This is a genomic window from Kocuria sp. LHG3120 (assembly GCF_049897445.1).
Lineage (GTDB): Bacteria > Actinomycetota > Actinomycetes > Actinomycetales > Micrococcaceae > Kocuria > Kocuria rosea.
Genome location: NZ_JAFCWG010000005.1, coordinates 1 through 55144, shown reverse-complemented (window position 1 = coordinate 55144; position 55144 = coordinate 1). Strand labels below are relative to the sequence as shown.

54 protein-coding genes (1 of these 54 cut by a window edge) are annotated in these 55144 nt (G+C 73.8%); 33 read left to right on the top strand and 21 right to left on the bottom strand.

Annotated elements, in window-relative coordinates:
- Positions 1 to 790, top strand: the 3' portion of a protein-coding gene (locus ACP7CD_RS11100) for a hypothetical protein (RefSeq protein WP_035924381.1). The gene continues 332 nt to the left of window position 1, outside the view; the window shows 790 of its 1122 coding nt (coding positions 333-1122); its start codon lies beyond the left edge, outside the window; the stop codon is at positions 788 to 790.
- Here ACP7CD_RS11100 and ACP7CD_RS11095 read toward each other — a convergent pair.
- The 4 genes from ACP7CD_RS11095 to ACP7CD_RS11080 all read right to left on the bottom strand — a co-directional run bounded on the left by ACP7CD_RS11095 (position 771) and on the right by ACP7CD_RS11080 (position 7250).
- Positions 771 to 3329: an AMP-binding protein gene (locus ACP7CD_RS11095; RefSeq protein ID WP_426120213.1), complete on the bottom strand. Its 2559-nt coding sequence runs from the start codon at positions 3327 to 3329 to the stop codon at positions 771 to 773. The genes ACP7CD_RS11100 and ACP7CD_RS11095 overlap by 20 nt on opposite strands.
- A gap of 23 nt (positions 3330 to 3352) precedes the next feature.
- Entirely contained in the window at positions 3353 to 4537 is a 1185-nt protein-coding gene (locus tag ACP7CD_RS11090) for an ABC transporter ATP-binding protein (RefSeq protein ID WP_426120212.1), read from the bottom strand.
- Positions 4534 to 6132 carry an ABC transporter permease gene (locus ACP7CD_RS11085; RefSeq protein ID WP_109243522.1) on the bottom strand — a complete coding sequence of 533 codons (1599 nt, stop codon included), beginning with the start codon at positions 6130 to 6132 and terminating at the stop codon, positions 4534 to 4536. Before ACP7CD_RS11085 ends, ACP7CD_RS11090 begins: the two co-directional genes overlap by 4 nt.
- A gap of 89 nt (positions 6133 to 6221) precedes the next feature.
- A complete protein-coding gene (locus tag ACP7CD_RS11080; RefSeq protein ID WP_035924383.1) occupies positions 6222 to 7250 on the bottom strand; it encodes an extracellular solute-binding protein in 1029 nt (342 codons plus the stop codon).
- Between the two features lie 247 nt (positions 7251 to 7497).
- Between ACP7CD_RS11080 and ACP7CD_RS11075 the strand changes: the two genes are divergently transcribed.
- The 5 genes from ACP7CD_RS11075 (at position 7498) to rplI (ending at position 9958) form a co-directional block, all read left to right on the top strand.
- The gene (locus ACP7CD_RS11075) at positions 7498 to 7920 is read left to right on the top strand and encodes a TM2 domain-containing protein (RefSeq protein ID WP_426120211.1); all 423 of its coding nucleotides are present in this window, start codon (positions 7498 to 7500) and stop codon (positions 7918 to 7920) included.
- 186 nt (positions 7921 to 8106) lie between these two features.
- A complete protein-coding gene (rpsF, locus tag ACP7CD_RS11070; protein ID WP_017835050.1) occupies positions 8107 to 8412 on the top strand; it encodes a 30S ribosomal protein S6 in 306 nt (101 codons plus the stop codon).
- A 111-nt stretch (positions 8413 to 8523) separates the two neighbouring features.
- Entirely contained in the window at positions 8524 to 9174 is a 651-nt protein-coding gene (locus tag ACP7CD_RS11065) for a single-stranded DNA-binding protein (protein WP_426120210.1), read from the top strand.
- Between the two features lie 78 nt (positions 9175 to 9252).
- Positions 9253 to 9489, top strand: a complete 237-nt coding sequence (gene rpsR, locus ACP7CD_RS11060; protein WP_017835048.1) for a 30S ribosomal protein S18 — start codon at positions 9253 to 9255, stop codon at positions 9487 to 9489.
- Positions 9490 to 9508: 19 nt separating this feature from the next.
- Positions 9509 to 9958: a 50S ribosomal protein L9 gene (gene rplI / locus ACP7CD_RS11055; protein ID WP_017835047.1), complete on the top strand. Its 450-nt coding sequence runs from the start codon at positions 9509 to 9511 to the stop codon at positions 9956 to 9958.
- Between the two features lie 105 nt (positions 9959 to 10063).
- On the opposite strand, the gene ACP7CD_RS11050 is transcribed toward rplI, so the two are convergent.
- Positions 10064 to 10681, bottom strand: coding sequence for a class I SAM-dependent methyltransferase (locus tag ACP7CD_RS11050; RefSeq protein ID WP_017835046.1), 618 nt, complete (start codon positions 10679 to 10681; stop codon positions 10064 to 10066).
- Positions 10682 to 10779: 98 nt separating this feature from the next.
- Here ACP7CD_RS11050 and ACP7CD_RS11045 point away from each other — a divergent pair, with 98 nt between their 5' ends.
- Positions 10780 to 11088 carry a hypothetical protein gene (locus ACP7CD_RS11045; RefSeq protein WP_017835045.1) on the top strand — a complete coding sequence of 103 codons (309 nt, stop codon included), beginning with the start codon at positions 10780 to 10782 and terminating at the stop codon, positions 11086 to 11088.
- Between the two features lie 475 nt (positions 11089 to 11563).
- Entirely contained in the window at positions 11564 to 12679 is a 1116-nt protein-coding gene (locus ACP7CD_RS11040) for a patatin-like phospholipase family protein (RefSeq protein ID WP_109268905.1), read from the top strand.
- Here ACP7CD_RS11040 and ACP7CD_RS11035 read toward each other — a convergent pair.
- A complete protein-coding gene (locus ACP7CD_RS11035) occupies positions 12676 to 13650 on the bottom strand; it encodes an ABC transporter substrate-binding protein (RefSeq protein WP_017835043.1) in 975 nt (324 codons plus the stop codon). The genes ACP7CD_RS11040 and ACP7CD_RS11035 overlap by 4 nt on opposite strands.
- 166 nt (positions 13651 to 13816) lie before the next feature.
- A complete protein-coding gene (locus ACP7CD_RS11030; RefSeq protein WP_426120209.1) occupies positions 13817 to 15247 on the bottom strand; it encodes an amidase family protein in 1431 nt (476 codons plus the stop codon).
- 149 nt (positions 15248 to 15396) lie between these two features.
- Between ACP7CD_RS11030 and dnaB the strand changes: the two genes are divergently transcribed.
- The 4 genes from dnaB (at position 15397) to ACP7CD_RS11010 (ending at position 19279) form a co-directional block, all read left to right on the top strand.
- Complete coding sequence (gene dnaB / locus ACP7CD_RS11025; protein WP_133409938.1) at positions 15397 to 16755, top strand: replicative DNA helicase; 1359 nt, start codon at positions 15397 to 15399, stop codon at positions 16753 to 16755.
- A 173-nt stretch (positions 16756 to 16928) separates the two neighbouring features.
- Positions 16929 to 17393 (top strand): ester cyclase, encoded by a 465-nt coding sequence (locus ACP7CD_RS11020; protein ID WP_426120208.1) that lies wholly within the window; start codon positions 16929 to 16931, stop codon positions 17391 to 17393.
- Positions 17394 to 17416: 23 nt separating this feature from the next.
- On the top strand, positions 17417 to 18157 hold the full coding sequence (locus tag ACP7CD_RS11015) for an alpha/beta fold hydrolase (protein WP_426120207.1): 741 nt from the start codon (positions 17417 to 17419) through the stop codon (positions 18155 to 18157).
- Between the two features lie 174 nt (positions 18158 to 18331).
- Positions 18332 to 19279, top strand: a complete 948-nt coding sequence (locus ACP7CD_RS11010) for a helix-turn-helix transcriptional regulator (protein ID WP_426120206.1) — start codon at positions 18332 to 18334, stop codon at positions 19277 to 19279.
- A gap of 120 nt (positions 19280 to 19399) precedes the next feature.
- Here the strand turns inward: ACP7CD_RS11010 and ACP7CD_RS11005 are convergent, their stop codons facing one another.
- On the bottom strand, positions 19400 to 19606 hold the full coding sequence (locus ACP7CD_RS11005) for a tautomerase family protein (RefSeq protein WP_426120205.1): 207 nt from the start codon (positions 19604 to 19606) through the stop codon (positions 19400 to 19402).
- Positions 19607 to 19778: 172 nt separating this feature from the next.
- Complete coding sequence (locus tag ACP7CD_RS11000) at positions 19779 to 20813, bottom strand: LacI family DNA-binding transcriptional regulator (RefSeq protein WP_426120204.1); 1035 nt, start codon at positions 20811 to 20813, stop codon at positions 19779 to 19781.
- 186 nt (positions 20814 to 20999) lie between these two features.
- Here ACP7CD_RS11000 and ACP7CD_RS10995 point away from each other — a divergent pair, with 186 nt between their 5' ends.
- Together ACP7CD_RS10995 and ACP7CD_RS10990 are read left to right on the top strand one after the other, a co-directional pair.
- Positions 21000 to 21968 (top strand): dihydrodipicolinate synthase family protein, encoded by a 969-nt coding sequence (locus ACP7CD_RS10995; RefSeq protein WP_426120203.1) that lies wholly within the window; start codon positions 21000 to 21002, stop codon positions 21966 to 21968.
- 38 nt (positions 21969 to 22006) lie between these two features.
- A complete protein-coding gene (locus tag ACP7CD_RS10990; protein ID WP_426120202.1) occupies positions 22007 to 23311 on the top strand; it encodes an Nramp family divalent metal transporter in 1305 nt (434 codons plus the stop codon).
- Positions 23312 to 23488: 177 nt separating this feature from the next.
- On the opposite strand, the gene ACP7CD_RS10985 is transcribed toward ACP7CD_RS10990, so the two are convergent.
- The gene (locus tag ACP7CD_RS10985) at positions 23489 to 23947 is read right to left on the bottom strand and encodes a hypothetical protein (protein ID WP_426120201.1); all 459 of its coding nucleotides are present in this window, start codon (positions 23945 to 23947) and stop codon (positions 23489 to 23491) included.
- A 286-nt stretch (positions 23948 to 24233) separates the two neighbouring features.
- On the opposite strand from ACP7CD_RS10985, the gene ACP7CD_RS10980 reads away from it, so the two are divergent.
- Positions 24234 to 25280 carry an alcohol dehydrogenase catalytic domain-containing protein gene (locus tag ACP7CD_RS10980; RefSeq protein WP_426120200.1) on the top strand — a complete coding sequence of 349 codons (1047 nt, stop codon included), beginning with the start codon at positions 24234 to 24236 and terminating at the stop codon, positions 25278 to 25280.
- Positions 25281 to 25778: 498 nt separating this feature from the next.
- Positions 25779 to 26525, top strand: coding sequence for a gamma-glutamyl-gamma-aminobutyrate hydrolase family protein (locus ACP7CD_RS10975; RefSeq protein WP_426120199.1), 747 nt, complete (start codon positions 25779 to 25781; stop codon positions 26523 to 26525).
- 117 nt (positions 26526 to 26642) lie between these two features.
- Here the strand turns inward: ACP7CD_RS10975 and ACP7CD_RS10970 are convergent, their stop codons facing one another.
- Positions 26643 to 27362 (bottom strand): alpha/beta hydrolase, encoded by a 720-nt coding sequence (locus ACP7CD_RS10970; RefSeq protein ID WP_426120198.1) that lies wholly within the window; start codon positions 27360 to 27362, stop codon positions 26643 to 26645.
- A gap of 239 nt (positions 27363 to 27601) precedes the next feature.
- Between ACP7CD_RS10970 and ACP7CD_RS10965 the strand changes: the two genes are divergently transcribed.
- Entirely contained in the window at positions 27602 to 28684 is a 1083-nt protein-coding gene (locus ACP7CD_RS10965; RefSeq protein ID WP_426120197.1) for a DUF808 domain-containing protein, read from the top strand.
- A gap of 21 nt (positions 28685 to 28705) precedes the next feature.
- Here the strand turns inward: ACP7CD_RS10965 and ACP7CD_RS10960 are convergent, their stop codons facing one another.
- Positions 28706 to 30694, bottom strand: a complete 1989-nt coding sequence (locus tag ACP7CD_RS10960; protein WP_426120196.1) for a vWA domain-containing protein — start codon at positions 30692 to 30694, stop codon at positions 28706 to 28708.
- A gap of 58 nt (positions 30695 to 30752) precedes the next feature.
- Positions 30753 to 32165 carry a magnesium chelatase gene (locus ACP7CD_RS10955; protein ID WP_426120195.1) on the bottom strand — a complete coding sequence of 471 codons (1413 nt, stop codon included), beginning with the start codon at positions 32163 to 32165 and terminating at the stop codon, positions 30753 to 30755.
- A 95-nt stretch (positions 32166 to 32260) separates the two neighbouring features.
- On the opposite strand from ACP7CD_RS10955, the gene ACP7CD_RS10950 reads away from it, so the two are divergent.
- Positions 32261 to 32905 carry an MSMEG_4193 family putative phosphomutase gene (locus ACP7CD_RS10950; protein WP_426120194.1) on the top strand — a complete coding sequence of 215 codons (645 nt, stop codon included), beginning with the start codon at positions 32261 to 32263 and terminating at the stop codon, positions 32903 to 32905.
- A 10-nt stretch (positions 32906 to 32915) separates the two neighbouring features.
- Entirely contained in the window at positions 32916 to 33611 is a 696-nt protein-coding gene (locus ACP7CD_RS10945; protein WP_035924420.1) for an SCO1664 family protein, read from the top strand.
- 8 nt (positions 33612 to 33619) lie between these two features.
- On the opposite strand, the gene ACP7CD_RS10940 is transcribed toward ACP7CD_RS10945, so the two are convergent.
- Together ACP7CD_RS10940 and ACP7CD_RS10935 are read right to left on the bottom strand one after the other, a co-directional pair.
- On the bottom strand, positions 33620 to 34594 hold the full coding sequence (locus ACP7CD_RS10940) for a helix-turn-helix transcriptional regulator (RefSeq protein WP_426120193.1): 975 nt from the start codon (positions 34592 to 34594) through the stop codon (positions 33620 to 33622).
- A 5-nt stretch (positions 34595 to 34599) separates the two neighbouring features.
- Positions 34600 to 35535, bottom strand: coding sequence for a helix-turn-helix domain-containing protein (locus ACP7CD_RS10935; RefSeq protein ID WP_426120192.1), 936 nt, complete (start codon positions 35533 to 35535; stop codon positions 34600 to 34602).
- A 261-nt stretch (positions 35536 to 35796) separates the two neighbouring features.
- On the opposite strand from ACP7CD_RS10935, the gene ACP7CD_RS10930 reads away from it, so the two are divergent.
- A complete protein-coding gene (locus tag ACP7CD_RS10930; RefSeq protein WP_426120191.1) occupies positions 35797 to 37485 on the top strand; it encodes an ABC-F family ATP-binding cassette domain-containing protein in 1689 nt (562 codons plus the stop codon).
- 17 nt (positions 37486 to 37502) lie between these two features.
- Here ACP7CD_RS10930 and ACP7CD_RS10925 read toward each other — a convergent pair whose 3' ends face one another.
- Entirely contained in the window at positions 37503 to 38381 is an 879-nt protein-coding gene (locus ACP7CD_RS10925) for a serine hydrolase (RefSeq protein ID WP_426120190.1), read from the bottom strand.
- Positions 38382 to 38577: 196 nt separating this feature from the next.
- Between ACP7CD_RS10925 and ACP7CD_RS10920 the strand changes: the two genes are divergently transcribed.
- From ACP7CD_RS10920 to ACP7CD_RS10890, 7 genes are all read left to right on the top strand, one after another.
- Positions 38578 to 38841, top strand: coding sequence for a hypothetical protein (locus ACP7CD_RS10920; RefSeq protein ID WP_426120189.1), 264 nt, complete (start codon positions 38578 to 38580; stop codon positions 38839 to 38841).
- 49 nt (positions 38842 to 38890) lie between these two features.
- A complete protein-coding gene (locus tag ACP7CD_RS10915; RefSeq protein WP_426120301.1) occupies positions 38891 to 39571 on the top strand; it encodes a YqjF family protein in 681 nt (226 codons plus the stop codon).
- 247 nt (positions 39572 to 39818) lie between these two features.
- On the top strand, positions 39819 to 40181 hold the full coding sequence (locus ACP7CD_RS10910; RefSeq protein ID WP_426120188.1) for a hypothetical protein: 363 nt from the start codon (positions 39819 to 39821) through the stop codon (positions 40179 to 40181).
- 237 nt (positions 40182 to 40418) lie between these two features.
- Entirely contained in the window at positions 40419 to 40832 is a 414-nt protein-coding gene (locus ACP7CD_RS10905; protein ID WP_126349613.1) for a hypothetical protein, read from the top strand.
- Positions 40833 to 40920: 88 nt separating this feature from the next.
- Positions 40921 to 41139, top strand: coding sequence for a hypothetical protein (locus ACP7CD_RS10900; protein ID WP_095650075.1), 219 nt, complete (start codon positions 40921 to 40923; stop codon positions 41137 to 41139).
- Positions 41136 to 41966, top strand: a complete 831-nt coding sequence (locus ACP7CD_RS10895) for an FAD:protein FMN transferase (RefSeq protein WP_426120187.1) — start codon at positions 41136 to 41138, stop codon at positions 41964 to 41966. The genes ACP7CD_RS10900 and ACP7CD_RS10895 overlap by 4 nt, the downstream gene beginning before the upstream one ends.
- A 101-nt stretch (positions 41967 to 42067) precedes the next feature.
- Entirely contained in the window at positions 42068 to 44572 is a 2505-nt protein-coding gene (locus ACP7CD_RS10890; protein ID WP_109269121.1) for an ATP-binding cassette domain-containing protein, read from the top strand.
- A gap of 56 nt (positions 44573 to 44628) precedes the next feature.
- Here the strand turns inward: ACP7CD_RS10890 and ACP7CD_RS10885 are convergent, their stop codons facing one another.
- From ACP7CD_RS10885 to ACP7CD_RS10875, 3 genes are all read right to left on the bottom strand, one after another.
- Complete coding sequence (locus ACP7CD_RS10885; protein ID WP_426120186.1) at positions 44629 to 44829, bottom strand: antitoxin; 201 nt, start codon at positions 44827 to 44829, stop codon at positions 44629 to 44631.
- A 137-nt stretch (positions 44830 to 44966) separates the two neighbouring features.
- Positions 44967 to 45476, bottom strand: coding sequence for a nucleoside deaminase (locus ACP7CD_RS10880; RefSeq protein ID WP_426120185.1), 510 nt, complete (start codon positions 45474 to 45476; stop codon positions 44967 to 44969).
- Positions 45477 to 45624: 148 nt separating this feature from the next.
- Positions 45625 to 46335, bottom strand: coding sequence for a FadR/GntR family transcriptional regulator (locus ACP7CD_RS10875; RefSeq protein ID WP_017835011.1), 711 nt, complete (start codon positions 46333 to 46335; stop codon positions 45625 to 45627).
- A gap of 142 nt (positions 46336 to 46477) precedes the next feature.
- On the opposite strand from ACP7CD_RS10875, the gene ACP7CD_RS10870 reads away from it, so the two are divergent.
- The 6 genes from ACP7CD_RS10870 (at position 46478) to ACP7CD_RS10845 (ending at position 53308) form a co-directional block, all read left to right on the top strand.
- Complete coding sequence (locus ACP7CD_RS10870) at positions 46478 to 47857, top strand: GntP family permease (RefSeq protein ID WP_017835010.1); 1380 nt, start codon at positions 46478 to 46480, stop codon at positions 47855 to 47857.
- Between the two features lie 8 nt (positions 47858 to 47865).
- Positions 47866 to 48633: an SDR family oxidoreductase gene (locus ACP7CD_RS10865; RefSeq protein ID WP_272026445.1), complete on the top strand. Its 768-nt coding sequence runs from the start codon at positions 47866 to 47868 to the stop codon at positions 48631 to 48633.
- 97 nt (positions 48634 to 48730) lie between these two features.
- Positions 48731 to 49753 (top strand): zinc-binding dehydrogenase, encoded by a 1023-nt coding sequence (locus ACP7CD_RS10860; protein ID WP_017835008.1) that lies wholly within the window; start codon positions 48731 to 48733, stop codon positions 49751 to 49753.
- The gene (locus tag ACP7CD_RS10855; protein WP_426120184.1) at positions 49753 to 51300 is read left to right on the top strand and encodes a gluconokinase; all 1548 of its coding nucleotides are present in this window, start codon (positions 49753 to 49755) and stop codon (positions 51298 to 51300) included. The genes ACP7CD_RS10860 and ACP7CD_RS10855 overlap by 1 nt, the downstream gene beginning before the upstream one ends.
- 183 nt (positions 51301 to 51483) lie before the next feature.
- On the top strand, positions 51484 to 52899 hold the full coding sequence (locus ACP7CD_RS10850; RefSeq protein ID WP_426120183.1) for an FAD-binding oxidoreductase: 1416 nt from the start codon (positions 51484 to 51486) through the stop codon (positions 52897 to 52899).
- Positions 52900 to 52960: 61 nt separating this feature from the next.
- Positions 52961 to 53308 carry an antitoxin gene (locus ACP7CD_RS10845; protein ID WP_426120182.1) on the top strand — a complete coding sequence of 116 codons (348 nt, stop codon included), beginning with the start codon at positions 52961 to 52963 and terminating at the stop codon, positions 53306 to 53308.
- Positions 53309 to 53423: 115 nt separating this feature from the next.
- Here the strand turns inward: ACP7CD_RS10845 and ACP7CD_RS10840 are convergent, their stop codons facing one another.
- Both ACP7CD_RS10840 and ACP7CD_RS10835 read right to left on the bottom strand, forming a co-directional pair.
- Complete coding sequence (locus ACP7CD_RS10840; protein ID WP_426120181.1) at positions 53424 to 54260, bottom strand: alpha/beta fold hydrolase; 837 nt, start codon at positions 54258 to 54260, stop codon at positions 53424 to 53426.
- 148 nt (positions 54261 to 54408) lie between these two features.
- The gene (locus ACP7CD_RS10835) at positions 54409 to 55122 is read right to left on the bottom strand and encodes a class F sortase (protein ID WP_426120180.1); all 714 of its coding nucleotides are present in this window, start codon (positions 55120 to 55122) and stop codon (positions 54409 to 54411) included.
- Positions 55123 to 55144 lie beyond the last annotated feature (22 nt).

Genomic DNA, 55144 nt, shown 5'->3' with positions numbered 1-55144 from the left:
GAGCCGCGCCGAGATCCGGGCGCGCGTGTGGTGGGACGGACCCGACGGCGCCCGGGACCGGGAGGAGGTCCACGTCTACGGGGTGCACCAGGTGCGGCGCAGCGGTCCCTTCAACGACCAGTGGCAGCTCGACTCCCCGGACGCGGCCCCCTTCTCGATCCACCTGCCCGCCCCCCTCGACGAGCTCTCCGTCAACGGGGAGACCGTCCGCCCGGACCCGGACGACCGGGTGCCCGACCCCGAGGGCCCCGGCGGCACCTGGCGCTTCGAGGCCCTGCCCGGGAACTACGCGATCGGGCTGCCCGGGAACTCCTACTACACGGCGGACCCGCCCCTGGAGCCGCACACCGTGGCGTTCCGGGATCCGGCACCGGCCTCGGTGGCGCTGCGGATCGAGCCCTCCCCGAGGATGTGGCAGGAGGTCGACGACCGGATCGAGGAATGGCTGGAGAGCTGCACCGACTCTGACGAGCTGTCCCCCGAGGACTGCCCCTCGTCCCGGCGCTGGGCGGCCCCGCAGGAGCCGCTCGAGCCGTCCGCGGCGGCGACCGGGACGCCGGACCCGGAGATCACCGGCGTCCGGTGGCGGCTGGTCTCCCGGCCCGCCCTGGTCCTGGTCCCGGACCCGGCGGACCCGCTGCGCTGGACGGCGGACGCGCACCGGCCCGCGGAGGCGCGGCTGAGCTACGAGGAGGACGGGGAGACCGTCACGGAGCGGATCGAGTTCCCCGTCCGCGCCGCCGTGCGCTCCACGGGCCAGAGCGCCGAGATCAGCGTGGGCCTGGAGTAGTCGCGGGCGGCGCCGCCTCGGCGGGCGTCGCCTCGACGGGCGCCGCCGTGCGCGCGGGCGCGCGCCGGAGACCCCCCAGCACCCGGTCGGCCAGCACCCAGTAGGCCACCCCTGCCACGAGGGAGGCGACCACGGCCAGGACGGGCGAGACCGGCAGCAGGGCGGGATAGACCAGCCAGTGGGTGAGGTAGACGTACAGGGAGGCCGCGGCCAGCCATCCCGTGACGCGCCGCAGGCCGGCCGGAACGGGCAGCGCGGTCACCCACAGCAGCAGGAGGACACCGGTGATCACCGTGACCTCCCGCACGGTGCTGTCGAAGTACCCCGGCACCGTCAGGAGCGTGAGGAGAGTGACGAGGGACCGTTCCAGGACCGTCCGTGTCCGGGCGGCGGCCCAGCCGAGCGCGAAGAGCCAGAAGACCGGGGCGGGCTTCGGCAGTCCCGGGTCCACGATGTCGTACCGGCTGAGCAGCCCGATCGCGAGCAGTGCGAGCGGGAACGCCAGCGGGAAGCGCCGTTCGGCGCGGTCCGCCCACGGCAGCGCCATGAACGCCGTGACGGCCACGAGCACGTAGACGAGCATCTCCACGAACCAGAAGTGCCACTGCGTCGTCAGGTGCTGCGGCCCCACGATGCCGTTGAGCAGGAAGACGTTGGCCCAGGTGTAGTCGTCGGTGAGCAGGTGCGCCAGGGCGATGAACGCCGCGGAGGGCAGCACGATCCGTCCGAGGCTGCGCAGCTGGCGCCGCAGGCGCGGGAGCCGTTCGCCGTGGAGCTGGAACCGGGCGAAGTTGTAGCCGGCCACGGCGAAGAGCACATGGGCGGTCTGGAGCGTGAAGAGCTCCACATGCGTCATCACGATCAGCACGATGGCCACGGCCCGCAGCACGATGCCGGTCTCCAGGAACGACACGAGCCGTCGCCGCCGGGGGGCGGCCCGGGCCGCCAGGTCGCGGACGGAGGTGAGGTGCCAGTCCGTGGGGAGGTGCCCCAGGGCCTGCTCGAGACGGACGGAGGCCGCCACGTAGGACAGCGAGTCCCCGTCGAGGGAGACGAACGTGTCGTCGTCGCCGACGTCGGGGCGGTCGAGCACGTCGGCGAAGATCCGCCGGACGTCCTCGGGTCCCTCCGCCCGGCGCGGCACCGCCTCGGCGACGGGGGGCGGTGTGCCGAGCGCCAGGACCGCCGGGTAGTCCACCTTGCCCGTGCCCAGCCGGGGCAGCTCCTCCACGGGGTGCACCTCGACGGCAGGGCGGGGCAGGCCGATGCTCTCGGCCACGACCTTGGCGAGCAGGGCCGTGTCCTGCTCGCCCTCGGCGGCCACGACCACGCGCTCGTCGGAGCCCGCGGCGGCCCCGCTCACGCCGAGCTCGGCGAGGATCCGTTCGACCTGCCCGAGGTCCACGCGCAGGCCCACGATCTTGACGAACCGGCTGCGCCGCCCCACCACCTCGTAGAGCCCGTCGGGGTGGCGGCGGGCGAGGTCCCCGGTGCGCAGGTCCTCGACCGTGCGCCCGGCGGCGAGGTCCTCCGGGCGCTCCGCGTAGCCGAGCATGACGTTGGGCCCGCTGTACACGAGCTCGCCGTCCGGCAGTCCGTCCACGGGCTCGATGCGGAACTCCCCGCCCGGGATCGGCACCCCGATCGTCCCGGCCCGCTCGGCCGCCAGCCCGGGGGGCAGGTAGGCCATCCGGGCGGTGGCCTCCGTGGCCCCGTACATCACGACCAGGTCCCAGCCGGCCCGCTCGCCGGCTCCGGCCCAGTGACGGACCTTCTCCGGGGCGAGCCGTCCACCCGCCTGCGTGACGCAGCGCAGGTGCGGCAGGTCCATCTCCGCGAAGCCGACGCGCTCCAGCAGCTCGAAGGTGTAGGGCACGGCCGCGAAGGACGTGGCCCGGTGGGCGCGGACGAGGTCCCAGAAGCAGGGATCGACCACGGAGTGGTCCGTCAGCACCACCGCGGCGCCACGGCAGAGGTGGCTGTTGAGCACCGACAGCCCGTAGCAGTAGGACATCGGCAGCGTGGTCGCGGCGCGGTCGTCGGGGCCGATGCCGAGGTACTCGGCGATCGCCTCGGCGTTGGCCGCCAGGTTCTCGTGCGAGAGCCGCACGAGCTTCGGGGAGCCCGTCGAGCCGGAGGTGCTCAGCAGCAGGGCGAGGTCGGGGTGCAGCTCGTGCCGGGTGCCCGGGCGCCGTTCCTCGACGACCGGGGTCCCGTTCCCGGCGCTCCGCAGCAGGACGTCGGGGTCGTAGGCCGCCACCAGCGCCTCGACGGCTGCAGGCTTGTCCGCCGGGACCAGCAGGAGCGGGTGACCGGCCGTGAGGGCCGCAAGGTAGGCCACGAGGGAGTCGACGTCGTTGGACGCGGTGAGCACGGCCAGCCGGCGCTCCGTGCCGAGACGCGCGGCCAGGTCCTCGACCCGGGCCGCCAGTTCCCGGTAGCTCAGGACGTGCTCGCCCGTGAGGACGGCGGGGCGGTCCCCGTGGCGGGCGAGATCGGCGGCGAAGGCGACCCGGGCAAGGTCAGGTTGAAGGCTCACCCGCACTACGGTAGAGAAGATCTTTAGCGAAGGAAAGTATTGCCTAATTCGTCCGACATGCGGGATCGCCGGTTCGACGTCCCGTCGGCGGACCGCGGGGGCGGGGCGGTGACGGCCCGGTCGTCGACGAGCAGCGTGGGGGTGGTCCCGGGCGTGACCGTCACGGCGACGGGGGTCCCCACGGGGTGGCGCACGTTGTGGGGCTGCCAGGAGCGCAGCGTGCGGCCGGAGGCCAGCCGGACGTGGTGCAGCACGAACGCGCCGTGGTACTCGACCGCACTGACCCGCGCCGGGGACTCGGGGTCCGGCTCCAGCGCCACCTCGTGGGGGCGCAGCACGACGTCGACGTCGACGTCGCTGTTGGCCCATCCCGGCACGGTGGAGACGATGCCGATCTCGCACGTGAGCAGCGCACGGTGGACGCGGGCGGGCAGGAAGTCGGCGTCCCCCATGAAGGACGCCACGAACCGGGTGGCGGGCTGTTCGAAGACCTGCTCCGGGGTGTCGGACTGCTCGATCACCCCGTCGTGCATGACCACCACGCGGTGGCCGACCGAGAGGGCCTCCGTCTGGTCGTGGGTGACCAGCACGGCGGTGGTCCCGGTCTCGCGCAGCGTGGCCACGGTGTCCCGGCGCACCTGCGCACGCAGCGACTCGTCCAGGCTGGAGAACGGCTCGTCGAGGAGCATGACGGCGGGGCGGGGGGCCAGCGCCCGGGCCAGGGCCACGCGCTGCTGCTCGCCGCCGGAGAGCTCGTGGGGATAGCGGTGCGCGAGGTGTCCCAGCCGCACGAGCTCGAGGACCTCACCCACACGGGCCTGCCGTCCGGCGCGCGGGAGCCGGTCCAGGCCGAAGGCCACGTTCTTCGCGACCGTCAGGTGCGGGAACAGGGCGTGGTCCTGGAAGACGAGACCCACCCTCCGCCGCTCGGGCTCCTGGAAACGGTGCCGGCCCGCCACCACGTCCCCGGCGATCCGGATCGTGCCCTCGTCCGGCCGTTCCAGGCCCGCCACGAGGCGCAGCGTGGTGGACTTGCCGCAGCCGGAGGGGCCGATGAGCGTCACCAGCTCGCCGGGCGGGACCGTCAGCTCCAGTCCGCTGACGCCCACGGAGGACCCGTAGTGCTTGCTCAGCGCCTCCAGGACCAGGGCGGGCACGGCGCCGTCGCTGCCGGACGCGGTGCGAGGGCTCGTGGTCTGCACGGTCATGAGGACACCTTTCCGTGGCGGTCCGCCCGGTGGGCCTGCCGGACGAGGAAGAACACGGGCACCACCGCCGCCGCCACGATCACGAGCGCCGGCAGGGCGGCCTTCTCCCAGAAGTTCTCGCGCGCCAGCTCGTAGACCCACACGGAGGCCGTCGTGAAGCCGAACGGGCGCAGCAGCAGCACGATGGGCAGCTCCTTCACGGCGTCGATCATCACGAGGACGAGGGCCGTGGCGACCCCCGGGCGGGCGATGGGCAGGTGCACGCGGGTGAGGACGCGGAGCGGGGACGCGCCGAGGCTCTGCGCGGAGAAGGTGACGGTGGGGGAGATCTTGGCGAGACTCGCGTCCACGGCCTGGTAGGCCGGGGCGAGGAAGCGGATCACGTAGGCGTAGAGGATGCCGAGCACCGAACCCGTCACCAGCAGACCCGTGCCCCCGGGCACGCCCGCCCGTTCCAGCGCCGTGTCCAGCCCGGCGAAGGCGATGAGGACGCCGATGCCCACCACGGCCCCGGGAACGGCGTAGCCGAAGGTCGTGAGCTGCGCCGCGAAGGCCACCGCCCGGCCGCCGCCCATCCGCACCCCGTGGGCGACGGCGAGCGAGAGCGCCACGCAGGCCACGGCGGCGATCCCGGCGACCACGAGGCTGTTGCCGAGGTACTGCGCGAAGCGCGGGTCCGAGAGGGAGGCGGGGTTGCCGACGGCCTCCCCGACGGCCCACACCAGCAGCTGCAGCACGGGTACGAGGAATCCGGCGGAGAGCGCGGCGAGGGCGAGCAGGGTGGCGCCCCACGCGCGCCACCCGGTGAGCCGCTGCGGCTGCAGGCCCTGGCCGCGGCCGCCCCGCTGGTGGAACCGGGCCCTTCCCCGGAGCAGTCGCTCGCCGGTCAGCACGGCCACGGCGAACAGCAGCACGAGCACGGCGAGCTGGGTGGCGGAGTGGAAGTCGAAGGTGCCCTTCCAGACCAGGTAGACCCCCACGGAGACCGTCTGCACGTTGAAGTACTGCACCGTGGCGAAGTCGGTGAGCGTCTCCATCATCACGAGCGCCAGCCCGGCCGCGAGCGAGGGCCGTGCCAGGGGGACCAGGACCCGCCGGAGCGCGCGCCCCCGGCCCGCACCCAGGGTCCGTGCGGCGTCGTAGGTCCCGGTCGTCTGCTCGACCAGTGCGGAGCGCGCCAGGAGGTAGACGTACGGGTAGAGGGTCAGGGACATCACGAGCACGGCTGCGGGCAGCGAGCGGACCTCAGGCACCCACACGTCCGGCCCCAGAACGGAGCGCAGGGCCCCCTGCACCGGTCCGGCCACGTCGAAGACGGAGAGGAACACGAAGCCGAGGATGTAGGCCGGCATGGCCAGGGGCAGGACCAGCAGCCAGACCAGGACGTCCCGCAGGGGGAAGCGGAAGGCCGTCACGAGCCAGGCGAGCCCGCCGCCCACCACGAGGGTGCCCGCGCCCACGCCCAGCATCAGCAGGAGCGTGGTGAGCACCATCCGGCCCAGGTCGCGGGGCGGGGCGGCGGAGCCCAGGCTTCCCAGGCCGTCCACGACCAACGCCAGGACCGGGGTGGCCACCACCACGGCGACGAGGACCACGAGCGCCGACCACGCCGGGCGCCCTGAACCGGGCGCCCGGCGTGGTCGGCGGGCCGATGTCCTCGTCGGTGCGAGGACGGCGGGTTCGGTCACTGATACCCGGCTTCGGCCAGCAGGTCGACGGCCTCGGCGTTGAGGTCCCCGTAGGCCTCGGCGTTCAGGGGCATCCGCTCGAACTCGCCGAAGGCCGCGATGCTGGGCGCGGGCTCCACGGAGGGGTTGACCGGGAACTCGTGGTTCGCGTCCACGAACGCATTCTGGCCGTCGGTCGCGAGCCACTCGATCAGCCGCTGGGCGTCCTCGGCGTTGTCGGAGCCCTCGACCACGCCGGCCCCGGAGATGTTCACGTGCGTCCCGGCACCCTCCTGGCTGGCCCAGAAGAGGTCGACCTTCAGGTCCGGGTTCTCCTCGAGGGTGCGCGCCAGGTAGTAGTGGTTGTTGATGCCCACGTCGCAGGTCCCGGCGTCGATCGCCTCGAGCAGGAGGATGTCGTTGCTCATGATCTGCACGCCGTTGTCGACCCAGCCCTCGACGATCTCGAGCGCCCGCTCCCGGCCGTGCAGGTCGATCAGACTCGCCACGAGGGACTGGGTGTAGGCCGAGGTGGCGTCCCGCATGCACAGCCGGTCCTGCCACTTCGGGTCGGCCAGTCCCGCGTAGGTCTCCTCGGGGTCGAACTCCGCGGTGTCGACGTTGTCCGGGTTGTAGGTCACGGTGCGCGCGCGCATCGCCAGGCCGTACCACCTGCCCTGGGGATCGCGCAGGTCCTCCGGGACCGCCTCGTCGAGGGTCGCGGAGTCCAGTGCGGCCAGCTCGTCCTGCCGGGCGGCGTTCCAGAGATTGCCCGCGTCCACGGTCATGAACACGTCCGCGGGGCTGTCGTCCCCCTCGGCCTTGAGGCGTTCGAGGAGCTCGGCGTCGTCACCGGTGATGAACTCGACGCTGATGCCGGTCTCGTCGGTGAAATCGCCGAAGGCGCCCTCGAGGTCGTAGTGGCGTGCCGAGTAGATCTGCAGGTCGGCGGGCTGCTCACCCAGACCGAGCGTGCCGCACCCCGTGACCAGGGTCGTCAGCGCGGTCAGGATGCCGGTGGTGACGTACAGGGAACGACGACGCATCGGGGCCTCTTCCGGAGGGCGCGGCGCTCGGGGACCGCGCGACGATCATTTGGCAACGAAAGCGTATCCTAATCGGACCCCTCGGGTCGCTCCCGGTGGGCGGGGCACCGCCGCCGCGGCACCCTGTGCAGCTCGCCGCCCGTGGCGGCCCGCACCGGAATAGCCGTCCCGGACGGGCCGTTGCACTGGTCGGGCCGTTGACCGTGGACGGCACCCGTCGAGACCCCTCCGCCCCGAAAGGATCCGCGTGGCTCCCGAGCCCGAGTACTACCGCCCCGTCCCGCTGAACAACGACCCCGGCCGCGCCGGGTACTCCCGGGCGCCCCACGGGCAGCCGTTCGGCGGGCAGCCCTTCGGCGGGGGCGGGCGCGGCGCCCCGTACCTCGGGCCGCCCGTGGTCAACGTGGTGGGCGGGAAGTCCGTGGTCCTCGCCTACGTCCTGTGGCTCTTCCTGGGCTGGCTGGGCATCCACAAGTTCTATCTGCGCCAGCCGATCTGGGGCCTGATCTACCTGTTCCTCGGCGGCCTGGGCTGGACCCTCGCGGGGGTCGGCGTCGGGATCCTGTTCCTGATCCCGTGGATGCTGCTGATGTTCGTGGACGTCTTCACCATGCCGTTCCGCACGGCCCTCGTGAACGCCTCGATCGCCCGCAGCGCCTACCGGTACTGAGCCCCCGTTCCCTGACCACCGCGGTGACCGCGCACGCCCCGTTGGGCGCGGAGCCGCGGGTGTAGTAGTGTTGTGAGGTCTGTGTGCCCGCCGCCCGACGTGCGGTGCCGGCGCGCGGACGACGCTACAGAACCTCCTGCTGCGGAAGGACCGCAGCCGCTCAGCCCGAAGGAGGTGGGTTCGAACATGCGTGAGTACGAACTGATGGTGATCATCAACCCCGAGGTCGAGGATCGTGCCGTGGAGCCGACTCTCAAGAAGTTCCTCGAGGTCGTCACCAAGGACAACGGGACCGTCGACACCGTCGACATCTGGGGCCGTCGTCGCCTCGCCTACGAGATCCAGAAGAAGACCGAGGGCATCTACGCGGTCGTCCGCTTCACCGCGACCCCGCAGACCACCCAGGAGCTCGACCGCGTCCTGAACCTCAACGAGGCCATCATGCGCACCAAGATCATCCGCCCGGAAGAGCAGAAGATCTCCGCCGAGTAAGGACTTCACAACTGATCACCGAGGGCGCCCCGACCGGGCCCCCGGTGAGATGCTTGAGAGATCCCAGCACGTCCCGCACGACCGCGAACATCCTCGACCCGGGAGGTCCACATGGCTGGTGACACCGTCATCACCGTAATCGGCAACCTGACCGCTGACCCCGAGCTGCGCTTCACCCCGTCGGGTGCGGCGGTGGCCAACTTCACCGTTGCGTCCACGCCCCGCACCTTCGACCGCCAGTCCAACGAGTGGAAGGACGGGGAGACCCTGTTCCTCCGCTGCTCCGTGTGGCGCGAGGCGGCCGAGAACGTGGCGGAGTCGCTGCAGAAGGGCATGCGCGTCATCGTCCAGGGTCGGCTCAAGTCGCGGTCCTACGACACCAAGGAAGGCGAGCGGCGCACCGTCACCGAGCTCGACGTCGACGAGGTCGGTCCTTCCCTGCGCTACGCCTCCGCGAAGGTCAACCGCAACGCCCGCTCCGGCGGGCAGGGCGGCGGCTTCGGCGGCCAGCAGGGCGGCGGTCAGCAGGGCGGCGGCTTCGGCGCCGGCACCCCGGCCGGCGGCGGATTCGGGGGCGACTCCGGGTTCGGCGGCGGTGGCGGCGGCCAGCAGGGCGGCGGCTCCGGCTTCGGCCAGGGCGGCCGCTCCGGCGGCGGACGCCAGCCCGCTCCGCAGGCCGCACCCCAGAGCGACCCCTGGAGCCAGTCCTCCGGCGGGAACTACGACTGGGGCAGCGGCCAGGACGACGAACCGCCGTTCTAGACCTTCCGCACTTTTCCCATCCACCCCATCCCGCGGTGACAAGCCGCGGGCTCCACTCGAAGAACAAGGAGCACCACGATGGCCAAGGCTGAACTCCGTAAGCCCAAACCAAAGCAGAACCCGCTCAAGGCTGCCAAAGTCACTGAGATCGACTACAAGGACGTTGCGCTGCTGCGCAAGTTCATCTCCGATCGCGGCAAGATCCGCGCCCGCCGCGTCACCGGTGTGACCGTGCAGGAGCAGCGCAAGATCGCCCTGGCGATCAAGAACGCCCGCGAGGTCGCGCTGCTGCCCTACTCCGGCGCCGGCCGCTGATCAGAGAGGACAGACACTCATGGCAAAGATCATCCTGACGACCGAGGTCACGGGTCTCGGCGCTGCCGGTGACGTGGTCGAGGTCAAGAACGGGTACGCCCGCAACTACCTCTTCCCGCGCGGCTTCGCGACCCCGTGGTCGCGCGGCGGCGAGAAGCAGATCGAGAGCATCAAGGCCGCCCGCGCCGCGCGCGAGGTCGCCTCGCTCGAGGACGCCCAGGTCCTGGCGCAGAAGCTGACCTCGGCCACCGTGACCATCCCGGTCAAGGCCGGCTCCGAGGGTCGCCTCTTCGGCACCGTCAAGGCCGAGGACGTGGCCAAGGCCGTCGAGGCCGCCGGCCTCGGCTCCGTGGACAAGCGCAAGGTCGAGCTCAACCAGCACATCAAGACCACCGGTGTGTACCAGGCCTCCGTGCGTCTGCACGAGGACGTCAACGCGAACGTCGAGTTCGAGGTCGTCCCCGCCTGATCGGTTCCTCCGGTCCGTGCAAGCACGGAAAGGGCCCCCGCGGTGCGCCGCGGGGGCCCTTTCCGCATGTCCGGCGTCTCCAGCGGAATCGGCCGGCGGGATCGCTCAGCGGGGCCGGAGGGCCTCGACGACGACGTCGAGCGCGGTGTCGGTGGTGCGCACCTGCTCGGCGCGCAGCAGGTCCAGTCCCTTGCCCTCGAGCACGGCGACGGTCTCCTGGAGGGTCGGCCGGGGCACGGTCGGGGGCGGGCCCTCGACGCTGCCGGGGGCGTGGGTGATCCACAGCAGCCGGCCGCCGGGGACGAGCCACTCGGCGGCGCGGCGCAGCAGCGCCAGGTCGTGCTGGAAGTACGCGGCGACGATCAGATCGAACTGCGGGGGCACGGCGTCGGGCCCGGAGCGCTGCTCCTGCTCGGGCGTCCAGGTCCGCAGGTCGGCGACCAGGGCGCGGCCCGGCAGGCCGCGCTCCGCCAGCGCCCCGGTGATCGTCCGCACGGCACTGGGGGAGAAGTCCACGGCGGTGGGGTCGTAGCCGGCCGCGGCCAGGGCCAGGGTGTGGCGGCCGGTGCCCGCGCCCAGGTCGAGGGCGGTCGGCGGGCCGCCCGTGCGCTCCCGGGCCGGCCGGTCCAGGAGGGCGGCCACCTCGGGGTGCGGCTGGGCGCCGTCGGGGGAGGACCCCCCGGAGGCGTACCGGTCCTCCCACATGCGCTGGTTGTCGTCCACGGGGATCTCCTGGAGGGGTCGGGTGCGTCGGTCGGGCGTTCGGGCACCCGCGGGCCGGTGCGGCGGTGCCGTCGGGTTCCCCGGGAGACAATGGGTGCATGCCGTCCCTGATCTCCCGTGTCTCGCCGTCCGCCCTGTACTGGTTCGGCGTGGGATGCCTGCTCTTCACCGTACTGGCTTTTGTCGTGGCGTTCCTGGGCGGGAACTCCGCAGGGCCCGAGACCTCCATGGCGTTCTTCGTGATCGGCTTCGTCGCGGCGGCGGTGGGGGCCACTGTGACGGCGGTGGTGGCTCTCGCGGGGGCCATCGGGTTCGCGTCCGACCGGGTCCGGTTCCTGGTGCTGCTGGGGCTGTCGGTGCTCTGCCACCCGCTGCTGTGGCTGGCGCTGCTCGCCTCGGTGTCCTGAGGGCGGGCGGAGGCCTTCTCCGGCTCCAGGAACAGGGCGTGCCGGGCCGTTGCGCCCACGTGGTGCTCGGGGCGGTCCGGGGTGCGCGGTGCTCGTGACGGACCGGCCTCCGACGTGGGCCGGAACACGAGTCGGAGAACACGGTGCTGTGGACGGCAGCGGTGCTGTCCGGGTCCGCCCTGCACAGGGTGTGCATCACCGTCGCTCCTGGTCAGAGCGGGATTTGTGGAACCCTGTGCATAACTTTCCACAGGGTTCTCCCCAACCTGTGCACAGCCGTCCACGGCGTTTTCCACCGGTTGTCCACAGGGTGGAAAACCCCGTCGGCTGATAGGGTCTTCCATCCTTCCCGAGCTGGTCCGGCCACGGGTCCGGCACCCGGTCGGGGAGTCGCCCTCCGCGGCCGGCGGGCTAGGCTCGGGGCACCCGGCCGGTCCAGTGCAGTGGCCGGTCCCCGGCGGGAGAGGAGCGGCGGATGTCCCCACGCACGCGCGTGGCCCTGGCGCTGGGCAGCGGCGGTGCCCGCGGCTACGCCCACATCGGCGTGATCGAGGTGCTCGAGGAGCGCGGCTACGACATCGTGACCGTGGCAGGGAGCTCGATGGGGGCGCTCGTGGGCGGCCTCCACGCCGCCGGGCAGCTGGAGGCGTACGCGCAGTGGGTGCTGGGTCTGAGCCAGCGGGACGTGCTGCGGCTGCTGGACCCGTCCCCCTCGGCGCCCGGGGTGATCCGCGCGGAGAAGATCATGGCGAAGGTGCGCGAGCTGCTCGCCGGCCGGCTCATCGAGGACCTGCCCATCCCCTTCACGGCGGTGGCCACGGACCTGCTCGCCCGCAAGGAGGTCTGGTTCCAGGAGGGCCCGGTGGACGTGGCCGTCCGCGCGTCGATCGCTCTGCCGAGCATCATCACCCCCGTCATGCTCAACGGCCGGCTGCTCGCCGACGGGGGGATCATGAACCCCGTGCCCATCGCCGCGACCGTCGCCACCCGCGCGGACGTGACGGTGGCGGTCTCCCTGTCCGGGGGGCAGCAGTCCGGGGAGGGCAGGGTCCCGGCCCACGAGACGTCCGCCGTGCGGCCGTCCGAGGAGTGGGCGGAGCGGTTCCGGCGCAGCGCCTCCCACGTCCTGGACCGCGAGCTGACGCGCAGCGTCCTGGAGCGCTTCGCGGAGACGCGCGGCCGCAGCACCCCGTCCCGGTTCCTGCGCCCCGCCGGGTCGGCCCCGGTGGACGCCGCCGAGGCCCTCGTCCAGGACGCCGTCCGGGACGCCGTCCAGGACGTCGGTCAGGACGCGCTCGTGGACGCCGCCGAGGAGACCGCGGAGGAACTCGCCCAGGACGGCTTCGGCGCCCTGCCGGCGGGGCTGCGCACGCTCGACGTCATGCAGCTCTCCCTCGAGGTGCTGCAGTCCATGGTGCTGCGCTACCGGCTGGCCGGCTACCCGCCCGACCTGCTCATCACCGTGCCGAAGAGCGCCGGGCGGCTGCTGGACTTCCACCGCGCCGGGGAGCTCATCGAGCTCGGCCGGCGGATGACCGAGGAGGCCATCGACCGCGCCGACGAGTTCCCGCCGGCGCGGCCGCGGTCCTAGTCGGCCTGGACGATCTCGTCCAGGTTCGCCTCGGTCTCGATCACGTCGTACTTGAGCATCAGCTCGGCGAGCGTCTCGAGCTCGTCGCGGTCCACCTCCGCGTCGAACTCCTCCAGCCGCAGGTCGGTGGCGACCTCCTCCGGCATGTTGAGGAAGCTCACGATGGTCTCGCGCACCCGGTCGGGGTTCTCCTGGGCGAACTGGAGCGCCTCGTCGATCGCGGCGTTGTAGTCCTCGAGGACCTCCGGGTTCTCCTCGGTGAACGCCGTGCTGCTGAAGGTGACCATGGTGTCCAGGCCCGGGACGGTGTCCTGGTAGTTGTAGCCGACCAGGGCGGTCTGCTCGCCGTTGATCAGCTGGGTCAGGAACGGCTCCGGGACCCAGGCGGCGTCGATCTCCCCGCGCTCCAGCTGAGCCGGCATGTCCTGGAAGGGCATCTCCACGAAGTTCACGGCGTCGGGATCGCCGCCGGCCTTGCTCACGGCCTCCTTGATGGTGAGGTCCCCCTGGCCGTTGATCGTGTTCACCGCGACCCGCTTGCCGGCCAGGTCGGCCCAGGACGCGATGCCGGCGTCCTGGTTGGCGGCCACGCCGGTGATGTCCTCGCCCTCGGCCATGGAGCTGCTGTAGCCGCTGAGGATCTTCATGTCGAGGCCCTGGTCCTTGGCGAGGATGACCGAGAGCGGGTTGCCCACGCCGATGTCCATGGAGCCGCCCGAGACTGCCGGGAGCATGGCGGCGCCGCCCTGGGCGGTCTCGATCGTGACGTCCAGGCCGTGCTTCTCGAAGATGCCCTCGTCGAGGGCGAGCTGCACGGGCGCGGAGGGTGCGATGGGGATGACGCCGATGGTGAGCGGCTGCAGCTCCTCGCCGCCCCCGCCGCCGCCGGTGGTCCCCCCGCCGCCGCAGGCGGTCAGGGCGAACGTCAGGACGGTTCCGACGGCGGCTGCTCTGGCGAACGGGTGCTTCATGGGGGTCCTCTTCCTCGGGTCGGTCCTGCCGGCGCCCGGCACCGGCGAATCCGCTGTGAGATGCATCACGCACATCGGTGACCTCACCGTAGAGGGCGACCGTTGGACTCGTCAACGGTTGTAGCTCTGAATTGTTGCGGTGTCCCCCGAAAAGCACCTCGGCGGCTCACTGGTCGCGCAGCAGCGCCTCCACGGTGCGGGCGAGGTCCAGCAGCACGGCGTCCGCCCCCGGTCCCGCCGCGAGCTCCAGGCCCACCGGCAGGCCCTCCGCGGTGCGCCCGGCGGGGAGACTGATCCCCGGGGTGCCGATGATGCCGGCGAGGTCAGAGTGGCGGGTGAAGGTGTCGAAGGTGGGCACGCGCCGGCCGTTGAGCTCGACGGTCTCGTCGTCGCCGATCGGCCGGGCCGTCAGGGGGCACGTCGGCTGCACCAGGGCCGTCACCCCCTGGGCCTGCATCGCCCCCGTGTACAGCCGCATTGCGAGCCGGCGGTCCTCCTGGGCCGCGCGGTAGTCGTCGTCGGCGGCGCGGAACACCTGCGCCAGCTCCCAGATCCGCCGCACGTCCGGGCTGCCGATCCCGTCCCGCACCTCGTCGAGGGAGCGCCCCGTGCCGCGCGCCTCCAGATAGGACTGGAGATCGGGCAGGAACTCGTGGAGGGCGATCGTCATGCCGGCCGCGGCGGCCAGCTCCCGGGCGGGGCGGACGTCGACCGGCACGAGCTCCGCGCCGGCCGCCTCCAGCGCTCGCAGGCCCGCGCCGAAGACCGTGTCCACGCCCGGCTCCAGGTCCTCGAGGAACAGCTCGGGCACGCCGAGCCGGACGCCGTGGAGCGGGCCGGGGCCCTCGTCGTCGAACTCCAGGTGCCGCGCGCCCGGCGCGCCCAGCGGGTGCTCGCCCGCGAGCAGGGCGTCCAGCAGCACGATGTCGTCCACGGTCCGGGCCATGGGGCCGATCGTGTCCCGCGAGTGGGCGATCGGGAGGACGCCCGACGACGGGTAGCGGCCCAGCGTGGGCCGGAAGCCCACGATCCCGCACAGGGCGGCGGGGATGCGGGCCGAGCCCCCGGTGTCCGCGGCGACCGCGGCCGGGACCAGGCCCACCGCCACGGCCACCGCCGAGCCCCCGCTGCTGCCGCCGGGGCTCAGCGCCGGGTCGGCGGGGTGGCGCACCGGCCCGTACGCGCCGTTGTTGGAGGTGATGCCGAAGGACAGCTCGTGCAGGTTGGTCTTGAGGGCGAACAGGGCCCCGGCCTCGCGCAGGCGGGCCACCGCGGGGGCGTCCCGCGCCACCACGTCGTGCTCCAGCGACCGGGTCCCGCCGGTGGTGGGGAATCCCGCGACGTCCACGATGTCCTTGACCGCCAGCGGGATCCCCGCCAGCGGGCCCCGCGTCTCCCGGCGGTCCAGCGCGTGGGCGAAGGCCCGGGCCAGCTCCGGGTCCGCGCTGATCACCGCGCCCAGCCGCTGCGCCGTGGGCAGGCGCTCCAGCAGGGCGTCGAGGTGCTCCACGTGGCTGATCCGGCCCGCGGCCAGCTCCGCCCGGGTGGTCCTGATGTCCCACGAACAGGGGCCGCTGAGGTCTGTGGTGAGCGTCATGATCCATGGTGTCCACGGACGGGCCCGGGCGGCAAGCGGTGTCCGCGGTCGGTGCGAGAATGGAGGGGCTGCCCGGAAGATCGGGGCGGCGTCGTCGTGTGCGCGCTCCGCTGTCCGCGGGTGCGCGGGGAGAGGTGGACCAGGTGTCGATGGTGTCGGAGCGCTCGTCCGGGAGCGACCGGGAGTACGGCCGGACCCCGCCGCAGGACAACGTCGCGGAGCAGTCCGTGCTCGGCGGGATGATGCTGTCCAAGGACGCGATCGCGGACGTGGTGGAGGTCCTGCGCGGCGTCGACTTCTACAAGCCCGCCCACGAGTCCATCTACGAGGCCGTGATCTCCCTGTACGGGCGCGGCGAGCCCGCGGACGCCATCACGGTGGCGGACGAGCTGACCAAGCGCGGCGAGATCGAGCGCGTCGGCGGTCCCGCGTACCTGCACACCCTCATCTCCTCCGTGCCCACCGCGGCCAACGCGGGCTTCTACGCCGAGATCGTGCGCGAGCGCGGCGTGCTGCGCCGGCTCGTGGAGGCCGGCACCAAGATCGTGCAGCTCGGCTACAGCTCCGACGGCGAGGTCGACGACATCGTCAACGCCGCCCAGGCCGAGATCTACCAGGTGGCCGAGCGCCGCTCCTCCGAGGACTACACGGTGCTCAAGGAGGTCATCGAGTCCACGGTCGACGAGATCGAGGCCGCCGGCTCCCGCGGCGAGGGCATGCGCGGCGTGCCCACCGGCTTCATCGAGCTCGACGAGCTGACCCAGGGCTTCCAGGGCGGCCAGATGATCGTCATCGCGGCCAGGCCGGCCATGGGCAAATCGACGCTGGCCCTCGACGTCGCGCGGTCCGCGGCGATCAAGCACAACCAGACCACGGTGATCTTCTCCCTCGAGATGAGCCGCAACGAGATCGCCATGCGCCTGCTCTCCGCCGAGGCCACGCTGAACATGCAGGACCTGCGCAAGGGCCGGCTGCAGGACGAGCAGTGGGCCAAGATCGCCACCACGATGGGCAAGATGGACTCCGCGCCGCTGTTCATCGACGACTCCCCGAACATGTCCCTCATGGAAATCCGGGCGAAGTGCCGCCGGCTCAAGCAGAAGCACGACCTCAAGCTCGTGGTGCTCGACTACCTGCAGCTCATGAGCTCCGGCAAGAAGGTCGAGTCCCGCCAGCAGGAGGTCTCGGAGTTCTCCCGTGCCCTGAAGCTGCTGGCCAAGGAGCTCGAGGTCCCGGTCATCGCGCTGTCGCAGCTGAACCGTGGTTCCGAGCAGCGCCAGGACAAGAAGCCGATGGTGTCTGATCTTCGTGAAAGCGGATCCATCGAGCAGGACGCGGACATGGTGATCCTGCTGCACCGCGACGACGTCTACGACAAGGAGTCGCCGCGCGCGGGTGAGGCCGACGTGATCGTGGCGAAGCACCGCAACGGTCCCACCAAGACGATCGTGGTGGCGTTCCAGGGCCACTACTCCCGGTTCGCGAACATGGCGCACGAGGGACTCTGACCCGCGCCCGGCTCGAGGAGCGCTCCTCGGCTGTTCACCCCCGGGTCCGCGCGGAGCGGCACGGCCGTGCCGCTCCGCCGGGTCGGTCCCCAACGATTGCCTAACGGACGTTGTCGGGGCTGCCGGCCGGGGGGACCATGGTGGTGTCGGATCCCGAGCACGAGGAGCCTGCCATGACCGCACCGACCGCAGACGCGACGGCCCCGGGGGAAGGCCCCGGGGAGCCCAGCAGGCGGGTGCCCGACGAGCCGGTCGCCGCGATCAACGCTCACGACATTGCCGGCTTCGCCTCCTTCTACGCCGAGGACGCCGTGGTCGTCGACCCGCAGTACCCCGAGCCCCTGCGGGGCCGGGCCGCGATCGAGCGGGACATCGCGGACTTCCTCCGGGCCTTCCCGGACCTGGGCATGGAGGTCACGCGCACGGTCGTCGACGGCCCGGTGACCGCGGTCGAGGCGACCTTGACCGGCACGCACGACGGACCGCTGGCACTGCCCACCGGGGAGGTCCCCGCGACCGGACGCCGGCTGCGATTCCCCATGGCGTTCTTCGATCGGCTGGACGAGGAGGGCCTGATCGTGGAGGAGCGGCGCTACTACGATCTCGCGACCCAGCAGGAACAGCTCGGCCTGAGCTGAGCACGCGGACACGGGAGGTGCCCATGCCGGGCGTCCACGTCGAGCACTGGGGCGCCGGTCCGCCCGTGCTGCTGGTCCACGGCAGCGTCACCGGCGGGGCGATGACCTGGGACGCCCAGCGGCCCCTGGCCCGGCACTGGCACCTGGTCGTGGTGGACCGGCGCGGCTACTTCCCCAACCCGCCGGCCGAGGCCGAGGACTTCGAGGTCGACGCCGGGGACGTCGCCGAGCTGCTCACCGAGCCCATGCACCTGGTCGGGCACTCCTACGGCGGCGTCGTGGCCCTGCTGGCGGCGGCTCGGCGCCCCGGGATGGTCCGGTCCCTGACCGTCAACGAACCGCCGGCCTTCGGTCTTCTGCCCGACGATCCGATCGTGCGCGACTACGCCTCGGGGCTGCGGGAGCTGTGGGACCAGGGGCCGGCCGATCCCACCGCGTTCCTGCACGCGTTCATCGCCCACGTCGGCAGCGCCGTCACCCCGCCGGACCCGCTGCCGCCCGCGCTGCTGCAGAACGCGCAGCTCCTCCGGCACGAACGCCTCACCGACGAGGCCCGGATCCCGGTGAGCGCCCTGCGCGAGGCGCCCTTTCCGAAGCTGGTCGTCTCCGGCGGTCACAGCCCGGTCTTCGACGTCGTCTGCGACGTCCTCGAGCGAGATCTCGAGGCCCAGCGAGCTGTCGTGCCCGGTGCCGGCCACAGCGTCCAGCGCACCGGGGCGCCCTACAACGAGGTGCTCCACCGCTTCCTGACCGCAGCGCACTGACGCGAGAAGCGGCGCTCCACTGCCGGGAACGTGCGGGGCTGCCCACCGGTGTGCTCTGCCGGGTCGTCGAAGTGTCGGGTCACAATGGTGCGGACCCTCCGGCGGATCTGGAGAATGGTCCTTCGGAGCAGAGCCCCCGTGGGGTGGGCCCTGGGCGGGAGGCGGTGCTGACTCATGGGTGAGGTGTTCCGCCACGAGCTCACGATCCTGGACCCGGAGGTGCTGCCCGCGCTCGGCGAGCGGACCGGCATGCGCTTCGGCTACGGCTCCACCGATCCGGGGTTCTCCTACCGGCTGTCGAGGGCGGGGGACGACCAGGTCGCCATGTCGGCGGTGCACGTGGGCGGAACGATGTCCCTGTGGGGGGACACCGAGGTCTTCACGGTGGCCCATGTGCGAGGCGTCCGGTACGACTGGCAGATCCGTTCGGAGATCGGTGCTGCGGCCGCGGGCTCATCGGTGCTGTTCCGCCCCGAGCACCCGTCCCTGGTGGTGGCGCAGGACGTCGACGTGACCATGGCGCACCTGCCGGTGGAGCTGGTGCAGGCCACGGCCGACACCGTCTACGGCCACGAGACGCCGGTGGACTTCAGCTCCTCGGCACCGGTCAGCGCCCGGCTCGGCGAGTACTGGTCGGGCCTGGTGCGCCGTGGAGCCGACATGCTGGGGTCGGGAGCGTTCGACGAGCCCATGGTGCGGGCCGACCTGACCCGCCACCTGGCCGTGGGCCTGCTGGAGTGCTTCCCCCTGCTCGGGGACCGGGAGGAGCGGTACCTGTCCATGGAGGCCCAGTCCCGCCGCTACCGGATCGCGGTGCAGTTCATCGACGACCACGCCTCGGACCCGATCACCGTGGAGGACGCCGCCCGCGCCGCCCGGACGACCACGAAGGTCCTGGTGCGAGCGTTCCGGGCCAACCATCCCCAGGGTCTGACCCCGGCCCAGTACCTGCGCCGGACGCGGATGGACGCCGCCCACCGCGACCTCCAGGACGGTGACCCGGCTCGTGGGGACACCGTGAAGGGGATCGCGGCCCGATGGGGCTTCACCCATGCGGGACGCTTCGCGCAGTACTACCGCCAGATCTACGGGACGACACCGAGCCGCACCCTGGACCGCTGAGGGCCGTCGTCGGAACGACGGGCCCGCGCCCGGCGGCACGACGGCGGCACCGGCCGCGGCGACTGCCGCCACGCCCTCGGCCTGCCAGGAGCGGACCACGCCGACGAGCTCATGAGCGGTTCAGGACGCCGGGCCGGAGGGGCGGTCGTCGCTCTTGAGGGTGGTCCCGACCGTCCACAGTTCCGGGTCGACCTCGTTGACCAGCACCCGTACGGAGGACAGCGGGGCGTCGAGGGTGCGCGAGACCGTCCTGGCGACCTCGCGCAGGCAGTCCTGGACCACGGCGCGGTCCCGGCCGGCAACCATGTTGATGGTGACGATGGGCATGTTGTCTCCGTTCTGCAGGCTGTCGAGAGCCGGCGGTGGTGGGTGGTGCTGCCGGCCGGTTCGGCCGGCGTCGGTCACGGATCGCGTGGACGGTTCGGGGGCTGCCGCCGCCGCCGGGCTGATCTCCGCGGAACCGGGCCCGCGCCGGTCGTCGGCATCCGGAGAGGTGGCCTCAGGCAGGGTGTGCGGCGGGGGGCCGGGCGGTGGACTGGCGCGGAATCAGAGTGGGGGTGACCACCCGGCGTGGCTCGCCGAGGGCGCCGGTGCGCTGCTGGGTGAGCAGCTCCACGGCGTTGGCGGCGATCTGGTCGAAGGGCACCCGCACGGTGGTCAGGGCCACGGGCAGGCGGGCCGAGACGGGGATGTCGTTGTAGCCGACCACCGACAGGTCCTCGGGCACGGACAGCCCGGCGGCCTGGGCGGCGGCCAGCACGCCGATGGCGGTGTTGTCGTTGACGGCGAAGATCGCGGTGGGCCGGTGCGCGCCGGCCAGGACTGCGCGGGCGACGGTCTCCCCGGAGTCCATGCCGAAGGTCGACTCGTGGACGAGGTGGTCGACCTCGGTCAGGCCGGCCTCGGACATGGCGCGGCGGTAGCCGGCCTGTCGGGCCACGGCGGTGGAGGCGTAGGAGGGCCCGGCGACCAGGGCGATGTCGCGGTGGCCAAGGTCCAGCAGATGGCGGGTGGCCAGGTACCCGCCGAGCTCGTCGTCGCCGGTGACCGAGGGGCTGATGTGATCGGTGCGCAGCGCCAGGACATGCGGCACCCCTTGTGCCCGCAGCTGGGCGGCGACGGGGTCCTCCAGGCGGGCGGTGGTCAGGATCAGCCCGTCCACGCGCTGGCGCAGCAGGGTCTCCACGGTGGCCTTCTCGGCCTCGGGCCGGTCCTCGGTGGTGGCCACCATGGCGAAACCGGCCTGACGGGCACATGCCCGGGCGACCTCTTCGAAGAACACCGCCATCACCGTGTCCGACAGCCGCGGCACCAGGACCCCGACGGTGCCGGTGTGCTGGCGGCGCAGCCCGGAGGCGTAGGCGTCGGGCCGGTAGCCCAGCTCGGCCGCGGCCGCCCGGACGCGCTCGGCCGAGGGGGACTTCGAGGGCGGATGCCGGTCGTCGAGGACCCGGGAGACCGTGGAGGTGCTCACTCCGGCCACGCGGGCGACGTCACGGATCGTGACGGTGCGCGAGGCCGCCTGCTCAGTCATGCCCGTCCTGGTCCATGGCTCGGACGATACCAAAGCCCGTGGCGGCACGGGCTGGGAGCGGGCTGCTCCCAGCGGGGATCCATGAGCCGCATCACAAAAGTTCCGGCGGGGGTGTTGACAGGTGTCATGGCTCACATCATAGTTGAAAACGTTCCCGCAAACGTTCCCAACACAGGAGGAACCCCAATGTCACTCGATCTCCGCGGTCTCGTTCCCGCCCCCGTCACCCCCTTCACCGCCGACATGGAGGTCGACCACGACGCCGTGGCGAACCTGACCCGCTGGCTCGCCTCCGTGCCGGGCGTGAAGGGCTTGGTCTGCCTCGGGCACGCCGGTGAGGGCACCTACCTCACCGCCGAGGAGCAGGTCGACGTCATCCGCACCATGGTCGACGCCGCCGGCGAGGTGCCGATCATCGCCGGCATCACCGGCGAGGGCGACAAGGTCGCCGGCCTCGAGGCCGCCCGGGCCCGCGAGGCCGGGGCGAAGGCCGGACTGGTCTACCCCTCCCACGGCTGGCTGCGCTTCGGCTACCAGGACGGCGCCCCGCAGCAGCGCTACCGGATCATCCACGAGGAGTCGGACCTGCCGCTGATCCTCTTCCAGTACCCCGATGCCACCAAGGCCAGCTACAACCTCAGGACCCAGCTCGAGATCGCTGAGCAGCCCGGCGTGTTCGCCACCAAGAACGGCGTGCGCAACATGCGCCGCTGGGACACCGAGATCCCCGTGCTGCGGAAGGAGAACCCGGACCTGCAGATCCTCACCTGCCACGACGAGTACCTGCTGCACACCATGTTCGACGTCGACGGCGCCCTGGTCGGCTACGGCGGACTCGCCCCGGAGCCGCTGATCGAGCTCATCGCCGCCGGCAAGGCCAAGGACTACACCGCCGCCCGGGCGCTGCACGACAAGCTGCTGCCGGTCACCAAGGCCGTCTACCACCGCGGCTCCCACATGGAGGGCACCGTGGCGCTGAAGATGGGCCTGGTCGAGCGCGGGGTCCTGCCCAACGCCGTGGTCCGGCCGCCTCTGCTGCCCCTGGCCGAGGGGGCGCGCGAGGAGATCTCCGCCGCCCTGACCTCCGCCGGGCTCGTCGGTGACAACGCCCAGTACACGACGACCCGCGGCTTCCAGGCCACCAGCGTGGTGTGATTTCCCAACCAGGACGGTGGAGAACGACGATGACCAGCATGACTGCTCGATCCAAGAAGTCCGCGCACCGGGCCACTCACGAGGTGGCCGGCTCCGGGACCCCCGCTCCCGGCGCTGAACCCCCTGTCCGGCCCACCCGCCGATCACGGCTGCTGGGCGCACTGGCCCTGATGGGCCCGGGGTTCATCGTCGGGGCCTGGCAGTTCGGCCCGGGCAACCTGACCTCGGCAGTCCAGGCCGGCAGCCTCCACGGCTACGACCTGATCTGGGTCATCGCCGTCTCCACCATCCTGATGCTCGGCTTCACGGACATGAGCGTGCGGATCGCTCTGGCCTCCGACCGCTCCCTGATCCAGATGATCAAGAAGCGCCTCGGCAGGGCCACCGGGGTGGCCGCCGGCATCGGGGTCTTCCTGATCACCTTGATGTTCTCCGTGGGCAACGCGGTGGGCTCCGGGCTGGGGATGTCGATGGTCGTCGGCGGCTCCCCGACCCTGTGGACCCTGGCCTGCACGGTGCTCGTGGGCGTGGTGGCCTGGGCGCCGAACTACTACAAGGTCTTCGAGCGCGGGCTGCTGGCGATCATCGCGCTGATGGCCTTCGGGTTCCTCGCCTCGGCGGTGCTCACCCGGCCCGACTGGGTCGAGGTGTCCGACGGCTTCATCCCCTCCCTGCCGCCCGGGGCCGGGATGCTGCTGGTGGCCCTGGTCGGCACCAACTTCTCGATCAATGCCGCCTTCTACACCGGCTACGCCTCCCGGGAACGGGGCCTGCGCCCCGAGCAGTACAGGGCCACCACCCTGGCCGACACCATCCCCGGCATCGTGGCCCCGGGCGTCATGACCATCCTGGTCATCGTGGTCGCCGCCACCGCGCTGCAGGCCACCGGCGGCACCGCCGCCACCCTCGGGGACCTGTCCAAGGTCCTGGAACCCCTGGCGGGGCCGGTCGGCGTGACCGTCTTCGGCCTCGGGTTCACCGGGGCGGCGTTCTCCTCGATGATCGCCAACGCCACCGCCGGCGGCACCCTCATCTCGGACACGCTGGGCTGGGGCAACAAGCTGGACCGGCACCGGGTCAAGGCCATGATCTGTGTGGTCCTGGCCTTCGGCCTGGCGGTCACCCTGCTCGCCCAGGGGTCCCCGATCCAGCTGATCATCACCGCCCAGGCGCTGACCGTGATCGTCGCTCCGCTGCTGGGCGTCCTCCTGCTGGTCATGGCCACCCGCCGTGACGTGATGGGCCGACACGTCAACCGATGGTGGCAGACGGCTCTGGGCCTGCTCGGCCTGGTCGCGATCCTGGCCACCTGCTACCGGCTCCTGACCGCACTGCTCGGCTGAGCCGCAACTCCAGCCCGTGGAGCACGCAGAGGGCGGGAACCACACCGGTGGTTCCCGCCCTCCCGCATCGGCTCCGCACCTCGAGCCCGGCCGCCGGGCAGCGGCCGGGCTCGAGCGCCGCCCGGGAACGATCAGGGGACGGCGGTGATCAGGGGACGGCGCGGGAGGGGGCCGTCGTCAGCGGTCGCTCTCGAGGGCCGGGGCCTCGACGTCGAGCAGGAACAGGTCCCACCCGCCGCCGCGGTGACCGAGCCGGGCGACCATGCTCCGGTCGCCGTTGCGCCACCGCAGGGCTCCGCCGGCGGCGTCCACCCGGTACCCGCACTGGTCGGCGATCCACACCGACTCCTCGACGGCGCGCGCGCGACTGTCGGACCACCGTCCACGATCGATCTCGGCCAGGGCCGCCAGGGCCACTCCGGAGATCGCGACCAGGAGTCCCGACAGCGCCGGCAGGGCGGGCGTGGTGAAGGAGAGGGCCGCACCGATCACTGCGACGAACATGATCGTCACCGCGTGGTTCCACCAGGCCGGCGCCGGGGTGCGCGGGGTGCCCGCCACGTCGGCGAAGACCCGCACCGAGGTGGCGGTGGTCCGGCTCCGGCCGTGGTCGTCCAGGAACTGCTTCACACTCAACGGGGCTCCTCCGGGCACGGGCTGGTGGGGAAGGCGAACAGCGAGGAGAGCGGCGGCGCGCTCCCGGGGCGGGGCCGGGATCTCGGTCACGGGCGCGAGTGCGCCCCCGCGGACACGGCACCTCGCCCGGCAGGGGACAGGAGGTCCCAGCGGGCCGCGCCGCACCCACAGTGCACGGTTTCTCCCTCACCTGGTCTACCACCACGGTGCGGAGTGACGCATCGGCGAGCGCTGTCTCCTTGCTCACACCCCTGCCGGTGACGCACGTCCGTGGGAGAGTGGGGGCATGCGCGCAGTGGTGATCGATGCTGTCCGGGGCCGGCCGGAGGTCCGTGACGTCGCCGAGCCCACGGCCCCGCCCCACGGGGTGGTCGTCCGGGTGGAGGCCACCGGCATGTGCCGCAGCGACTGGCACGCCTGGGCCGGGCACGACGAGATCGCGCTGCCCCACGTCCCCGGGCACGAGCTGGCCGGGGTGGTGGTCGCGGTGGGCGCGGGCGTGCGCCGGTGGCGCACCGGGGACCGGGTGACCGTCCCCTTCGTCTGCGGCTGCGGCCGGTGCGAGTGGTGCCGCTCCGGCAACGCGCAGGTCTGCCCCGCTCAGCAGCAACCGGGGTTCACCCACTGGGGGTCCTTCGCCGAGTACGTCGCCCTGCACGGGGCCGACACGAATCTCGTGGCCGTCCCCGAGCACGTCGACCTCCCCACCGCCGCCGCGCTGGGGTGCCGGTTCGCCACGGCGTACCGGGCCCTGGCCGACCGGGCGCGCCTCGCCGCGGGGGAGTGGGTCACCGTGGTCGGGGCCGGCGGGGTGGGGCTCAGCGCGGTGATGATCGCCCGGGCGCTGGGTGGACGCGTGATCGCGGTCGACCGCAACCCGGAGGCGCTCGCCCTCGCCCGCGAGCTCGGCGCGGAGCACACGCTGCGCGCGGACGGGGCCGACGTCACCGACGTCCCCGCGGCGGTCGCCGCCCTCACCGGCGGGGGCGGCCACGTCGCCGTCGACGCCGTGGGCAGCGAGCAGACCTGCGCCGACGCGGTCATCAGCCTGCGCCGGCGCGGGCGGCACGTCCAGATCGGCCTGCTGCCGCCGGTCGAGGGCCACCCGCGGGTGCCGATGGCGCGGGTCATCGGCTGGGAGCTGGACCTGCTCGGCAGCCACGGCATGGCCGCGGCCGACTATCCGGCCATGATGATGCTCATCGAACAGGGGGCACTGCAGCCCCAGAAGCTCATCGAGCGCACCATCGGGCTCGACGAGGCGGCGGCGCTGCTACCGGTGTTCGACACCGCTCCGGTCGCCGGCATGACGATGATCGATCCCGCGCTGTAGACCCGCTCGGAGGCGGTGTGCGAGGTCCCCGCGCCCCGAGGCCGGGGCCCACCTGCCTCTGCCCGGACCCCGACCCCGCGTCCTGACAGCCGATTTTCGTGGATCGCGAAGAATCGGCAATGTTCTTCCGGAAAAGAGGGGCGTACCCCCTTCCGTCTCGGGCAGAGTGATCTGCACCACTCGGGGGACGCGAACTTCCCCGGTGCATCGCGTGAAGGGCGACCGCCGTTCACCCCGGTGTCCGCCGCTCCGATCCCGGTCGGCTCCACCGCCACCGTCCAGCTCCGCAACAACTCACCAGGTGCCCCCGAAAACGCTTCGGGCCTGAACTCCTCCCTCCGACCGGCCAGGCGGCGCCGCGTGCGCCCGCCACCCGGCACGGAGCGAGGACCTCATGATCGAACAGGAGATGACAGCATGAACCGACAGGCCGTTCATCTGAATGCGCACGAGGTGACTCCCGTAGGACTGTGGAGCCTTCGTGCCAGTGCGCCCACCGTGGCGACCGTGGTGTCGCTGAACTTCCCGGGCCTCACCCCGCAGAACCGGGACCTGATGCGCCGCCACACCCGCACCGCGCTGCAGGGCCTGGTCAACACCGGAGCCCGGCCGATCCTGGTCGACTCCAGTGCCCGGCAGCTGCCCGACCCGGCCGTCATCGCGTCCGCGGACGCGGTGCTGGTGCTCGGAGGAGGGGACGTGGACCCTGCCCTCTACGGGGCGGACGGGCCCGTGCCCAACGGGTACGGGGTCGACCGGCGCGCCGACCTCTACACCATGGACCTCCTCGAGCGGAGCCTCGACCGCGACGCCCCGCTGCTGGCGATCGGGCGGGGATGCCAGCTGCTCAACCTGGCCTGCGGGGGGACTCTCGTCCCCGATCTCGGCACCGGCCACGGCCACCGCGGCGCACCGGGGGACCCGGTGTGCCCGGAGGAGGAGGTCGCCCTGGAGCCCGGGAGCCGGCTGGCCGCCGTCTTCGGCGCCCGCCGGCTCACCGTCCGGTCGGATCACCATCAGGCGCTGGGGGTCGTGGCCCCCGAGCTGCGCGTCACCGCGGTGGCCGAGGACGGTGTGGTCGAGGGGACAGAACACCTGGACCGCACCTGGGCCGTCGGGGTGCAGTGGCACCCGGAGGACTCCCACGGCTCGGCCGCGGACCGGGTGCGCCTGTTCTCCGCGTTCGTGGAGCAGGCCGGGTCCGGGCGGCGCCGCGCCCCCAGGCCGCGAGCGCTGGCCGCGTGAGCCGCTCCGCCTCTTGTCCGCGCCGCGGCGTGGCGCTCCGCGGCGCGGACAAGAGGCTCGGCAGCCGGATCCCGAGCGGGTGGGCCTGCTCGAGGAGGCGTCGTCGACCGGCAGGCGTCACCGGGAGGCGGGCGGTGTGACGTCCTCCGCCAGGCCGGCCAGCCACGCGGCGCACAGCGCCGGCCAGGACGCGGGCTCACCGGTGCCGCCGGCCAGTCCGAGACCGTGCGGTCCGCGGGGGAAGAGGTGGAGGGCGTGGGGCACGCCCCGCCGCGCCAGCGCCTGGGCCAGCAGGTAGAAGTGCTGCACCGGCACGGACGCGTCGTCGGCGGTGTGCCACACGAAGAACGGCGGAGCGGCCGGGGTCACCAGCCGGTCGAGGGACGTGGCCGCCCGCGCCTCGGCGGAGGGCCCCGGGCCCAGGAGCTCCTCCTGCGACCCCCGGTGCGTGTCGAGCTGCATGGACACCACCGGGTAGCCGAGGACCACGGCGTCGACCCGTTCGGGCCCCGAGGGCGGGGCGGTGAGCGCGGCGTGCCCGGCCAGGTGCCCGCCGGCGGAGAACCCCAGCAGGACGACCCGCTCGGCCCCGGCCGCCCTGACCCGGCGCACCTCGGCGCGCACCGCGTCCACGGGGGCGGGGTGCCTGGTCTGCACGGGGTAGCGGAGGACGCCGGCGGAGAGGCCGAGGCCACGGAGCCACGCGGCCACCGGCTCGCCCTCGTGGTCCGCGTGCCGGGCGTACCCGCCGCCGGGGAGGACGACGACGTGCGGCGCGGGCGGCGGCGCGGGCGGTCTCGCGACCGCCGGCCCGGCGGGCGGGTGAACGGGATCCATGCGGGGTGCCTCCTGGTCGGTGCTTCCTGCTCGGTGCTTCCTGCTCGGCGGTGGACGGTCCGGTGCCGGAGCGGCCCCCGGCGCCGGGCGCGCACCACCGGCTTCGCGGAACGGCAGGACATCGGTGCCCGTTCGCCCCGCGCGGGAGCATCCGGGCGCCCGAGGCCCTACTCTGTCATCATGCTGATCACCACCGCGGCTCCGCCCGCCCCTGTTGAGACCGCGCCGGAGGTCCTCCGATGAGCGGCGGTCTGATGGCCCTGCTGGACGACGTCGCCGCCCTGGCCCGCGTCACCGCCGCCTCCGTGGACGACATCGGCGCGGCGGCGGGCCGGGCGAGCATGAAGGCCGCCGGTGTCGTCGTCGACGACACCGCCGTGACCCCGCAGTACGTCCAGGACGTCTCCCCGGCCCGCGAGCTGCCCATCATCTGGCGCATCACCAAGGGCTCGCTGCGCAACAAGCTGATCTTCATCCTCCCGGTCATCCTGCTGCTGAGCCAGTTCGCGCCGTGGCTGCTCACCCCGATCCTCATGCTCGGCGGCAGCTACCTGTGCTTCGAGGGGGCCGAGAAGATCTGGTCGAAGGTCTCGGGCCACGGTGCCAAGACCAAGACCCCCGTGGTCGAGAAGGGCAAGGACGCGGAGGACACGATGGTCGGGGGCGCGGTGCGCACCGACCTGATCCTCTCGGCCGAGATCATGGTCATCTCCCTCAACGAGGTGGCCGACGAGCCGCTGCTCTCGCGGGCGGCCATCCTGGTGGTCGTGGCCCTCGGCATCACCGTCCTGGTCTACGGGGTGGTGGCGCTGATCATCCGGATGGACGACTTCGGCCTGCACCTGGCCGGACGGTCCTCCCCGACCACGCAGAAGATCGGCCACGGCCTGGTGAAGGGCATGCCCGGGCTGCTCACGGTCATCTCGGTCGTGGGCACCGCCGCCATGATCTGGGTGGGCGGGCACATCGTCCTCGTCGGCCTGGACGACCTGGGCTGGCACGCCCCGTACGAGGCCGTCCACCACGTCGAGGTGCTCGTGCACGACGCCGTCCCCGGCGGTCTCGGCGCGGCGCTCGCCTGGCTCACGAACACCTTCTTCTCCGCGGTCCTGGGCCTGGCCTGGGGCGCCGTCCTGGTGCTGGTGTGGGAGCTGCTGCCCTTCGGCAAGGGCGAGCACGAGGCCGAGCACGCGGCCCACGGCACCCACGAGGCGCAGGGCGAGCACCACGGGAAGCACTCCTCGGCGGAGGAGGGTGCGGGTCCGTCCGGCCCGTCCGACCCCACCCCGCCGGCCGACGGGGGCTCCACGGCGGCCCGCTGACCGGGCTCGGCGGGAGTCCGCTCAGAGGTCGTCGGGGTCCCCGGCGCGGGCGTTGAGGTACTCGTCCAGGACGGCGGAGCCCAGGTCCCCCGGGTCCGGCGCCACCACGCGCCCGTCGATCCGCTCGGCCATCCGCCGCAGGAACCGCTCCAGCCCCGGGTCGTCGCCGAGCCGGAAGAAGGTCGCCTGGGCCCCCATGCGCCCGAGCCGGTCGAGCTCCTCGACCGTGGCGCGCAGGGTCTCCGGCTCCGTGGGCCAGGAGAACCAGCTCTCGCCGTCGGGCAGCAGGTGCGCCGTGGGCTCCCCGTCGGTGACCACGAGCAGGACGGGCTGCATCGACGGGTGCTTGCGGAAGAACCGCGTGGCGAGCAGCAGCGCGTGGTGCAGGTTGGTGCCCTGCTCCCGCACCGGCGGCAGCCCCGTGAGCTCGTCGACCGGCAGGGCGCGGGCGTAGCGGCCGAACGCGACGATCTGCAGCTGGTCCCCCCGGAACCGGGTGGAGACGAGGTGGTGGAGCGCGAGCGCCGTGCGCTTCATGGGCACCCAGCGCCCCTCGGCGGCCATGGAGAAGGAGGTGTCCACAAGGAGGACGACGGCGGCCTGCGTGCGCGCCTCGGTCTCGGCCACCTCGATGTCGCGGACGTCGAGGCGCAGCCCGCGCCGGGCGTCGCCGCCCTCGGCGGCCGTGCGCCGGATCGCGTTGGTGATGGTGCGGGTGGTGTCCCACGGCTCGGCGTCCCCGAACTGCCACTCCCGGGTGGCGCCGGAGGGCTCGCCGGCCGCCCCGGCGAGGCGGGTGTCGCGCTGACCGGTCCGGGAGGACAGGTTCTGCGCGGCGTCCCGCATCAGCGCCTTCCCGATCCGGCGCACGGCGCGGGGCGAGAGCCGCAGGTCCCCGTCGGCGCCGCGCTGCAGGTAGCCGCTGTCCCGCATCGCCCGCTCCAGCTCGGCGAGGGTCCGGGCCGAGACGGCGGCGTCCTCGCCCAGCTGGCGCGCGAGCGCGTCGAGGTCCATGTCGTCCAGGTTGGCGCCCCGGTGGTGCTGCGCCAGCTGCTCGGCGAGGGTGTCGAGCTCGGCGATGTCCTGGAGCACGCCCGTCCCGTCGCCGAGGCCCAGGCCGTCCTGGCCCTCGAAGCCCTCCGACCCGCCCCAGTCCTCGCCGGGGCGCAGCCCCTGCAGGTTCGCGTCGAGCCGGCCGAGCTGGTCCATCAGCCCGGGGGAGCCGAACACCTGGGCGGAGAGCTGCATCAGCTCCTGGCGCTGCTCGGGGGACATGGAGTTCAGCATCCGCTGGGCCGCCGCGGCGCGCTGGGCCAGGGCGTCGATCAGCTCGTCGACCGACTGCGGGTTCTCGGGGAAGTGGTTCCCGTGCTTCGCCATGAAGTCCTGGAAGTCCTCCTCGGTGTCCTCGCCCCGCCCGTGCTTCTCGAGCAGCTCGTTGAGGTCCCGGAGCATCTCGGCCACGGCCTCCCGGTCGGCGTCCGTGGCGTTCTCCAGGGCCTGCTTCATCCCGGCGAAGCGCTGGTCGAGCAGCTCGCGGCCGAGGAGGTCCTTGATCTGCTCGTACGTCTCCCGGGCGGACCCGGACTGCCAGTCGTAGGACGCGAGCTCGCTGACGGCGGCGGCCGTGGAGCTCGGCAGGCCGTCGAGCTGCATCTCCCGGAAGGAGCGGTCCATCGGGTCCATCCGGGCGTCCCGCAGGAACTGCTCGCGCTCCAGGCGCAGCGCCTTGTCCAGCAGCTTCTTCGCCTCCTCGAGCGTGCCGCCCAGGCCGTGGCGCTTCAGCAGCTCGCGCCGGCGCTGCTGCAGGCGCCGGGACAGGTCGTCCAGGCCGTCGCGGCCGCGGCCGCCCCGCCGGAGGAACTCGCGCAGCGCGTCCTCCGGCGAGTACCCGGCCATGACGTCCTCGGAGACGGCCTCGAGCGCCTCGGACAGGTCCACCGGCGGGGCCAGCGGATCGGGTCCTCCGGTGTACCGGCCGTACCTCGAGGACCGGTGGTGTGCGGGCATGACGCCCCCTCTGTGTCTTCTCTGTGTCCCGGTGCGGGTCCTGGTGCCTGCCGTGCGGTCAGCCGTAGACGGTGCCGGCCCCGTCGGCGTCCTTGGAGATCTTCTGGGCGAGGTAGAGCCCCTCCAGCGCCAGCTCGATCGCGCTGGCGCGCTGGCCCGGCGTGCTCGCGCCGAGCCGCGCGGCGATCTCGTCGTAGGCGGTCGCGGCCCCGTCGTCGTCGTGCCTCAGCTCGGGGAGCCCGGCGAGGAAGTCCTGGGCGGAGACGTCGTCGCCGGTGGACACGGTCGTGCGGCCGTCGAAGGCCTCCACGACCGGCCCGAGGTCGAGACCGCGGAAGCGGCCGCGCACGGTCTCGGCGGTGGCCCGGCGGAGCAGGTGGTCGAGGATCGCGCGCTCGCGGCCCTCCTCGCCGGACTCGAACTCGATCTTGCCGGCCAGGACGTCGGTGGCCGTCTCCATGTCCACCATCCGCGCGACCGCCTCCGCCTCGCCGCGGATCGTGGCGCGGCGCAGTGCCGCGGCCGCGACCGTCTCCGCGCCCGCGATGGCGAAGCGCGCCGACACCCCCGAGCGCTGGTCCACCGCGGAGGACTCCCGCAGCAGGCGGGTGAACCGGGCCAGGGTCTCCAGGATCGTGTCCGGGACCTCGGCGATCAGCTCGGCCTCCTGGCGGATCACGGCGATCTCGTCCTCCAGCTCGAGCGGGTAGTGGGTGCGGATCTCGGCGCCGAACCGGTCCTTGAGCGGCGTGATGATCCGGCCGCGGTTCGTGTAGTCCTCGGGGTTGGCCGTGGCCACCACGAGCACGTCCAGCGGCAGCCGCAGGACGTAGCCGCGGATCTGGATGTCCCGCTCCTCCATCACGTTGAGCATGGCCACCTGGATGCGCTCGGCCAGGTCGGGCAGCTCGTTGATCGCCACGATCCCGCGGTGCGAGCGGGGCACGAGCCCGTAGTGGATGGTCTCCGGGTCCCCGAGCCGCCGGCCCTCGGCGACGCGCATCGGGTCCACGTCCCCGATGAGGTCCGCCACGGAGGTGTCCGGGGTGGCGAGCTTCTCGACGTAGCGCTCCGACCGGTGCCGCCAGACCACGGGCAGCTCGTCGCCCTCGAGCAGGATCCGGCGCCGCGACGCCTCGGTCAGCGGCTCCAGGGGGTGCTCGTTGAGCTCCGACCCCTCGATGGCCGGGGACCACTCGTCGAGCAGGCCGGCGAGGGTGCGCAGCAGTCGGGTCTTGCCCTGGCCGCGCTCGCCCAGCAGCACCACGTCGTGGCCGGCGAGCAGGGCCCGCTCGAGCTGCGGCAGGACCGTGCGCTCGAGCCCGTGCAGGCCCGGCCAGGGGTCACCGCCCTCGGCCAGCGTGCGCAGGAGGTTCTCGCGGATCTCCTCGCGCAGCGTCCGGTGGGTCACGCCGGCGGCGCGGAGCTCGCCGAGCGTGCGGATGTCAGGGTGATCGGTGCGATCAGTCACAGCGCCAACCTAACCCCGGCGTCAAGAGGGCGCCCGACCACGACGGACCCCGGGCCCCTGTGGCCCCGGGCCCCCCGCCAGTACGCTGGTGCATCATGGTCACTCGCAAGGCACCACGGAGCACCCTCGTCCTGCTCGTGCGGCACGGGGAGACCCCCACCACGGGCAAGGTCCTGCCGGGGCGGGCCCCCGGCCTGCACCTGTCCGAGCGCGGCCGGGCCCAGGCGGACCGGGTGGCGGAGCGGCTCGCGGGCGTGCGCGTCGACGCCGTGTACACCTCCCCGCTCGAGCGCACGCGCGAGACCGCGGCGCCGACCGCGGCCCGGACCGGCCGGGAGGCCGTCGTGGAGCCGGGACTGCTCGAGTGCGACTTCGGGGAGTGGACGGGCGAGGAGCTCGCCCGGCTCTCCCGGCTCAAGGCGTGGTCGACCGTCCAGCGGGCGCCCTCGACCTTCCGCTTCCCCGGCGGCGAGAGCTTCCCCGAGATGCAGGCGCGCACCGTGGGCGCCGTGGACCGGGTGCGCGCCGCCCACGAGGGCGGGGTGGTGGTCTGCTTCTCGCACGCCGACCCCATCAAGGCGGCCCTCGCCCACGCCCTGGGCACGCACCTGGACCTGTTCCAGCGGATCGTGGTCAGCCCGTGCTCCGTCTCGGCGATCTCGTACGCGCCGGGGCAGGCGCCGGCCGTGCTCACCGTGAACTCCACGGACCAGCCGCTGGCCGGCCTGAGGGTGTCGTGAGCGGACGCTGATGGGCGAGCTCGTGCTCCTGACGGAGGGCCGGTTGGAGCTCCTCGGACTGATCCGGGAGAGCAGCAACTCGGCGCTGCTCGTCGAGGTCACGCTCGAGGAGGAGACGGCCTGGGGGATCTACAAGCCGCTCGAGGGCGAGCGGCCGCTGCTCGACTTCCGCCCCGGCCTGCACCGGCGGGAGCGCGCCGCGTACGTGCTGAGCGAGTTCCTGGGCTGGGGCATCGTCCCGCCCACCGTCCTGCGCCAGGACGGCCCGTTCGGCACGGGGTCCCTGCAGCGGTTCGTGGAGCACGACCCCCGGCAGCACTACTTCACCCTCTACGACACCGCCCCCGAGACCCACGACGCCCTGCGCCGGATCGCGCTGTTCGACCTCGTGGCCAACAACGCCGACCGCAAGGGCGGCCACGTGCTGCGGGGCGCCGACGGCCGGATCTGGGGGATCGACCACGGTCTGTGCTTCGCGGCGGCGTTCAAGCTGCGGACCGTCGTCTGGGACTTCTCCGGCGAGCCCGTGCCCCAGGACCTGCTCCGGGACATCGCCCCGCTGGCCGACGACGTCCCCGCCGAGCTCGCCGAGCTCCTCGACGCCGAGGAGGTGGCCGCGCTGCGGCGGCGGGTGCGCCGGCTCCTCGACGAGGCGGTCCTGCCGGTCGACGTCACCGGCCGCCGGATCCCCTGGCCGCTGCTCTAGCTGGACGTTCAGCGGCGCAGGGTGGCGGCGGGGTTCTCGCCGTAGGCCTGCCGGTGGCGGCGCGCGAAGTCGCCGGTGTGGGTCATGCCCCAGCGCCGGGCGATGCCGCGCACGGTGTCGCCGCGGGCCGGGTCCCCCCGCACCAGGTCGTCGTGGGCGGCCACCAGCCGCAGCTCGCGCAGATAGGCCCCCGGCGTGGTCCCGGTGTGGGAGCGGAAGACCCGGACGAGCTCCACGGTGCTCACCTCCGCGTGGCGGGCGACGTCCTCGACCGTGATCGGCGAGGACGCGGCGGCGTGCAGGAACTCGACGGCCCGCCGGTAGGCCGCCTGCTGCCCGGCGGCCGACGCGCGCCGGGCCACGGGCTCCCCGGTCAGGACGAACGCCTCGAGGGTCGCCACCGCCATCCGCCGCCGCAGGTCCGCGCGCAGCAGGGGGACGGAGGCGACCTCGGGGTCGGCCAGGACCTGCTGCACGAACGCGAAGGTGCTCCTCCAGTGCCTCTCCCGGGCGGGGGAGTGCGGGCGCGGGCCCTGGAAGGCGACCTCGAGGGACTCGTCCCCGTGCGCCGTCCGGGCGGTCTCCCGCAGCGTGGACAGGCCGATGGTGAGCGAGTCGACCAGCAGCTGGTCCACCTCGCCGTAGTACTCCTGGCCCGGCTGCAGCAGGAACACCCCGAGCCCGCTGCCCGTCCGGCCGTCGATGCTCCAGTCGACGCCCCCGGCGCGGGGCAGCACGACCGAGAACACGTCGTCGAGCACCATCCGGCCGGCGATGCTGCCGCGGAAGGTGAGCCGGCCCAGACTGAGGTCGGTGTCGCCCAGCACGTCATGGCGGTACAGGAAGGACGACTCGTCGGCGACCGTGCCCATGCGCGCACTGGTGTAGATCTGCTGCAGCGCCTCGTTGGCCACCTCCGGGTCGGTGGTCGCCACGTGCAGCTGGACCGGCGTCCCCGGCGCCCGCTCCGTCTCCTGGGGCATCCCGGTCAGCTCCGCAGGGTGGTGGCGGGGGCCTGGCCGTGCCGGTCCCGGTAGGCGGCGGCGAAGCGGCCGCGGTGGCCGAAGCCCCAGCGCGCGGCGACCGCCTCCACGGTCGAGCCGGTGGTGGGGTCGGCGGCCAGCAGCTCCCGGTGGACGGCGTCGAGCCGCGCGGCGCGCAGGTAGGCCATGGGGGTGGTGTCCAGCTCCCGGCGGAAGGCCGCCTGGAGACCGCGCACGCTCATCCGGGCGGCGGCGGCGATGTCGGCCGGTCCGATGTCCGCGGCCACGTGCTCCTCGATGAAGGCCACCGCCCGCCGCACCCCGGCCGGAGCCGGGCGGGTCTGCCCGGCGGCCGTCCCGCTGCGGTCCAGGAAGGTCCCGGGAAAGGTGTGCAGCAGGACGGTGGCGAGGGAGCGGGCGGCCTCGGACCGGATCAGGGGGCTGCTCAGCGCCCGGTCGTCGGGCAGGAGGTCGCGGGCGAAGTGGGAGACCGTCCCGCGCCAGTACTGGGTCATGGCCGGGGACACCGGGCGGGTCCCCGTGAACTGCAGCCGGAAGCCCTCGTTCCCCAGCAGCCGCCGGGCGTGGTCCTCCACCGCGGCGGGGTCCAGGGACACGGTGGTCGCCTCGAGGTCGTCCCACCAGCTGGTGAAGGTGCGCTGCGGGAACAGGAAGGGCCCGGTGCGGGGGAAGCGGTCGCCGGCGCTGGTGGCGCTCAGCACGCCCCCCGTCACGTGGCACACCCGCAGCACGCCGGCGCCGTCCGTGCGGCCGGTGCACGAGGAGCCCTTCAGCCGGACGCGCTCGTAGGCGACGAAGTCGATCCCGGTCGAGGCCAGGGTCATGTCGAAGCCGCCGTCCGGGGACCGGCGCACGCCCCGGATGGCGAAGACCTCGTCGAGCACCGCGATGCCCTCGGCCGGGTCGCGGGTGCTGAACACAGCCCGCTGCACCTGGGAGTCCATGGTCCGCAGGCTACGCCCGACCGCGGCGGGAGTCGACCGCGGACCGCCCGGTGGGCGGGTCCGCCGGGGCCCTTGCCCGCCACGCCCGCCCGGGCGTACCTTGGTGGCCATGTTCCTGTCCTGATGCCCCGGCCCGCGTCCGCGGCCGGCACCGTCGATCCGAGCCCAGGAGGCTCCGCGCATCCGGTGCCGCACTCGCCCGGCGGGCCCGACCCCCAGCATCGACAGGACCGCACCATGACCACCACCGCGCCCTCGGCGGAGACCGCCGCCCCGCACCGCCCCGCCCACCTGCGCCTGGACGGCATCGGTGTCAGCCACCCCGGCCGCCGGGTCCTCACTGACGTGTCCCTGACCGTCGCCGCCGGTGATCGCACCGGCCTGATCGGGGAGAACGGCGCCGGCAAGACCACCCTGCTGCACGTGGCGGCCGGAATCCTGGTGCCGGGCACCGGCACCGTGCACCGGCCCGAGCGCACCGGACTGCTCCACCAGGAGCTCGACCTCCCCGCCGCCACCACCCTGGAGCAGGTGGTCGAGCAGGCCGTCGGAGAGGTCCGCGCCCTGGAGCACCGGCTGGCCGCGCTCGCCGCAGGCATCGCCGCGGCGCCCGACGACCCCGCGACGGCGGACGCCTACGACACCGCGCTCCGGGACGCCGAGCGCCACGGGCTGTGGGCCCTCGACGCCCGCATCGAGACGGTCCTGAGCGGGCTCGGGCTGGCCCGGCTGCCGAGGAGCCGGGCGGTCGGGGAGCTGTCCGGCGGGCAGCGGCGCCGTCTCGCGCTCGCGGCGCTGCTGCTGGCCCGGCCCACGGCGCTGCTGCTCGACGAGCCGACGAACCACCTCGACGACGACGCCGTCGACTTCCTCGCGGCCGAGCTGGCCGCCTGGCGGGGCCCGGTGCTCCTGGCCAGCCACGACCGGTGGTTCCTGGACGAGGTGGCCACCGGGGTGGTCGACCTCGACCCCGCCCTGGGCCCCGACGAGTCCGCCGGCGGCCCGCCCCGGCAGGGCACGGCGTCCTCGGGCGGCTACAGCTCCTACCTCCGGCAGCGGGAGCTCGCCCGCCGCCGCTGGGCCGAGCGCTTCGCCGCCCAGGGGCAGGAGCGGGAGCGGCTGCGGGAGATCGCCGAGGTCTCCGGCCGGGAGGTCTTCCACACCACGGCCCCGAAGTCCGAGGGCCGGATCACCCGGAAGTTCTACAGCGACCGCGCCGCCAAGACCATCGGCGGGCGGGTGCGCTCGGCCCGCCACCGGCTGGCCGAGCTCGAGCGCACCGCGGTCGGCGCCCCGCCGGCGCCCCTGCGCTTCGCGGGCTTCGACCGGGGCGCGGACACCGGGGCCGACGCCGATGTCCCGCTGGTCCGACTGACCGGGGCACATGTGGACGGGCGACTGGCGCCGACCGACCTCGAGCTGCGCGCCGGGGACCGACTGCTGGTCGAGGGCCCGAACGGCACCGGGAAGTCGACGCTGCTCGCCGTGCTGGCGGGGGAGCTGCGCGCCGACGGCGGGACCGTGGAGCGCCAGGGCCCCGTCGTCGTCGGCCGCCTGGCCCAGGACGACTCCTGGCCGGACCTGGCGTGCCCGGCCGAGGCGGCCTTCCGCTCCCGGCTGCGGGACGGCAGCGGCGCCCCGACGCTGGAGGAGCTCGGCCTCCTGCGCGCCGGCGACGCCTGCCGCCCCCTCGGGGAGCTCTCCCCCGGGCAGCGCCGGAGGGTGGCGCTCGCGGCCCTGGTCGCGGAGCCCGCCCCGCTGCTGCTCCTGGACGAGCCCACCAACCACCTGTCGCTGGCCCTGGCCGAGGAGCTCGAACGGGCCCTGGAGGCCTACCCGGGCACGGTGGTGCTGGCCACGCACGACCGGTGGGTCCGGCGGCGCTGGCGGGGCCGGGTGCTCCGGGTGCGCTCCGGGACGGACTGACCGCCCGCAGCACCCGCCTACGGTGCCGCGGCCGGGCGGGGGGAGGTGCCGGTGTCCTCCCGCACGTACGCCTCGATCTCCCGCCCGGCGTCCCCGAACCAGGGCGCCGACTCCTCGTAGTCGGACCACCCGTCGGTCAGGACGGCGACGACGTAGTCGTGCCCGCCGAGCTCGACGATCCCGGCGTCGTGCGAGACGTCCACCAGCAGACCGGTCTTGTGCGCGAAGCCGACGTCCGGGGAGAAGCCCGAGGAGAGGGCGTAGTCGAGGTGCTGCTCCTCGAGGAACCCGAGGAGCAGGGCGGTGGAGGGGCCGGAGAGCAGCTCACCGCGGCGCAGGCGCTCCAGGAGGGCGGCGACGTCCGCGGGAGTGGTGGTCATCGCGACGACGTCCTGGGAGCCGGTGTCGGGGTCGAAGGTCGTGGCCGTGAAGCCCTGCCCGTGCGCGAAGGCCTCGACCTGCTCCCACCCGAGCCACTGGCCCAGTGCCGCACCGGAGGCGTTGTCCGACCAGCTGATCATCACGTCGAGGGCCTGCTCGACCGTGAGGCCCAGTCCCGGCACGACATCCGAGAGGGCGAGGGCGCCCCGGTCGGCCCGGTCGAGGACCGCATGGGCCAGGAAGAGCTTGTACAGGCTCGCGCTCGTGAACGGGCGGTCCGCGTTGCGGGCCACCACCTCCCCGCCCTCCGGGTCGAGCAGCACGACCCCGAGCTCCCCGGGCACCTCGGCGGCGAGCTCTTCCAAGTCCGCCGCCAGGCCCGCGGCGGCGGCCTCGGCCGTCGGGGCGGCGGCCGGCACGGCGCCGTCCCCGCCGCAGGCGCCGAGGAGGAGGGCGAGGGCGAGGCCCAGCGCCGCGGCGCGGCCGGATCGGGTCCCTCGACAGCTCGTGCGCACGGTGCGCCTTTCGTTCCCGGACGGACGGGGACGCGGGCGGTTCGCCCCGGCGGCAGGCGCCGGTCCCGTTCCCGACCGTACCGGCGCCGTCCTGGTTTTCTGCTGAGCATCTTCCGTCAATCCTGTCCCCTCTGTTGCACCGGTTTGTGAAGCGTGCTTACCTTTGAGGCTCATGCAGAACCACCGAGGAGGGGTCATGACAGCAGTTGCGGGCGAGGGCTGGTGGCGCAGGACGCTGGCGATCGGGTTCCTGTCCTTCGCCGCCCTGGGACTCGCGGGGTGCGACGACCCCGGGTCCGGCGGCGAGGAGGGCACGGAGCAGGAGGCCCCCGCCGGAGGCGAGGAGACCGCCGAGGACGAAGCCACGGACGCCACCGAGGAGGAGAACACGACCGGGCCCATCAGTCCCACGGAGGGCGAGGGTCCCATGGAACAGGATGACGAGCAGGAGAACGGCTGATCCGGCGGCTCCCTGGCCGGCGGCGCCGGGGCTGCCGCGCCCCCACCTGATGGACCAGCGCTGGGAGGACGCCGTCTTCCTGCACTGGCGGATCCCCGTGTCCGCCGCGGCCGCGCGGATGCCGCCGGGCGTCCGGGCTGACGTGGTCGACGGCTCCGCCTGGGCGGGCCTCGTCGGCTTCCGGATGCAGCGGATCCGGCTCGGCGCCGCGGTGCCCCTGCCCTACTGGGGAAGCTTCCCCGAGATCAACGTGCGCCTCTACTCCCGCGGGCCGGACGGCACGCGCGCAGTGGTGTTCCTGTCCCTCGACGCCCCGCGGCTCGCGGTGGTCCTCGGCGCCCGCACGGCCGGTCTGCCCTATGTGTGGTCGCAGTGCCGGGCCGTCGCCCCCGACGGGGCGGGGCCGGGTTACGGGTACGACGTCGTCCGGCGCCGCGGACGGACGACGTCCTCCTTCGCCGTGCACCCGGACCGCACTATCCGCGCCGACGACGAGCTGTCGCTGGAGCTCACCGCGCGGTTCGGTCTGCACAGCCGGTTCGCCGGCCGCACGGTGCACGTCCCCGTCTCGCACGAGCCGTGGCCGCTGCACCCCGCGGCGGTCGTGCACCTCGAGGACGGACTGCTGGCCGCGGCCGGTCTCGACGTCGACGGCCCGCCCGAGTCCGTGCTGTTCTCGCCGGGCGTCCGGACCCGGATCGGGCGGCCCCGGACGGTGCGCAGCCCCTGATCCACCGGTCCGGCAGCGTCCGCCGGACCGTGCCTGCCCGCGCACCGTCCGCGGCCCTCCGTCCCCCGGATCGACCCGTCCGGTGCCCGACAGCCCCACAAGAGTGGGCAGGCCAGGAGCGCGTGAGAGGTCCAGGATGGAATCAACTCCCGCAGGAGCGACCGGGGGGACTCCGGTCGAGGTCGCTCCCGGAGCCGCTCACCGCCGGGACCGTTCCACCGGGGGAGCCGCATGCGAAAGGCCCGCCGTGACCACTCCGCTCGTTCCCGAGCTGCCCCAGCTGCCCGACTTCTCCGCCCGGTCCTCGGCCGAGCCGGGCGCCGCCCGCCCCGGTCGCGCGTTCGAGCCCGCGGCCACGGGCGCCCTGCTCCTGCTCCTCGCGCTGACCGTGGTCCTGGCCGTCCTCGTCCGCGCCGTGCCCCTGGGGCCGCTGCTCACGGTGGTGCTCCTGCTGCTCGTGTCCGTCGGTGCGCTCGCGCTCGGCGCCCGGGGCGGCGGCGACCTCCCGGCGGAGCCGCCGGAGGACCCCGCCGACGGGACACCGGAGACGCAGGGGGTCTACTACTACGACCGGCACGGCCGGCCGGTGGCCATCGACGACGCGTTCTGAGCGGCGCCCCGTCCGGCGCCTCCCGGTCCGGCCCGGTGTCCGGCGGCCGCAGTGGCACCGGCACCGTGTCCGAATCGTGTCCGTCATCTTCACGCACGGGGGCCGATGCACCCTGACCTGCGCCTACGTTGGTGACGTCGTACCAGACACGGGGCCCGGGGGCGTTCGGGGGAATGCGCCGCGGGCCGGCACCAGTCGCGAAGCGCTTCTCGCTTCTCCACCGGATGGGACAGAACCATGAGAAGAACCACCAGGGCAGTCACGGCCGCCGCCTTCGCGGCAGGAATCGGTCTCGTCGCCGCCGCACCGGCGCAGGCGATGGAGATCTACGAGATCAGCGACGCCACGCGGATCGCCGAGGGGGCGGCCGTCGAGGGCACCTACAAGGTCTCGTGCACGGCGGGGAGCAACATCTTCGTCTCCCTCAGCGTGACCCAGCGGGTCTCCGAGGGGCGGATCGCCAACGGCAGCTATTTCCAGCAGTGGGTCTGCGAGGGCGGCGAGGTCGAGCTGGACTACCAGGCCGTGGCCTTCAACATGGCCTTCGACGAGGGACCGGCCGTGCTCTCCGGGTTCATCCAGGAGTGCCAGGCGGAGTTCTGCGGGACCGGCACGAACCTGCCGCTGCAGGTCATCGAGATCGCCGACTAGCGGGACCGGTGGACGGGCCCGTTCCTGCGCCGGCGCAGGAACGGGCCCGTCCCGCGTCCCCGGCTGCGGAACTCTGCCTGAAAGTCCAGTGACCGGCACCACCCCCGGTCCTATAGTCGAAGTCATCGACCGCACATCTCTCCCCCCACGCCCCCCGCAGCGGCTCGACGCCCCCGCCGTACCCGTCCTCCAGGAGGAGATCCTCACGAGGCGGCCGGCGCGCGTCGACGTCGTGAGCGGCGCCGCCCCTGCCGTGAAGGGCTACCGCACGGTCTGCCGGGAGCTCCTCGAGCGGGCCGGGCTGTGAGCGCCCCCGCCGTCGAGCTGCGTCGCCCCGAGGGCCGGTGGCACCGCCACCGGGAGCCCGTCTGGGGCACCACCGTGACCGTCGACGTCCGCGCCGGCGAGGAGGGCCTGCCCCCCGAGCCCGCCGTGCAGCACGCTCTGGACACGGCCGTGGCCAACATGCGGTGGGTCGACGCCGTCTTCTCCACCTACCGCCCCGACTCGCTCGTGACGGCGCTCCGCTCCGGCCTGCTCGACGAGCGCCGGCTCAGCCGGTGGGACGCCGCCCAGGGCGCCCTCCTGGACGTGCTCCGGCGCTGCCGGGAGGCCCGGGAGCTGACCGACGGCTGCTTCGACCCGTGGGCCGTGCGCGGGGGCTTCGACCCCTCCGGCTACGTCACGGCGTGGGCCGCGGAGCGGATCGCCGACGACCTCGTCCGCGCCGGGTGCGCGAACGTCTGCGTGGAGGCCGGCGGGGACGTCGTGACCCGCGGGTCCGCCGGACCCGGGAGGCCCTGGACCGTGGGCATCCGCCACCCCGAGGACGCCGGCGCCGTGACCTGGACCGTGCTGCCCGGCAACGGCGCGGTGTCGACCTCGAGCACCGCCGAGCGCCCGGCGCACGTCGTGGACCCGCGCACGGGACGGCCCGCCGCGGGCGCCCGGTCCGCGACGGTCGTCGGCCCGGACGCACGGCTCGCCGGCGTGCTGGCCACAGCCCTCGTGGTCGCCGGCCGGGACGGGGCCCGCTGGTTCACCGGCCTGGACGAGTGGTCCGCCTGGGGCGTGGACCCCGCTCCCGCGGACACGGCCTGGTCGATCGGCCGGGAGCACCACCTGGCCCGCTGAGTCCGCCCACGGCCCCGCCGGTGGCTAGGGTGGAGGCGGTGAGCACCCACCCCGACACCGACCCGGCCCCCGACACCGTCCCCGGCACCACCCGCACCGGCATGGTCCGGGTCCGGGGAGCCTCCGAGAACAACCTGCGCCACGTGGACGTGGACGTCCCCCGCGACGCGATCGTCGCCTTCACCGGCGTCTCAGGGTCCGGGAAGTCCTCCCTGGCCTTCGGCACCATCTACGCCGAGGCGCAGCGGCGCTACCTCGAGTCCGTGGCCCCCTACGCACGGCGCCTGATCCAGCAGGGGCACAACCCCGCGGTCGAGGGAATCACCGGGCTGCCGCCCGCCGTCGCCCTGCAGCAGCGGCGCGGCGCGCCCAGCTCGCGCTCCACCGTGGGCACCCTCACCACGCTGTCCAACTCGATGCGCATGCTCTTCTCCCGGGCGGGCACCTACCCGGACTCCGCCGCGGGCAGCCTGGACTCGGACGCCTTCTCGCCCAACACCGCCGCCGGCGCGTGCCCCCGGTGCTCGGGCCTGGGCACCGTGCACGACGTCACCGAGCCCTCCCTGGTCCCGGACCCGGGGCTCAGCATCCGGGACGGGGCCGTCGCGGCGTGGCCCGGCGCGTGGCAGGGCAAGAACCTGCGCGACATCCTGAGCCACCTGGGCCACGACGTCGACGTCCCCTGGCGCGAGCTGCCGCGGGAGGAGCGCGACTGGATCCTGTTCACCGAGGAGCAGCCGGTCGTGGAGATCACCCCGCAGCGGGACCGGGTGGCGAAGCCGTACAAGGGCCGGTTCTGGAGCGCGAAGAGCTACGTCCTGCACACCCTGGCGGACTCCGCGAGCCAGCAGATGCGCGAGCGCGTCCTGCAGTACGTGGTCACGGGACCCTGCCCCGCGTGCGCCGGCAGCGGCCTGCGTCCCGAGGCGCTCGCCGTGACCTTCGCGGGCCGGAGCATCGCCGAGCTCAACGGGGCGTCCCTCGGCGAGCTGGCCGAGGTGGTCCGGCCCACCGCCGCCCTGGAGCACGCCGGGACCGCCTCCCGGGCGGTGTCCTCGGGGGAGCGCAGCGAGGCCGCGGTGACCATCGCCAAGGACCTGCTCGCCCGGCTGCAGGTGCTGCTGGACCTGGGGCTGGGATACCTGAGCCTGGACCGGTCCACGCCCACGCTCTCCCCGGGGGAGATGCAGCGGCTGCGGATCGCCACTCAGCTGCGCTCCGGGCTCTTCGGTGTGGTCTACGTGCTCGACGAGCCCTCGGCGGGCCTGCACCCGGCCGACGCCGAGCCGCTGCTGGCCGTGCTCGAGGAGCTGAAGGCCTCCGGGAACTCGGTGTTCGTGGTGGAGCACGACATGGCCGTGGTGCGGCGCTCCGACTGGGTCGTGGACGTGGGGCCCCAGGCCGGGGACCGCGGCGGCGCGGTGCTGTACAGCGGCCCCGTGCCCGGCCTGGCCGACGTGGCGGAGTCCGCCACACGCCCCTTCCTGTTCCCGGACGGCCCCCCGCACGGTTCCCCTGACGGCTCGCCCGACGATCCTCCGGGCGGCACGGCGGCGGAGCGCACGCCGCGCCCGGTCGAGCGGCGGCTGCGGCTGCGCGGCGTCACGCGCCACAACCTGGTGGACCTCGACGCGGAAATCCCCCTGGGCGTGCTGACCGCCGTCACCGGGGTCTCCGGCTCGGGCAAGTCCACGCTGGTCAGCCAGGTCCTGGCCGAGACGGTCGGCCGGCACGTGCACGGCGGGGCGGCGCCCGTCGACGCCGAGGACGACGCCGCGCCCGCCGCCGGGGCACGGGTGGGTGCCGTCGAGGGCCTGGAGCACCTGGACCGGCTGATCCGGGTGGACCAGCGGCCCATCGGCCGCACCCCGCGCTCCAACCTGGCGACCTACACGGGACTGTTCGACGCGGTCCGCAAGCTCTACGCCGCCACCGACGAGGCGCGGGCCCGCGGCTACGGGGCCGGACGGTTCTCCTTCAACGTGACCGGCGGCCGGTGCGAGACGTGCCAGGGCGAGGGCTTCCTGGCCGTCGAGCTGCTGTTCCTGCCCGGCACCTACGGGCCCTGCCCCGACTGCCAGGGCGCCCGCTACAACCCGGAGACCCTGGAAGTGACCCACCGGGGGCGGAGCATCGCCGACGTCCTGGGCATGCGCGTGGAGACCGCCGCGGAGTTCCTCGCGGACGTCCCGGCCGCCGCGCGCAGCCTGCGCACCCTGCTCGACGTGGGGCTCGGCTACCTGCGGCTCGGCCAGCCGGCCACCGAGCTCTCCGGGGGCGAGGCGCAGCGGATCAAGCTGGCCACCGAGCTGCAGCGGGCCCGCCGCGGCCACACCCTGTACCTCCTGGACGAGCCCACCACCGGCCTGCACCCGCAGGACGTGCAGCTGCTGCTGCGCCAGCTCAACCGCCTGGTGGACGCCGGCAACACCGTGGTGGTGGTGGAGCACGCCATGGACGTGGTGGCGTCCTCGGACTGGGTGATCGACATGGGCCCGTCCGGCGGCGAGGCCGGCGGGCGGATCGTGTGCGCCGGCACCCCGGCCGAGGTCGCCGCGTGCCCGGCCAGCCGCACGGCGCCCTACCTGGCCGCAGCGCTGGCCTGACAGGCCGCGGCCCCGCGCGCCGGGAGGCGGGCGGGGCCGAGGTCAGCGGCCACGGATCAGTTCTGCTGCTGGTCCTTCTCATCGGCGCCGAGGAAGCCGCCGGCCTTCTCCTGGGCCTGGTCCACCTGGCCCTCGTACTTGTTGCCGGTGCGCTCGTCGACGGCGTCGCCGCCCCGGTCGATGCCCTGCTGCACCTGGTCCGGGTGCTGGTCCGCAAGGTCCTTCGCCTTGTCCGCGAATCCTCCCATGTCCACCATGATCGTTCCTCTCGTCGAACGGTTCCGGCGGGCGCCGCCCACCGGAGGTACCCCTCCATCCTGGTCCCCGGACGGGGCCCCTGGCCACCCCGCGCCGAGATTGCGGCTGACGGCGACGCAACCGGGCGCGGTGGCCGTCAGCTGCGACCTCGCGGGTCGGTCCCGGTCCGGGCGAGGTGCAGCCGGCGGTGCAGGTCACGCACCGCCGGCGCCAGCTCGTGGCAGGGGCCGTCCACGGGCACCCCCGGGGCCACCTGGGTGATCGGCAGCGCCGCGACGGGGGCGGGCGGGGCGCCGAGCTCGTCCAGCCACCGTCCGAGCTGCGCCGAGGAGGAGGCGTGGACGATGCGGCCCAGCCCCACCCAGGCGTGGGCCGCCGAGCACATGGGGCAGTGCTCGCCCGAGGTGTAGACCGTGGCCGCGGAGCGCTGCTCCGGGGTCAGGTGGGCGGCCGCCCACCGGGCGATCTCGAACTCGGGGTGGCGGGTCGCGTCACCGCCGGCCACCCGGTTGCGGTCCTCGAACAGGACCTCCCCCCGCGCCGAGACCAGCACCGAGCCGAACGGCTCGTCCCCGGCGTCGAGGGCCTCGCGGGCCAGCTCCACGCAGCGTCGCAGGTGTCCGCGGTCGGTCTCCGAGATGCCCATGGGCCCAGCCTACGGGCGGGGGCGCCGGCTCACCGGAACGCGCGGGCGGGCGGGCGCCTGCGGGAGAGGTCCCGGGCCACCGGACGGTAGGCCAGAACCAGCAGCAGCAGGGCGACCGGCGCCCGCGCCCAGCAGACCATCGGCCAGATCAGGCGGTGTTCTCCGTCACGTCGACGACCCCCTCGAGCACCTCCACCACCACGGCGCGCGCCCGCGCCTCGGCCTCGGCCGCGTTTCCGGAGGCGACGGCGGCGGCCGTGGCCTCGTGGTCCTCGAGCGCGCCGGGGTCCGGGGAGCGGGGCATGAGCCCGAGCGCCGTGCGGCCGGAGAGCACCTCGGCCACCACGTCCTGCAGGGCGGCGAGCATCGGGTTGCCGCTCGCCTCCAGCAGCAGCGCGTGGTAGGCGGTGTCCACCTCCAGGTACTCGGGGTCGGTGCCGCGGCGTGCCTCGCCGAGCTCCCGCAGCCGGGCGGCGAGCTCCACCAGGCGCCGCCGGGTGGGTCCGTCGGCCCGGACCGCGGCCAGCCGGGCGGCCACGGGCTCGATGGCGGTCCGCAGCTCGGTCAGGCTCCGCAGCTGCTCGTCGCGCCCCGGGCCGCCGAGCCGCCACCGGATCAGCCGGGGGTCGAACGGGTTCCAGTCCCGCGGCGGGCGGACGGTGACGCCCACCCGCCGCCGGGACTCCACCATCCCCATGGACTCGAGCACGCGCACCACCTCCCGCACGAGCGTGCGGGAGACCCCGAACTCCTCCTCGAGGGCCGCGAGCGTCAGGACCGTTCCCGGCGCCCGCGCCCCGGAGGCGATGCTCTCGCCGAGCCGGTCCAGCACCCCGCTGTGCTGCTCCACCCCGTGCATGGACGCTCCGTCCGTCATGTGCGGCGCGGTCGCGCCCACCCTGTTGCCAAAAGTATGATCTTTCTGTCAGCCTAGCGTGTGTCGTGGCTCACGACGAGACCCCAGGGCCTGCCCGCAGGCACGAGATCAACGGAGAAACTCAGTGGAAGACTGGACACAGACCCTCGGCACCGCGCCGCTGCTGACGATCGCGGCAGCCGCCATCGCACTGATCCTGGTCCTGGTGATCAAGTTCAAGCTGCACGCCTTCCTCACCCTGATCCTGGTGGCGCTGCTGACGGCGTTCGCCACGGGCATCCCCACGGGGATGATCGTGGACACCGCGGTCACCGCCTTCGGCGGCACGCTCGGCTCGGTGGCCCTGCTCATCGGCCTCGGCGCCATGCTCGGCAAGCTCGTGGAGCACAGCGGCGGCGCCCGGGTGCTCGCGGACAAGCTCGTGGACATCTTCGGCGAGAAGCGCGCGCCCTTCGGGCTCGGCATCGCCTCCCTGATCATGGGCTTCCCGATCTTCTTCGACGCCGGCCTCGTGGTCATGCTGCCGATCATCTTCGCGGTCGCCCGCCGGGTGAGCGGCAACAACGTGCTCCTGTACGGCATCCCCGCCGCCGGTGCGTTCTCGGTCATGCACGTCTTCGTGCCGCCGCACCCCGGTCCGGTGGCCGCCACGGAGCTCTACGGCGCCGACCTCGGCATGGTCCTGCTCATCGGTCTGCTGCTGGCGTTCCCGCTCTGGTACGTCTCCGCGTACCTCTGGGGCAAGCGCGTGGGCACCAAGTACGTCCTCCCCGTCCCGGGTTTTTTCGGCGACGTCGACGACGACCAGCCCGCCAACCCGCCGCGGGTCGGCACCATCATCGCCCTGCTGCTGCTGCCCCTGGTGCTCATCTTCATGAACACCGGCCTGGACTTCCTGCGCGCCGCCGGCGCCGTCTCCGAGGACGCCGAGTGGTTCCAGGTGCTCTCCGCCCTCGGCGAGTCCCCGGTCGCCCTGCTGATCTCGGTCCTCGTGGCCCTGTTCGTCCTCGGCACCCGCCGCGGCGAGCACGGCACCGCCCTGGAGAAGGTCATCGACTCCTCCCTGGGCCCGGTCGCCTCCGTCATCCTCATCACCGGCGCCGGCGGCATGTTCGGCGGCATCCTGCGCGCCTCCGGCATCGGCGACGCGCTGGCGTCCTCGCTGGACGGCATCGGGCTGCCCGTCATCTTCGCGGCCTACATCATCGCCGTGGTCCTGCGCCTGGCCCAGGGCTCGGCCACCGTGGCCCTCGTCACCGCCGCCGGGCTCATGGCACCGGCCGTGGCCGCGGGCAACTTCAACTCCGTGGAGGTCGCGGCCGTGGTCCTGGCCACCGCCGCCGGCTCGGTCTTCGCCGGGCACGTCAACGACTCCGGCTTCTGGCTCGTGGGCCGGCTCATGGGCATGGACGTGAAGACCACGCTGAAGACCTGGACGGTCCAGCAGGCCCTCGAGTCCGTCCTCGGCTTCGCCGTCGTCCTCGTCATCTTCTACATCGCCTGAGGCCCCGGATGCGCAACGTCTTCGACATCACCGGCCGGCTCGCCCTCGTCACCGGCTCCTCCCGGGGGCTGGGACGGGCCCTGGCCACGGGCCTCGCCGAGGCGGGCGCCCGCGTGGTCCTGCACGGGCGCGACGCCGACGTCCTCGCCCGGGTGCGCGACGAGATCGCCGCCGGCACGGGCACGGCCCCGGTCACGGCGGCCTTCGACCTCACCGACGCCGAGGCCGTCCGGACGGGGATCGACGCGGTCCTCGCCGAGCACGGCGTCCCGGACATCCTGGTGAACAACGCCGGGATCCAGCGGCGAGCCCCGTTCGCCGAGTTCGCGGCCCAGGACTGGGAGGACATCGTCGCGGCGAACCTCTCGAGCGTGTTCCACGTGTCCCGGGCCGTGGTCCCCGGCATGCAGGAGCGCGGCTCGGGCAAGATCGTCAACATCGGCTCCGTGCAGTCGGTGCTCGCCCGGCAGACCATCGCCCCGTACTCGGCCACCAAGGGCGGGGTGGTCATGCTCACCAAGGGCATGGCCGCGGACCTCGCCCGGCACAACATCCAGGTCAATGCGATCTCGCCCGGGTACTTCGCCACCGAGATGAACCAGGCGCTGATCGAGGACGAGGCGTTCAACCACTGGGTGGTCGAGCGCACCCCGGCCCGGCGCTGGGGGCAGGTCGAGGAGCTCGTGGGCACGCTGGTCTACCTGTGCTCGGACGCCTCCAGCTTCGTCTCGGGGCACAACGTCCTGGTCGACGGCGGCATGACCTCCGTCCTCTGACCCGGGTCCGCCGCACCACCCGCCCGGCGTGCACCGACGGGCACACATCGTCCCGCACCTCGCCGCGAGGCTCCGGGACGCACCAGGAGGAGAGCTCATGAAGGCCATCGTGATCCACGGCAAGGACGACCTGCGCGTCGAGGAGGTGCCCACCCCGGAGCCCGCCGAGGGACAGGTCCGGCTCCGGATCGCCTACGGCGGGGTGTGCGGGTCGGACCTGCACTACTGGGCCGAGGGCGCCAACGGCGAGTACGTGGTCCGGGAGCCCCTCGTGCCCGGGCACGAGGTCTCCGGGACGGTGGACCTGGACCCCGCCGGCGAGCTCGCCCCCGGCACCCCGGTGACGGTCCACCCGGCCACGTTCGGCACGCCCCAGCCCGGGATCGAGGACCGGCGCCACCTGTGGCCCGGCGGGGCCTACCTGGGCAGCGCCTCCACCCGGCCGCACACCCAGGGCGGGATGAGCGAGTACCTGCTGGTCCGCCGGGACATGGTCCGGGTGCTCCCGGCCGGCCTGCCGCTGCGCCGGGCCGCGCTCGCCGAGCCGCTGGCCGTGGCCCTGCACGGGCTCACCGTGGCCGGGGACGTGACCGGCCGGCGCGTGCTCGTCTCCGGGTCCGGGCCGATCGGCCTGCTCACGGCCGCGGCGGCCCTGGCCCGGGGCGCGGCCGAGGTCGTGGCCACCGACGTCCTCGAGGGCCCGCTCGAGCGGGCCCGGGCGCTCGGCGTGCACGGCACCGTCCGGGTGGGGGCCGAGCAGATCCCGTCCGGGGCGTTCGACGTGGTGCTCGAGTGCTCCGGCGTGCCCGCAGCCGTGAGCCCCGCGCTGGTGGGCGCCCGCCGCGGCGGCGTCGTCGTCCAGGTGGGGATGGTGCCGGACGAGGCGCGGCCCGTGAACCTGGCCCCGCTGGTCTCCAAGGAGCTCCAGCTGCGCGGGTCCTTCCGGTTCGACGACGAGATCGACGAGGCGATCGGGCTGCTCGCCGACCGCCCCGGGATCGAGGACGTGGTCACGCACGAGTTCCCCGCCGACCGCGCCGTGGAGGCCTTCGCCACGGCCCGCGACTCCGCGGTCTCCGGCAAGGTCCTCGTGTCCCTGGCCCCGGGGGAGCCGCGCTGATGCCGGGGCCGGCCGGCACCGGGCACCCGGATCCCGTGGTGGTGGGCGTCGACATCGGCACCACGAGCACCAAGGCCGTGGCCTTCGCCGTGGGCGGTGAGCAGCTCGCCGCCGCCTCGGCCGGCTACCCCCTGGAGGAGCCGCACCCCGGCCACGCCGTGCAGGACCCCGAGCTGATCCTGCAGGCGGTGCTGGACACCGTCCGCGCGGTGGTCGGGGAGGTCGGGGCGGAGCGCGTGGCCGGGCTGTCCTTCAGCGCCGCGATGCACAGCCTGCTCGGGCTCTCGCCCGAGGGCGAGCCCCTCACCCCGCTCGTCACCTGGGCCGACACCCGGGCCAGCGTCCAGGCGGAACGGCTGCGCGCGAGCGCGGGCGGCCTCGCCCTGCACCGGCGCACGGGCACCCCGGTGCACCCCATGTCGCCGCTGCCCAAGCTCGTGTGGTTCCACGACCAGGAGCCCAAGCTGTGCGAGCGCGTCGCCTTCTGGGCAGGCATCAAGGAGTTCGTGCTGCTGCGGCTGTGCGACGCGCTCGTGGTGGACCACTCGGTGGCCTCGGCCACCGGTCTGATGAACATCCACGAGCTGGCCTGGGACGGCGAGGCCCTCGCCCACGCCGGGATCCTGCCCGAGCAGCTGCCCGAGCTGGTGCCCACCACCCACGTCCTGCCCGGGCTCACGGACGAGGGTGCCCGGGCGACCGGGCTGCCCGCCACCGTGCCCGTGGTGGTGGGGGCCAGCGACGGCCCGCTGGCCAACCTCGGCCTGGGCGCGGTCCGGCCCGGGGTGGCGGCCTGCTCGATCGGCACGAGCGGCGCGCTGCGCGTCGTCGTCGACCGTCCCGTGGTGGACCCGCTGGGACGGGTCTTCTGCTACGCCCTGACCCCGGGGCGCTGGGTGGTCGGCGGGGCGATCAACAACGGCGGCGTGGTCCTGGGCTGGGCCGGGGACGCCCTCGCCCCCGACCTGGGGGAGGAGCCGGAGGAGGAGCTGCTCGCGCTCGCGGGGAGCGTCCCGGCCGGGTCCGGGGGGCTGCTCATGCTGCCCTACCTGCTGAGCGAGCGCGCCCCGCACTGGAGCTCCCTGCCCAAGGGCGCCTACGTGGGGCTGACCCGCGCCCACCGCCGCGCACACCTGGTGCGCGCGGCCCTGGAGGGGGTGTGCCAGCAGCTCGGCCTGGTCCTGCAGTCGATGCGCTCGGCCGGTCTGGCCGTGGAGCAGATCCGCGCCACCGGCGGCTTCGCCCGCAGCCCGCTGTGGCGGCAGCTGCTCGCCGACGTCCTCGGCACGGACATCTCCTTCGCCTCGGGCCACGAGGGCTCCGGGTTCGGCGCCGCGCTGCTCGGGATGCAGGCGCTCGGGCTGATCGAGTCCGTCGACGTGGCCGCCGACCTGGTGGGGGTCGAGTCCGTGGTGCGCCCGGACCCCGCCGACGCCGCGGTCCACGCGTCCCTGCAGCCGGTGTTCGAGCAGCTGTACGAGGCCCTCGTGCCCACGTTCACGTCCCTGCGCCGGCTGGCGCCCGCCCTGCCGCTCGAGCGCGACTGACCCTCCCGGCGGCCCCGCGCCGGCCGTGCCGGCCGGGCCGTGCCCGCCGGCGCCCCGTGACGATTCCGTGCACGGCCCGGAGGGCGCATCGGCGGGCCCGCGTGGGAGAATGGAGCTGTTCTGCGGCGCCTGCGGGCCCGAGCGGTCCCGCACCGCGGATCGCCGGTGCCGAGGGGGCCCGCGATGATCTCGAGAACGGACGTGGAAGAACTCCACCGGCAGGTCCGCGGCCCGGTCCTGCTGCCGGACGAGGCCGGCTTCGCGCAGGAGGTCGCCGGCTTCAACCTGGCCGCCGTCCACCACCCGGACGCGGTGGCGGGCGTGACCGACGCCGCCGACGTGGTGGCCGTGATGCGGTGGGCCGCAGCCCACCACGAGCCCGTGGGGGTGCAGTCCACGGGCCACGGCGCGGACCAGCCCATGGAGGGCGGACTGCTCGTCACCACCCACCGGATGCAGGAGATCGAGGTCGACCCCCGCCGCCGGACCGCGCGGATCGGCGCCGGCGTGCGGTGGCGCCGCGTGATCGACGCGGTCGCGCCCCACGGGCTCGCGGTGCTCAACGGTTCGGCCAGCGACGCCGGGGCGGTCGGCTACACCCTGGGCGGCGGGCTGCCGGTGCTCGGGCGGATCTTCGGCTTCGCCGCCGACCACCTGCTGGGCCTCGAGGTGGTGACCCCCGACGGGCGGCTGCGCCACGTGGACGCCCGGCACGAGCCGGAGCTGTTCGCCCTGCTGCGCGGGGGCAAGGGCAACCTGGGCCTCGTCACCGCGATGACCATGGGCCTCGTCCCCCTGGAGGAGCTCTACGGCGGCGGGATCTTCTACCCCGGCACCGACGCCCAGGAGGTGCTGAGCGCGTTCAGCCGGTGGGCGCCCACCCTGCCGGAGCGCGCCTCGACGTCCGTGGCCCTGCGCTGGATGCCGCACGACCCGACCGTCCCCGAGCAGCTGCACAAGCGGATGCTCGTGCACCTGCGCTTCTGCTGGGTCGGTCCGGAGGAGGAGGGCGCCCGGGTCCTCGCGCCGATGCGGGCGGTCTCCCGGCCGGTCCTGGACCTGGTGGGGCCCATGGACTACCGGGACATCGACCAGGTGCACATGGACGCCACCGAGCCGGGTCTCTACGTGCTCACCGGGGAGTTCCTGCGGGAGTTCGACGCCGCCGCGGTCATGACGCTGCTGCAGAGCGCCGGGCCCGGCAGCCGGTGCCCGCTGCCGGAGGTGGGGATCCGGCTGATGGGTGGAGCCTTCGCCCGGACCGACGGCGTCGAGGACGCGGTCTCGGGGCGGGACGCGGCGTTCTTCCTGGAGCTCATCGGCTGGCTCGCGCCCCACGTGGCCGCGGCGACGCCCCGGGCGCTGGCCGAGATCCTGCAGGCCATGGCCCCGTGGTCCACGGGGCGGGCCTTCGTGAACATGCACGGGGTCCCGGGCGGGGAGAGCGAGCACGCCCGGGCGTGGTCCGAGGAGGTCTACGCCCGTCTGGTCCGGGCCAAGGCGCTCTACGACCCGGACAACCTGCTGCGCTTCCAGCACGTGGTCGGCCAGGAGCGCCGGCCTCCCGGCCTCGGCCAGCCGGCGGACAGCTCCGCGTGATGGACTGGCGGCAGCACCGCGGCGCTCCCGCGCGCGGTGACCACTCTCGGAAGGAGACGTGATGGTGAACTTCAAGGGGCTCACGGCCAAGGCCAAGCAGCTCGCCCAGCGCAACCCGGACAAGGTCGAGAAGGTCCTCGACCAGGCCGGCAGCTTCGTGGACAAGCGCACCGGGCGCAAGTACGAGCGCCACGTGGACACGGTCCAGCAGAAGGCGCGCCAGTTCCTCGGCGGGGGCCGCGCCCCCGGCGACCGGACGTCCGGCGGCCCCACCACGGGCGGCCCGGCGAACGGCGGCCCCACCACGGGCGGCCCCGCCGCCGGCCCGCGCCCGGACGGGCAGCCGGGGGGACCGGCCGCGACCGACCGCCCCGGTGACGTGCCCGGCCACGAGAGCCCCCGCCACTGACGGGTCCCGGGTCCCGGGAACGGGGCGGACCCCGCCCGCCGCGCCTCGAGCGCACGGCGAGCGGGGTCCGTCGTCGTCCCGGGCGGCGGAGGACCGTCCCGCCGGGGCGGCGCGGCTACCGGGCGAGGAAGTCCAGCAGCGCCTCGTTGACCTCCGCGCCGTGGGTCCAGAGCAGCCCGTGCGGGGCGCCCTCGATCTCGACGTACTCCGCCTGCGGGAGGGCCTGGTGGAACTGCCGGCCGGTGGCGTCGATGGGCAGGATGTTGTCCGCGGTGCCGTGCACGATCAGGGCCGGCACGTCGATCTTGGGGATGTCGGCCCGGAAGTCCGTCAGCCAGGTGGGCTGGGCGGCCACCGACGCCACGGCCCCGGAGCCCCAGGCGATGTTCCGGCAGGCGTCCACGACCTCCTGGCTCAGCCGGTCCGTGCCCAGGAACGTGTCCGTGTTGAAGAAGTTGTCGAAGAACTGGGTGAAGAACGCGTAGCGGTCGGCGGTCACGGCCGCGGCCAGGCCGTCGAAGACCTCCTGGGGCACGCCCGTGGGGTTGTCCTCGGTCTGCAGCAGGTACGGCTCGAGCGAGCCCAGGAAGGCCGCCTTGGCCACCCGGGAGGATCCGTAGGTCCCGAGGTAGCGCCCCACCTCCCCGGTCCCCATCGAGAAGCCCACCAGGACCACGTCGTTCAGGTCGAGGGTGCTCAGGACGGTGTCGAGGTCGGCGGCGAAGGTGTCGTAGTCGTAGCCGGTGGTCGGCCGGCTCGAGCGGCCGAAGCCGCGGCGGTCGTAGGTGATCACGCGGTAGCCCGCTCCGAGCAGGGCGGCGGTCTGCTTCTCCCAGGACGAGCCGTCCAGCGGATACCCGTGGATGAGGACGACGGGCTGACCGCTGCCGTGGTCCTCGTAGTACAGCTCGATGTCGGTGCTGTTCTCGGTGCCGACGGTGATGTGACCCATGGAGGCTCTTCCTCTCGCTGGTGCGACCTCTCGCTGGTGCGACAGATGCAGAGAACGGCCGTTCCCTGCGCAGAAGCCTATGGAAGGGTCGTTCTCCGCGCGAGGCCGGGGCGGTGCGCACCAGCGCTCGTTCCCAGGGCTGCGCCGCTCAGGGCACCAGGGACGCGTAGACCACGTAGTTGTCGTCGAACTCCCCGGTGGCCGGGTCGAAGCCGTCGCAGGTGATCAGCCGCAGCTCGGACCGCTCCGTGTTGCCGTAGACCTCGAGGGTGGGGAAGTCGTCCTTGCCGTACTGCTCCCCGCGGTCGACGGCGAAGACCGCCGTGGACCCGTCCTCCCGGGCCACCTCGATCGTGTCGCCGGGTTCCAGGGCGCGCAGCCCGGCGAAGACCCCGGGGCCGCCGCCCGTGGCGTTGACGTGGCCCAGCAGCACGGCCGGGCCACGCTCGCCGGGGGTGGGGGACCCGGTGTACCAGCTCGCCGGGGAGCCGGGCCCCTCGGGCGGGACCTCGAGCGAGCCGTCCTCGCGCAGGCCCAGGCGCAGCAGCTCGGACTCGGTGCCGGTGGCCGGGACGGACAGGGAGACCGGCTCCGACGCGCCCAGGACCGCGGGGCCGTCCGCTGGACTGTCCGTTGCGGCGGCGGTCTGCCTCCCCCTCGCGGACGGGGCGGACGCCGCGACCGAGGGCGCCGAGGTGCTCGACGGCGAGGCGGTGCTCGAGGCCGTCGGCGGGGTGCTGCCGGCAGCCGGCGCGGCGCCGTCGTCGGACGCGGCGCAGCCGGTGGCGAGCAGGACGGCGGTCGTGGGGGGGGGGCCCCCCCCCCCCCCCCCCCCCGGGGGGGCCCCCGGCGACCCAGCCACCCCACCCCCCGGGAAACCCCCC

Excerpts from the sequence above, each read along its gene's own strand:
- ACP7CD_RS11090 (WP_426120212.1), bottom strand. The coding sequence starts at position 4,537 with ATGACCGTGCAGACCACGAGCCCTCGCACCGCGTCCGGCAGCGACGGC.
- ACP7CD_RS11080 (WP_035924383.1), bottom strand. The coding sequence starts at position 7,250 with ATGCGTCGTCGTTCCCTGTACGTCACCACCGGCATCCTGACCGCGCTG.
- rpsF (WP_017835050.1), top strand. The coding sequence starts at position 8,107 with ATGCGTGAGTACGAACTGATGGTGATCATCAACCCCGAGGTCGAGGAT.
- ACP7CD_RS11065 (WP_426120210.1), top strand. The coding sequence starts at position 8,524 with ATGGCTGGTGACACCGTCATCACCGTAATCGGCAACCTGACCGCTGAC.
- rpsR (WP_017835048.1), top strand. The coding sequence starts at position 9,253 with ATGGCCAAGGCTGAACTCCGTAAGCCCAAACCAAAGCAGAACCCGCTC.
- rplI (WP_017835047.1), top strand. The coding sequence starts at position 9,509 with ATGGCAAAGATCATCCTGACGACCGAGGTCACGGGTCTCGGCGCTGCC.
- ACP7CD_RS11045 (WP_017835045.1), top strand. The coding sequence starts at position 10,780 with ATGCCGTCCCTGATCTCCCGTGTCTCGCCGTCCGCCCTGTACTGGTTC.
- ACP7CD_RS11040 (WP_109268905.1), top strand. The coding sequence starts at position 11,564 with ATGTCCCCACGCACGCGCGTGGCCCTGGCGCTGGGCAGCGGCGGTGCC.
- ACP7CD_RS11035 (WP_017835043.1), bottom strand. The coding sequence starts at position 13,650 with ATGAAGCACCCGTTCGCCAGAGCAGCCGCCGTCGGAACCGTCCTGACG.
- ACP7CD_RS11030 (WP_426120209.1), bottom strand. The coding sequence starts at position 15,247 with ATGACGCTCACCACAGACCTCAGCGGCCCCTGTTCGTGGGACATCAGG.
- dnaB (WP_133409938.1), top strand. The coding sequence starts at position 15,397 with ATGGTGTCGGAGCGCTCGTCCGGGAGCGACCGGGAGTACGGCCGGACC.
- ACP7CD_RS11020 (WP_426120208.1), top strand. The coding sequence starts at position 16,929 with ATGACCGCACCGACCGCAGACGCGACGGCCCCGGGGGAAGGCCCCGGG.
- ACP7CD_RS11015 (WP_426120207.1), top strand. The coding sequence starts at position 17,417 with ATGCCGGGCGTCCACGTCGAGCACTGGGGCGCCGGTCCGCCCGTGCTG.
- ACP7CD_RS11010 (WP_426120206.1), top strand. The coding sequence starts at position 18,332 with ATGGGTGAGGTGTTCCGCCACGAGCTCACGATCCTGGACCCGGAGGTG.
- ACP7CD_RS11005 (WP_426120205.1), bottom strand. The coding sequence starts at position 19,606 with ATGCCCATCGTCACCATCAACATGGTTGCCGGCCGGGACCGCGCCGTG.
- ACP7CD_RS11000 (WP_426120204.1), bottom strand. The coding sequence starts at position 20,813 with ATGACTGAGCAGGCGGCCTCGCGCACCGTCACGATCCGTGACGTCGCC.
- ACP7CD_RS10995 (WP_426120203.1), top strand. The coding sequence starts at position 21,000 with ATGTCACTCGATCTCCGCGGTCTCGTTCCCGCCCCCGTCACCCCCTTC.
- ACP7CD_RS10990 (WP_426120202.1), top strand. The coding sequence starts at position 22,007 with ATGACTGCTCGATCCAAGAAGTCCGCGCACCGGGCCACTCACGAGGTG.
- ACP7CD_RS10980 (WP_426120200.1), top strand. The coding sequence starts at position 24,234 with ATGCGCGCAGTGGTGATCGATGCTGTCCGGGGCCGGCCGGAGGTCCGT.
- ACP7CD_RS10970 (WP_426120198.1), bottom strand. The coding sequence starts at position 27,362 with ATGGATCCCGTTCACCCGCCCGCCGGGCCGGCGGTCGCGAGACCGCCC.
- ACP7CD_RS10965 (WP_426120197.1), top strand. The coding sequence starts at position 27,602 with ATGAGCGGCGGTCTGATGGCCCTGCTGGACGACGTCGCCGCCCTGGCC.
- ACP7CD_RS10960 (WP_426120196.1), bottom strand. The coding sequence starts at position 30,694 with ATGCCCGCACACCACCGGTCCTCGAGGTACGGCCGGTACACCGGAGGA.
- ACP7CD_RS10950 (WP_426120194.1), top strand. The coding sequence starts at position 32,261 with ATGGTCACTCGCAAGGCACCACGGAGCACCCTCGTCCTGCTCGTGCGG.
- ACP7CD_RS10945 (WP_035924420.1), top strand. The coding sequence starts at position 32,916 with ATGGGCGAGCTCGTGCTCCTGACGGAGGGCCGGTTGGAGCTCCTCGGA.
- ACP7CD_RS10940 (WP_426120193.1), bottom strand. The coding sequence starts at position 34,594 with ATGCCCCAGGAGACGGAGCGGGCGCCGGGGACGCCGGTCCAGCTGCAC.
- ACP7CD_RS10930 (WP_426120191.1), top strand. The coding sequence starts at position 35,797 with ATGACCACCACCGCGCCCTCGGCGGAGACCGCCGCCCCGCACCGCCCC.
- ACP7CD_RS10920 (WP_426120189.1), top strand. The coding sequence starts at position 38,578 with ATGACAGCAGTTGCGGGCGAGGGCTGGTGGCGCAGGACGCTGGCGATC.
- ACP7CD_RS10915 (WP_426120301.1), top strand. The coding sequence starts at position 38,891 with ATGGACCAGCGCTGGGAGGACGCCGTCTTCCTGCACTGGCGGATCCCC.
- ACP7CD_RS10905 (WP_126349613.1), top strand. The coding sequence starts at position 40,419 with ATGAGAAGAACCACCAGGGCAGTCACGGCCGCCGCCTTCGCGGCAGGA.
- ACP7CD_RS10890 (WP_109269121.1), top strand. The coding sequence starts at position 42,068 with ATGGTCCGGGTCCGGGGAGCCTCCGAGAACAACCTGCGCCACGTGGAC.
- ACP7CD_RS10885 (WP_426120186.1), bottom strand. The coding sequence starts at position 44,829 with ATGGTGGACATGGGAGGATTCGCGGACAAGGCGAAGGACCTTGCGGAC.
- ACP7CD_RS10880 (WP_426120185.1), bottom strand. The coding sequence starts at position 45,476 with ATGGGCATCTCGGAGACCGACCGCGGACACCTGCGACGCTGCGTGGAG.
- ACP7CD_RS10875 (WP_017835011.1), bottom strand. The coding sequence starts at position 46,335 with ATGCACGGGGTGGAGCAGCACAGCGGGGTGCTGGACCGGCTCGGCGAG.
- ACP7CD_RS10865 (WP_272026445.1), top strand. The coding sequence starts at position 47,866 with ATGCGCAACGTCTTCGACATCACCGGCCGGCTCGCCCTCGTCACCGGC.
- ACP7CD_RS10860 (WP_017835008.1), top strand. The coding sequence starts at position 48,731 with ATGAAGGCCATCGTGATCCACGGCAAGGACGACCTGCGCGTCGAGGAG.
- ACP7CD_RS10855 (WP_426120184.1), top strand. The coding sequence starts at position 49,753 with ATGCCGGGGCCGGCCGGCACCGGGCACCCGGATCCCGTGGTGGTGGGC.
- ACP7CD_RS10850 (WP_426120183.1), top strand. The coding sequence starts at position 51,484 with ATGATCTCGAGAACGGACGTGGAAGAACTCCACCGGCAGGTCCGCGGC.
- ACP7CD_RS10845 (WP_426120182.1), top strand. The coding sequence starts at position 52,961 with ATGGTGAACTTCAAGGGGCTCACGGCCAAGGCCAAGCAGCTCGCCCAG.
- ACP7CD_RS10840 (WP_426120181.1), bottom strand. The coding sequence starts at position 54,260 with ATGGGTCACATCACCGTCGGCACCGAGAACAGCACCGACATCGAGCTG.